General features: G+C 46.7%; 59 protein-coding genes, 1 other RNA gene and 1 pseudogene (2 of these 61 only partly in view). 16 read left to right on the top strand and 45 right to left on the bottom strand.

Annotation, left to right across the window (positions count from 1 at the left end; genetic code table 11):
• On the bottom strand, window positions 1–251 hold the beginning of the coding sequence (locus tag AB4Y93_RS05860) for a DNA polymerase IV (RefSeq protein WP_441889905.1). The gene continues 1,018 nt to the left of window position 1, outside the view; the window shows 251 of its 1,269 coding nt (coding positions 1–251); it begins with the start codon at window positions 249–251; the stop codon falls past the left edge of the window.
• Between the two features lie 173 nt (window positions 252–424).
• On the opposite strand from AB4Y93_RS05860, the gene cimA reads away from it, so the two are divergent.
• On the top strand, window positions 425–2,038 hold the full coding sequence (gene cimA, locus AB4Y93_RS05855) for a citramalate synthase (protein ID WP_441889903.1): 1,614 nt from the start codon (window positions 425–427) through the stop codon (window positions 2,036–2,038).
• Between the two features lie 57 nt (window positions 2,039–2,095).
• Here cimA and AB4Y93_RS05850 read toward each other — a convergent pair whose 3' ends face one another.
• Window positions 2,096–2,629: a TlpA family protein disulfide reductase gene (locus AB4Y93_RS05850; RefSeq protein WP_167272148.1), complete on the bottom strand. Its 534-nt coding sequence runs from the start codon at window positions 2,627–2,629 to the stop codon at window positions 2,096–2,098.
• A gap of 135 nt (window positions 2,630–2,764) precedes the next feature.
• Between AB4Y93_RS05850 and AB4Y93_RS05845 the strand changes: the two genes are divergently transcribed.
• Both AB4Y93_RS05845 and AB4Y93_RS05840 read left to right on the top strand, forming a co-directional pair.
• Window positions 2,765–3,970 carry an MFS transporter gene (locus tag AB4Y93_RS05845; protein WP_441889901.1) on the top strand — a complete coding sequence of 402 codons (1,206 nt, stop codon included), beginning with the start codon at window positions 2,765–2,767 and terminating at the stop codon, window positions 3,968–3,970.
• 57 nt (window positions 3,971–4,027) lie between these two features.
• Window positions 4,028–4,447: a Mov34/MPN/PAD-1 family protein gene (locus tag AB4Y93_RS05840; protein ID WP_441889899.1), complete on the top strand. Its 420-nt coding sequence runs from the start codon at window positions 4,028–4,030 to the stop codon at window positions 4,445–4,447.
• Here the strand turns inward: AB4Y93_RS05840 and AB4Y93_RS05835 are convergent.
• Genes AB4Y93_RS05835 through AB4Y93_RS05825 form a run of 3 tightly spaced genes read right to left on the bottom strand, consistent with a single transcriptional unit; the run spans window position 4,433 to window position 7,650 of the window.
• Window positions 4,433–5,167 carry a 3'-5' exonuclease gene (locus AB4Y93_RS05835; protein WP_441889897.1) on the bottom strand — a complete coding sequence of 245 codons (735 nt, stop codon included), beginning with the start codon at window positions 5,165–5,167 and terminating at the stop codon, window positions 4,433–4,435. The genes AB4Y93_RS05840 and AB4Y93_RS05835 overlap by 15 nt on opposite strands.
• Window positions 5,168–5,183: 16 nt before the next feature.
• Window positions 5,184–6,251 carry a DUF294 nucleotidyltransferase-like domain-containing protein gene (locus AB4Y93_RS05830; RefSeq protein ID WP_441889895.1) on the bottom strand — a complete coding sequence of 356 codons (1,068 nt, stop codon included), beginning with the start codon at window positions 6,249–6,251 and terminating at the stop codon, window positions 5,184–5,186.
• A gap of 40 nt (window positions 6,252–6,291) precedes the next feature.
• A complete protein-coding gene (locus AB4Y93_RS05825; RefSeq protein WP_167272131.1) occupies window positions 6,292–7,650 on the bottom strand; it encodes an ammonium transporter in 1,359 nt (452 codons plus the stop codon).
• Window positions 7,651–8,000: 350 nt separating this feature from the next.
• Here AB4Y93_RS05825 and AB4Y93_RS05820 point away from each other — a divergent pair, with 350 nt between their 5' ends.
• Both AB4Y93_RS05820 and AB4Y93_RS05815 read left to right on the top strand, forming a co-directional pair.
• Window positions 8,001–8,432: a MerR family transcriptional regulator gene (locus tag AB4Y93_RS05820; RefSeq protein WP_441889893.1), complete on the top strand. Its 432-nt coding sequence runs from the start codon at window positions 8,001–8,003 to the stop codon at window positions 8,430–8,432.
• A 63-nt stretch (window positions 8,433–8,495) separates the two neighbouring features.
• A complete protein-coding gene (locus AB4Y93_RS05815) occupies window positions 8,496–9,179 on the top strand; it encodes a zinc metallopeptidase (RefSeq protein ID WP_441889891.1) in 684 nt (227 codons plus the stop codon).
• A gap of 69 nt (window positions 9,180–9,248) precedes the next feature.
• Here AB4Y93_RS05815 and AB4Y93_RS05810 read toward each other — a convergent pair whose 3' ends face one another.
• Both AB4Y93_RS05810 and AB4Y93_RS05805 read right to left on the bottom strand, forming a co-directional pair.
• Window positions 9,249–10,178: a LysR family transcriptional regulator gene (locus AB4Y93_RS05810; RefSeq protein WP_441889889.1), complete on the bottom strand. Its 930-nt coding sequence runs from the start codon at window positions 10,176–10,178 to the stop codon at window positions 9,249–9,251.
• A 33-nt stretch (window positions 10,179–10,211) separates the two neighbouring features.
• Window positions 10,212–10,859: a rhomboid family intramembrane serine protease gene (locus AB4Y93_RS05805; RefSeq protein ID WP_441889887.1), complete on the bottom strand. Its 648-nt coding sequence runs from the start codon at window positions 10,857–10,859 to the stop codon at window positions 10,212–10,214.
• Between the two features lie 99 nt (window positions 10,860–10,958).
• Between AB4Y93_RS05805 and tpx the strand changes: the two genes are divergently transcribed.
• Complete coding sequence (tpx, locus tag AB4Y93_RS05800; protein ID WP_441889885.1) at window positions 10,959–11,477, top strand: thiol peroxidase; 519 nt, start codon at window positions 10,959–10,961, stop codon at window positions 11,475–11,477.
• Window positions 11,478–11,624: 147 nt separating this feature from the next.
• On the opposite strand, the gene AB4Y93_RS05795 is transcribed toward tpx, so the two are convergent.
• The 4 genes from AB4Y93_RS05795 to AB4Y93_RS05780 form a co-directional block, all read right to left on the bottom strand.
• A complete protein-coding gene (locus AB4Y93_RS05795) occupies window positions 11,625–12,008 on the bottom strand; it encodes a DUF1499 domain-containing protein (protein ID WP_441889883.1) in 384 nt (127 codons plus the stop codon).
• A 159-nt stretch (window positions 12,009–12,167) separates the two neighbouring features.
• A non-coding RNA gene (gene ssrS / locus AB4Y93_RS05790) (6S RNA) lies at window positions 12,168–12,351 on the bottom strand.
• Between the two features lie 51 nt (window positions 12,352–12,402).
• Entirely contained in the window at window positions 12,403–13,188 is a 786-nt protein-coding gene (locus AB4Y93_RS05785) for a YesL family protein (protein WP_441889881.1), read from the bottom strand.
• Window positions 13,189–13,287: 99 nt separating this feature from the next.
• Complete coding sequence (locus tag AB4Y93_RS05780; RefSeq protein WP_441889879.1) at window positions 13,288–14,928, bottom strand: DEAD/DEAH box helicase; 1,641 nt, start codon at window positions 14,926–14,928, stop codon at window positions 13,288–13,290.
• A 160-nt stretch (window positions 14,929–15,088) separates the two neighbouring features.
• On the opposite strand from AB4Y93_RS05780, the gene AB4Y93_RS05775 reads away from it, so the two are divergent.
• From AB4Y93_RS05775 to AB4Y93_RS05765, 3 genes are all read left to right on the top strand, one after another.
• A complete protein-coding gene (locus tag AB4Y93_RS05775) occupies window positions 15,089–15,928 on the top strand; it encodes a YitT family protein (RefSeq protein WP_441889877.1) in 840 nt (279 codons plus the stop codon).
• A gap of 149 nt (window positions 15,929–16,077) precedes the next feature.
• Entirely contained in the window at window positions 16,078–16,266 is a 189-nt protein-coding gene (locus AB4Y93_RS05770) for a hypothetical protein (protein WP_091189279.1), read from the top strand.
• 195 nt (window positions 16,267–16,461) lie between these two features.
• Entirely contained in the window at window positions 16,462–17,652 is a 1,191-nt protein-coding gene (locus tag AB4Y93_RS05765; protein WP_441889875.1) for a putative glycoside hydrolase, read from the top strand.
• 91 nt (window positions 17,653–17,743) lie between these two features.
• Here the strand turns inward: AB4Y93_RS05765 and AB4Y93_RS05760 are convergent, their stop codons facing one another.
• The 9 genes and pseudogenes from AB4Y93_RS05760 to AB4Y93_RS05720 form a co-directional block, all read right to left on the bottom strand.
• A complete protein-coding gene (locus AB4Y93_RS05760; RefSeq protein WP_441889873.1) occupies window positions 17,744–20,779 on the bottom strand; it encodes an efflux RND transporter permease subunit in 3,036 nt (1,011 codons plus the stop codon).
• A gap of 25 nt (window positions 20,780–20,804) precedes the next feature.
• Entirely contained in the window at window positions 20,805–21,494 is a 690-nt protein-coding gene (locus tag AB4Y93_RS05755; protein ID WP_441889871.1) for a response regulator transcription factor, read from the bottom strand.
• Window positions 21,472–22,950, bottom strand: a complete 1,479-nt coding sequence (locus AB4Y93_RS05750; protein ID WP_441889869.1) for a sensor histidine kinase — start codon at window positions 22,948–22,950, stop codon at window positions 21,472–21,474. The genes AB4Y93_RS05755 and AB4Y93_RS05750 overlap by 23 nt, the downstream gene beginning before the upstream one ends.
• A 93-nt stretch (window positions 22,951–23,043) precedes the next feature.
• Complete coding sequence (locus AB4Y93_RS05745; RefSeq protein ID WP_441889867.1) at window positions 23,044–24,117, bottom strand: HAMP domain-containing sensor histidine kinase; 1,074 nt, start codon at window positions 24,115–24,117, stop codon at window positions 23,044–23,046.
• Complete coding sequence (locus AB4Y93_RS05740; protein ID WP_441889865.1) at window positions 24,114–24,788, bottom strand: response regulator transcription factor; 675 nt, start codon at window positions 24,786–24,788, stop codon at window positions 24,114–24,116. Before AB4Y93_RS05740 ends, AB4Y93_RS05745 begins: the two co-directional genes overlap by 4 nt.
• A 19-nt stretch (window positions 24,789–24,807) precedes the next feature.
• Window positions 24,808–26,567 (bottom strand): annotated as a pseudogene (locus tag AB4Y93_RS05735) (ABC transporter ATP-binding protein).
• Between the two features lie 149 nt (window positions 26,568–26,716).
• Complete coding sequence (gene pfkA / locus AB4Y93_RS05730; protein WP_441889863.1) at window positions 26,717–27,685, bottom strand: 6-phosphofructokinase; 969 nt, start codon at window positions 27,683–27,685, stop codon at window positions 26,717–26,719.
• A 23-nt stretch (window positions 27,686–27,708) separates the two neighbouring features.
• Window positions 27,709–28,737, bottom strand: a complete 1,029-nt coding sequence (locus AB4Y93_RS05725) for a tetraprenyl-beta-curcumene synthase family protein (RefSeq protein WP_441890514.1) — start codon at window positions 28,735–28,737, stop codon at window positions 27,709–27,711.
• A 70-nt stretch (window positions 28,738–28,807) separates the two neighbouring features.
• Window positions 28,808–29,125 (bottom strand): hypothetical protein, encoded by a 318-nt coding sequence (locus tag AB4Y93_RS05720; protein ID WP_441889861.1) that lies wholly within the window; start codon window positions 29,123–29,125, stop codon window positions 28,808–28,810.
• A 154-nt stretch (window positions 29,126–29,279) separates the two neighbouring features.
• On the opposite strand from AB4Y93_RS05720, the gene AB4Y93_RS05715 reads away from it, so the two are divergent.
• The gene (locus tag AB4Y93_RS05715) at window positions 29,280–30,464 is read left to right on the top strand and encodes an MFS transporter (protein WP_441889859.1); all 1,185 of its coding nucleotides are present in this window, start codon (window positions 29,280–29,282) and stop codon (window positions 30,462–30,464) included.
• A gap of 74 nt (window positions 30,465–30,538) precedes the next feature.
• On the opposite strand, the gene AB4Y93_RS05710 is transcribed toward AB4Y93_RS05715, so the two are convergent.
• Both AB4Y93_RS05710 and AB4Y93_RS05705 read right to left on the bottom strand, forming a co-directional pair.
• Window positions 30,539–30,736 carry a cold-shock protein gene (locus AB4Y93_RS05710; protein ID WP_441889857.1) on the bottom strand — a complete coding sequence of 66 codons (198 nt, stop codon included), beginning with the start codon at window positions 30,734–30,736 and terminating at the stop codon, window positions 30,539–30,541.
• A 75-nt stretch (window positions 30,737–30,811) separates the two neighbouring features.
• Window positions 30,812–31,516, bottom strand: coding sequence for a class I SAM-dependent methyltransferase (locus AB4Y93_RS05705; RefSeq protein WP_441889855.1), 705 nt, complete (start codon window positions 31,514–31,516; stop codon window positions 30,812–30,814).
• Between the two features lie 186 nt (window positions 31,517–31,702).
• Here AB4Y93_RS05705 and AB4Y93_RS05700 point away from each other — a divergent pair, with 186 nt between their 5' ends.
• From AB4Y93_RS05700 to pepF, 3 genes are all read left to right on the top strand, one after another.
• Window positions 31,703–31,936 (top strand): hypothetical protein, encoded by a 234-nt coding sequence (locus AB4Y93_RS05700; protein WP_167280030.1) that lies wholly within the window; start codon window positions 31,703–31,705, stop codon window positions 31,934–31,936.
• 185 nt (window positions 31,937–32,121) lie between these two features.
• Window positions 32,122–32,298, top strand: coding sequence for a hypothetical protein (locus tag AB4Y93_RS05695; protein ID WP_441889853.1), 177 nt, complete (start codon window positions 32,122–32,124; stop codon window positions 32,296–32,298).
• 188 nt (window positions 32,299–32,486) lie between these two features.
• Window positions 32,487–34,277, top strand: coding sequence for an oligoendopeptidase F (gene pepF, locus AB4Y93_RS05690; protein ID WP_441889851.1), 1,791 nt, complete (start codon window positions 32,487–32,489; stop codon window positions 34,275–34,277).
• Between the two features lie 729 nt (window positions 34,278–35,006).
• Here pepF and AB4Y93_RS05685 read toward each other — a convergent pair.
• From AB4Y93_RS05685 to AB4Y93_RS05650, 8 genes are all read right to left on the bottom strand, one after another.
• Window positions 35,007–35,762 (bottom strand): class I SAM-dependent methyltransferase, encoded by a 756-nt coding sequence (locus AB4Y93_RS05685; RefSeq protein WP_441889849.1) that lies wholly within the window; start codon window positions 35,760–35,762, stop codon window positions 35,007–35,009.
• 99 nt (window positions 35,763–35,861) lie between these two features.
• Complete coding sequence (locus tag AB4Y93_RS05680; RefSeq protein WP_441889847.1) at window positions 35,862–36,719, bottom strand: DUF92 domain-containing protein; 858 nt, start codon at window positions 36,717–36,719, stop codon at window positions 35,862–35,864.
• 168 nt (window positions 36,720–36,887) lie between these two features.
• The gene (locus tag AB4Y93_RS05675) at window positions 36,888–37,631 is read right to left on the bottom strand and encodes a glycerophosphodiester phosphodiesterase (protein ID WP_441889845.1); all 744 of its coding nucleotides are present in this window, start codon (window positions 37,629–37,631) and stop codon (window positions 36,888–36,890) included.
• A 27-nt stretch (window positions 37,632–37,658) separates the two neighbouring features.
• Entirely contained in the window at window positions 37,659–38,999 is a 1,341-nt protein-coding gene (locus AB4Y93_RS05670; protein ID WP_441889843.1) for a CapA family protein, read from the bottom strand.
• A 101-nt stretch (window positions 39,000–39,100) separates the two neighbouring features.
• Window positions 39,101–40,549, bottom strand: a complete 1,449-nt coding sequence (hemG, locus tag AB4Y93_RS05665; RefSeq protein ID WP_441889841.1) for a protoporphyrinogen oxidase — start codon at window positions 40,547–40,549, stop codon at window positions 39,101–39,103.
• A gap of 16 nt (window positions 40,550–40,565) precedes the next feature.
• Window positions 40,566–41,513 (bottom strand): ferrochelatase, encoded by a 948-nt coding sequence (hemH, locus tag AB4Y93_RS05660; protein ID WP_441889839.1) that lies wholly within the window; start codon window positions 41,511–41,513, stop codon window positions 40,566–40,568.
• Window positions 41,506–42,576, bottom strand: coding sequence for a uroporphyrinogen decarboxylase (gene hemE / locus AB4Y93_RS05655; RefSeq protein ID WP_441889837.1), 1,071 nt, complete (start codon window positions 42,574–42,576; stop codon window positions 41,506–41,508). Before hemE ends, hemH begins: the two co-directional genes overlap by 8 nt.
• A 914-nt stretch (window positions 42,577–43,490) precedes the next feature.
• Window positions 43,491–44,117 (bottom strand): O-methyltransferase, encoded by a 627-nt coding sequence (locus AB4Y93_RS05650; RefSeq protein WP_441889835.1) that lies wholly within the window; start codon window positions 44,115–44,117, stop codon window positions 43,491–43,493.
• 125 nt (window positions 44,118–44,242) lie between these two features.
• On the opposite strand from AB4Y93_RS05650, the gene AB4Y93_RS05645 reads away from it, so the two are divergent.
• Both AB4Y93_RS05645 and AB4Y93_RS05640 read left to right on the top strand, forming a co-directional pair.
• Window positions 44,243–45,379: a THUMP domain-containing class I SAM-dependent RNA methyltransferase gene (locus AB4Y93_RS05645; protein ID WP_441889833.1), complete on the top strand. Its 1,137-nt coding sequence runs from the start codon at window positions 44,243–44,245 to the stop codon at window positions 45,377–45,379.
• A 21-nt stretch (window positions 45,380–45,400) separates the two neighbouring features.
• Window positions 45,401–47,461 (top strand): LTA synthase family protein, encoded by a 2,061-nt coding sequence (locus AB4Y93_RS05640; RefSeq protein WP_441889831.1) that lies wholly within the window; start codon window positions 45,401–45,403, stop codon window positions 47,459–47,461.
• A gap of 65 nt (window positions 47,462–47,526) precedes the next feature.
• Here AB4Y93_RS05640 and AB4Y93_RS05635 read toward each other — a convergent pair whose 3' ends face one another.
• The 11 genes from AB4Y93_RS05635 to AB4Y93_RS05585 all read right to left on the bottom strand — a co-directional run bounded on the left by AB4Y93_RS05635 (window position 47,527) and on the right by AB4Y93_RS05585 (window position 54,328).
• The gene (locus AB4Y93_RS05635) at window positions 47,527–48,939 is read right to left on the bottom strand and encodes a PDZ domain-containing protein (protein WP_441889829.1); all 1,413 of its coding nucleotides are present in this window, start codon (window positions 48,937–48,939) and stop codon (window positions 47,527–47,529) included.
• 91 nt (window positions 48,940–49,030) lie between these two features.
• Window positions 49,031–49,333, bottom strand: coding sequence for an iron-sulfur cluster assembly accessory protein (locus AB4Y93_RS05630; RefSeq protein ID WP_167280007.1), 303 nt, complete (start codon window positions 49,331–49,333; stop codon window positions 49,031–49,033).
• A 43-nt stretch (window positions 49,334–49,376) separates the two neighbouring features.
• A complete protein-coding gene (locus tag AB4Y93_RS05625) occupies window positions 49,377–49,610 on the bottom strand; it encodes a hypothetical protein (RefSeq protein WP_441889827.1) in 234 nt (77 codons plus the stop codon).
• Between the two features lie 71 nt (window positions 49,611–49,681).
• Window positions 49,682–50,578, bottom strand: coding sequence for a M14 family metallopeptidase (locus tag AB4Y93_RS05620; RefSeq protein WP_441889825.1), 897 nt, complete (start codon window positions 50,576–50,578; stop codon window positions 49,682–49,684).
• 161 nt (window positions 50,579–50,739) lie between these two features.
• The gene (gene racE, locus AB4Y93_RS05615; RefSeq protein ID WP_441889823.1) at window positions 50,740–51,549 is read right to left on the bottom strand and encodes a glutamate racemase; all 810 of its coding nucleotides are present in this window, start codon (window positions 51,547–51,549) and stop codon (window positions 50,740–50,742) included.
• A 176-nt stretch (window positions 51,550–51,725) separates the two neighbouring features.
• Window positions 51,726–52,115 carry a YtxH domain-containing protein gene (locus AB4Y93_RS05610; protein WP_441889821.1) on the bottom strand — a complete coding sequence of 130 codons (390 nt, stop codon included), beginning with the start codon at window positions 52,113–52,115 and terminating at the stop codon, window positions 51,726–51,728.
• Between the two features lie 27 nt (window positions 52,116–52,142).
• Complete coding sequence (locus AB4Y93_RS05605; RefSeq protein ID WP_441889819.1) at window positions 52,143–52,604, bottom strand: DUF948 domain-containing protein; 462 nt, start codon at window positions 52,602–52,604, stop codon at window positions 52,143–52,145.
• 120 nt (window positions 52,605–52,724) lie between these two features.
• On the bottom strand, window positions 52,725–53,390 hold the full coding sequence (locus tag AB4Y93_RS05600; RefSeq protein WP_441889817.1) for a helix-turn-helix transcriptional regulator: 666 nt from the start codon (window positions 53,388–53,390) through the stop codon (window positions 52,725–52,727).
• A 76-nt stretch (window positions 53,391–53,466) separates the two neighbouring features.
• Complete coding sequence (locus tag AB4Y93_RS05595) at window positions 53,467–53,886, bottom strand: DUF86 domain-containing protein (RefSeq protein ID WP_441889815.1); 420 nt, start codon at window positions 53,884–53,886, stop codon at window positions 53,467–53,469.
• A gap of 3 nt (window positions 53,887–53,889) precedes the next feature.
• Complete coding sequence (locus AB4Y93_RS05590; protein ID WP_279590370.1) at window positions 53,890–54,012, bottom strand: hypothetical protein; 123 nt, start codon at window positions 54,010–54,012, stop codon at window positions 53,890–53,892.
• A gap of 25 nt (window positions 54,013–54,037) precedes the next feature.
• Window positions 54,038–54,328, bottom strand: a complete 291-nt coding sequence (locus AB4Y93_RS05585) for a Dabb family protein (protein ID WP_441889813.1) — start codon at window positions 54,326–54,328, stop codon at window positions 54,038–54,040.
• Between the two features lie 109 nt (window positions 54,329–54,437).
• On the opposite strand from AB4Y93_RS05585, the gene AB4Y93_RS05580 reads away from it, so the two are divergent.
• The gene (locus AB4Y93_RS05580) at window positions 54,438–54,695 is read left to right on the top strand and encodes a hypothetical protein (protein WP_441889811.1); all 258 of its coding nucleotides are present in this window, start codon (window positions 54,438–54,440) and stop codon (window positions 54,693–54,695) included.
• 62 nt (window positions 54,696–54,757) lie between these two features.
• On the opposite strand, the gene AB4Y93_RS05575 is transcribed toward AB4Y93_RS05580, so the two are convergent.
• The 4 genes from AB4Y93_RS05575 to AB4Y93_RS05560 all read right to left on the bottom strand — a co-directional run.
• The gene (locus tag AB4Y93_RS05575) at window positions 54,758–55,147 is read right to left on the bottom strand and encodes a cytochrome C oxidase subunit II (RefSeq protein ID WP_441889809.1); all 390 of its coding nucleotides are present in this window, start codon (window positions 55,145–55,147) and stop codon (window positions 54,758–54,760) included.
• Between the two features lie 143 nt (window positions 55,148–55,290).
• Window positions 55,291–55,677: a hypothetical protein gene (locus AB4Y93_RS05570; RefSeq protein WP_441889807.1), complete on the bottom strand. Its 387-nt coding sequence runs from the start codon at window positions 55,675–55,677 to the stop codon at window positions 55,291–55,293.
• A 75-nt stretch (window positions 55,678–55,752) separates the two neighbouring features.
• Entirely contained in the window at window positions 55,753–56,148 is a 396-nt protein-coding gene (locus tag AB4Y93_RS05565) for a phage holin family protein (protein WP_441889805.1), read from the bottom strand.
• A 93-nt stretch (window positions 56,149–56,241) separates the two neighbouring features.
• Window positions 56,242–57,671, bottom strand: the 3' portion of a protein-coding gene (locus tag AB4Y93_RS05560; RefSeq protein WP_441889803.1) for an extracellular solute-binding protein. Its footprint extends 172 nt past the window's final position; the window shows 1,430 of its 1,602 coding nt (coding positions 173–1,602); the start codon falls outside the window, past its right edge; it ends in the stop codon at window positions 56,242–56,244.

The following is a 57,671-nucleotide window of genomic DNA, read 5'->3' as shown; positions in this document are numbered from 1 at the left end:
ATAATGAGTCCCGGACAGATCCGCATCGCCTGCCTAACCGTCATTCCTGTCTTAATGCCTTTACTTCTCGCTGCATACGAACAGGTGACAATAATTCCTTTGCGGAGCTCAACGCTGCCAGCTACAGCCGTTGGCTTGCCTTTATACTTCTCAGGCTCCTCCGCTTCATGTACGGAGCAGTAGAATGCATTCATATCCAAATGAAGAATGACGCGCCCTTTGGCCGGATAATTTTTGTGTACGTCCGCCATAGCCTGTAATCACCTTCCTACTCTTCCCAGCATACCGCTCTGCAGGAAGGTGCGTCAAATCCGATTCAGACGTTAAAAAAATTACATGCTCCCCTCTACATTCTAATCAACAAGTGTTATAATAGTTAATTATATTTGTGAAGGCGATCAGTTAAGAAGGAGGCGTCCCGGCTATGACTACACCCATAACAATATTTGACACTACGCTGCGCGACGGTACGCAAGGCGAAGGGATTAGCCTGTCAGCGGATGATAAGTTGAAGATTGCTCAAAAACTTGACGCTCTCGGCGTTCATTATATTGAAGGCGGGAATCCAGGCAGCAACAGCAAGGATATTGAGTTTTTCCAACGCATTAAATCCATGAACATTCAAGCGAAAATTACGGCATTCGGAAGCACACGCCGCAAATTTAGCTTGGCTGAACAAGACTCTTCCCTTGTACGTATCGCTGAATCCGGAGTTCCGGCAGCTACGCTTGTCGGCAAATCCTGGGATTTCCACGTGCATACTGCACTTCAAACAACGCTGGAAGAAAACTTGGCCATGGTATACGATTCCATCGCTTATTTAAAGCATAAAGGTATGGAAGCGTTATTTGATGCCGAGCATTTCTTCGATGGCTACAAGAACAATCCGGAATATGCGGTAGCCGTGTTGCGTAAAGCACAAGAAGCTGGCGCAGACTGGCTCGTGCTTTGTGACACAAACGGCGGTACCTTGCCAGGTGAGGTCTCCGACATTGTAAGCAGAATCCGCCGAGAATTGACGGCACCTATTGGCATACATACCCACAATGACTGCGAGCTGGCTGTAGCCAACTCCTTAGCAGCTATTCAAGCGGGCGCCCGTCAGGTGCAAGGCACTATTAACGGTTACGGCGAACGTTGCGGCAACGCAAACCTTTGCTCCATCATTCCAAATCTTCAAGTAAAGATGGGTTATGATGTACTTCCGGAAGACAAGCTTCGCACATTAACGGGAACAGCACGCTACATTAGTGAAATCGCTAACGTAAACATGCCGGTCGGCCAAGCCTATGTCGGTAACGCAGCTTTTGCTCACAAAGGCGGTATTCACGTATCTGCGATCATGAAGGATTCCAAGACATACGAGCATATTCAGCCAGAGCTTGTTGGCAATAAGCAGCGTATTCTTGTCTCCGAGCTTGCTGGCCAATCGAATATTATTTCCAAGGCACAATCGCTTGGTCTTGATATTAACACCAATAATGATCAAACCAAGGCCATTATGGACCATATCAAGGAACTCGAGCATCAAGGTTACCAATTTGAAGCAGCAGATGCCTCCCTAGAACTTCTTCTCCGCCGAGCATTTGGCGAGACCGTTGAAGTGTTTAAAGTCGAATCGTTCAAAGTGCTGATGGAAAACGCCAAAGGTCAAATGAACTCAGAAGCAATTGTGAAGCTGAATGTTGACGGACAGCAGGTTTATACCGCTGCAGAAGGCAACGGACCGGTCAATGCGCTGGATAATGCGCTGCGTAAAGCACTTGTCCAGTTCTATCCAAAGATCGAAGAGATTCATTTATCCGACTATAAGGTTCGCGTTTTTGACGAAAAAGATGCTACGGCAGCTAAGGTACGTGTACTTGTAGAATCCTCCAATGTCGAGAACACATGGAGCACGGTAGGTGTCTCCAGCAACGTCATTGAAGCAAGCTGGGAAGCTTTAGTGGACAGTATCCGTTATGCTCTGCTTAACATGGAGAGATCCAATACGGCCCCAACCGATAACATTGAACGACTAGGTGTCGTAAATCATTAAATAATAACAAAAACGGTCGTGCAGGTTTTTAACCCGCACGACCGTTTTTTGTTGGAATCAGCTGTATTGCTCGATAAGCCGTTCCCATTCTTTTATCGTGATAACTCCATTTATCCGTTCCCGAATGACCCCAGAGGAATCAATAAGGAATGTCGTTGGGAAGGTATCCACTTTGTATATATTTGTAACATCTCCCTTGCGGTCCATAAGGATCGGGAACGTAAACTCATGATCGTCCACAAATTGCCTTGCTGCCCGTTCCTTATCGAACTTCGTGGCATTTACACCATAGAAGGCGATCTTATCCCCGTATTTCTCATATAAGGTTTGTAAATCCGGCGCTTCGAGCTCACATGGTCCACACCAGGATGCCCAGAAATTTACGAAGGTCAGCTTGTCCTGCTTGCCGCCAATTGCATAGTTTTTTTCATCTAGTCCAGGTAATTGGAAGGTTACCGCCTCAGATCCTGCCTTTGGCTTAAAGCCTGCAGCAGCCGCAGTAACGCTTGATTCATCTTTCGCGACGTATTGATACACCGCTAAACCTGCCAATACAAAAGCTGCGATAAACAGCATCGTAGCGCGCTTCATGGTGTCCCTTCTTTCATCATTCTTTTCTATATTATACCTATCGTAACACGGCGGGGAATGGAAGCTCAAGCGAGAGGGCACATTAGCCAAGAAATCGACAAAATGTCCAACATCAAGATCGGAGGATGCTTTTTTATGGCCGAACACAAATGGCTGCAATATATCGCCTTTGCTTCTGTTCCACTCGTCCTTGTGCTTGGCAATTCAATGCTCGTCCCAATCTTGCCTGACTTAGCCAAGAAGATGGAGATTTCGGAGCTTCAATCCAGCCTTATTATCACTCTATTTTCGGTCAGCGCAGCTATTTTCATACCAGCTATCGGTTATTTATCCGATCGTTTCCGCAGAAAAATCATCATCATACCCGCCCTCGCTGTATACGGTGCTGCTGGCATTCTGGCAGGTTTCGCTGCGGTTTGGGGGTCTTACTGGCTCCTCGTCATCTCCAGAATCATACAAGGGATGGCAGCAGCCGGAACAGCTCCGATTGCCATGGCGCTTGTTGGCGATATGTATAAGGATGGAGAGGAAAGTGAAGCACTGGGCATTGTTGAGGCTTCGAATGGTGCAGGTAAAGTCGTTAGTCCAATCCTTGGTTCGCTGCTAGCTCTGATTATTTGGTATGCGCCATTTTTTGCTTTTCCGATCTTCTGCGCCGCTTCACTTGCTGCTGTATGGTTCTTCATCAAGGAGCCCAAATCTGAATCCGAACCTTTAAAGCTCAAACAATATTTATCTGATATGAAAAAAATATTCCGGGAAAAAGGCCGCTGGCTCATCACTGCCTATTGTACAGGAGCACTGGGTTTATTCCTGTTGTTTGGAGTATTGGTCTATTTATCAGATATTCTCGAGAAGCCCCCCTACTCCATTGAAGGTGTATGGAAAGGCTGTATTCTTGCCATTCCACTGCTTGGCCTTGTGATTACGGCTTATCTGACCGGACACAGTATCAAAAAAGACGGCAAAAAAATGCGCCGTTTTATTCTGATCGGATTATCGCTCATGAGTGCCGCGTTAATTGGCTGTCTATTTAGTTACTGGGTCATCTATCTGTTTATCGGATTTATTACAATAAGCAGCGTTGGTACAGGGCTGCTTCTCCCTTGCCTTAACACCTGGATTACAGGCTGTGTTGATCGGTCCCATCGCGGAATCGTTACTTCATTTTACAGCAGCCTCCGATTTTTTGGCGTTGCTGCCGGGCCTCCACTGTTCAGTTGGCTGGCCGATCGATCTGTAACTGTACTGTTTATCCTGTTAGCTGTTCTAGCTATTGCAGCGCTTATATTCGCCATTCGATTGCTACACCCCGAGAAAACAGCTAATCCAGCTAGCTAACTCCTTCCTGTCCCCTGTATAATGAGCTATACAATTGCAGGAAGGAGCATTTATGAGATGGAGAAGATCGCGATAACCAAGGAAGCTTATGAACACTTATTGAGCATCTGCCAGCAAGCTTTGCCTCATGAAGCCTGCGGCGTACTTGCAGGTACCTCCGCTTCGCCCGGCGAACCTGCAATCGTTACGACTATTTTGCCAATCACGAATATCCATCCTGAGCCTACACGCTCCTTCAGCTTTCATCCTGGCGAATGGATATCCATCTATTACGACATGCAAAAAAACCGACAAACACTCGTCGGTTTTTTCCACTCGCATCCAACCTCCTCAGCTGTACCTTCCAAGCAAGACTTCCTTGGTTTTCCAGCTTCCGATCGTCAGATCTCCTATTGGATTATATCTATAGGTCATACTGTCCAGCCTTATCGGCTTTATGATCAAGGCTTCACTCCCCTTGCTCTAATGCTTACTTAAGTAAGCATACAGGTCACCAAGAGTTGTTATATTCCGATCCAGTATTTGAACGAGAAATTTCTGCCACAGCTTAGCCGTCATTATGGAATCATGCAGCGCATGGTGACGTTCTGTTATCGGAATGCCATAGTCCTCAAGCAGGTCATCCAGCGCATAAGAAGAGCGCTTTGGCTCCAGCCATTTCGCTACCAGCATCGTATCCAGTACACGATGATTTAAGCTTATTTTGGAAGTACGCCATAACGCCGCGTTCAGAAACTGTTTGTCATGTCCTGCAGCATGTGCAAGCAGCAATCTCCTCCCGAGAAACTCCATAAAATCATGCAAAACCTGCATCAACTCCGGCGCATCCAGCACCATCTCGTTCGTTATGCCTGTTAATTCAATAATTTGCTTAGGAACTCGACGTTTTGGATTAACGAGACTATAAAACTGCTCAGACTCCCGCAGTTCTGCCCCCTTCATATGAACCGCTCCAAATGATATAATCTCGTCGCCATTCGAGGGATAGAATCCAGTCGTCTCTAAATCAAACACAACAATGTCCAGCTCTTTAAGCGGCATATCCAGTAAGGACCCTTTGCGTTGCTCCTTGTTCATAGAACGAATAAAGGCCATCTGCTGCGCATTTTGCGAGCCCATCATGGAAGCTATTGCAGGCGTGAAACCACCCATTTTGTATAAGTTCCACATCCGCCCGACGCCTTTTGGTTCTTTCATTAGTTTCACCACCGCCTTACATGAGCCTTCCCGTTATACGTTTAAACACCTTGCGCTGCAGCCTTTTGCCATGCCTAAGCGCACTCTTCAGCTCTTCGGTCATTTCTCTAGACAAATTCCGGCTGGACAACTTACCATTATTCGCATACAATCCACCCTCGTTCTGCTCGGTTGTCATGAGCCGAAGGCGAAGAAAGAGACGAAATGCCTGTTCAGAACCAGCAGCCTCATCCGATTCCAATTCATTATGCATGGCAAGTCTGCGGATACGCAAAAGTGTTGAGGTATCACGAATACCCGCTTGAATTGCCAGCAATCGAATAGCATTCACAAGCGGAATATACGCACCGTATTTAATATCAAGACTCCCAGCATCCGATCCGTATTGTTCCTTAAGCAAATGACCAAACAATCCTAGCAGCACTTTATGACGCATCGTATTATCAAGCATACGTCTTATGATGTTAGGATAATCAATCATATTATTGAAGTAATGATCTTTGAGTTCAAAAGCAAGACGATGTTCACCGTACACCGATCTTCCATCTGCCATTATTAACAAGTATCGAACGGCTTCCCAAGCCGGTTCTGCGAACCAGCCATTCAGCTTGACCTTCCATTCGGATAACGACATGCACCACTCCGGGTTATTACTAAGCACATTCCCTTCGCATAGCGGGTAACCGGATTGCTGCAGGTTCGAGACGATGATTAAGGTTAATTGCTGAAAATAAGCCCTGGCCTCCTCCGAATCGTTAACGGAATCCTCAAAAACAATACCGCTGTCTTGATCACTCGACAGCGTCTGTTCCTGACGTCCTCCGCTGCCGAACAACAGATACGCGTAAGGCACGGGGGGAGAACCCATCCCCAACCGTGCCATTTCCGCTTCCGCTAGTATGATAGAGCGGCATATAACCGAGTCATGCAGCTCATTTAATTGTTCGTTGAATTGTTCGACCGGACTCATTTGGAGAATACCTTTCATATGCTCGTGTACTTGATCCCGCAGACTGCGCAGTACATTCACATTATCGGCTTTGCCGATTTGCTTCAGAAGCTGCACACATACCGGATCGCCCATCCGCCGCCTCTCCCCTCAGGTCAGTCCAACAATGCTTTCATTAACCTTGGATGCCCTGACCTTTTTTAAGTTGCTCAGGATAACCATAAGCGCCGTGCTCACTCAGGTCAAGACCGATAATTTCTTGCTCTTCTGTAACACGGAAGCCGATTACAGCTTTGATAATTACAAGAACAAGGAACGATGCAGCAAGTACGAACGCACCGCACACTGCTACCGAAAGTGCTTGAACTCCCAATTGATGCCAGCTGCCAGTATCAATCAGACCACCTTGACCAACGCCTACTTTTGTAGCAAGCTCATCTGTTGCGAAGATACCGTTAGCCAGCGTACCCCAGATACCAGCAGCGCCGTGTACGGACATTGCGTAGATTGGATCGTCGACTTTGATTTTTTCGAAGAATTTTGCACTGTAGAATACAAGCACGCCTGCTACCAGACCGATAACAACTGCTGCCCAAGGCTCTACGAATGCGCAAGATGCTGTAATAGCTACCAGACCAGCAAGTGTACCATTCAACATTGTAGTAATGTCAGCTTTGCCATTAACTGCCCAGGAGATCAGAAGAGCTGCCACTGCACCAGCGCCTGCGCCTAGCATCGTTGTGAAACCAACGTAACCAAAGAAGCCATCGCCAATCCCCAAAGTACTACCAGCATTGAAGCCGAACCAGCCTACCCAGAGGAGCAATACAGACAGAGCTGTAAACACTTGGTTATGACCGGAAATTTCGTTCGCAGAACCATCTTTATTGAACTTGCCAATACGCGGTTTTAACAATACTGTTGCCGCGAATGCCGCAAGTGCACCAGACAAGTGAACTACTGTGGAACCTGCGAAATCTTGCGCGCCGTCTTTTGCAAGCCAGCCGCCGCCCCAGATCCAGTGAGCCACGATAGGATAGATAACACCAATGAAGATAATTGTGAAGATAAAGTAAGAAGACAATTTAGCACGTTCCGCAAATCCACCCCATGCGATCGAGAGTGATACGGTAGCAAATGCAAGTTGGAACAAGAAGAATAATGTAGTAGGAAGTCCGTCATCCACACTTACAATAGAAGGATCGAAGAGGAAATCACCGAATCCAATAAATTCACTAATGGAACTATCTGCACCAAATGCAAAGCCGTAACCAACTGCCCAAAAGATCAGTGCAGCAAGACCAGCTGTGAAGATTGTCTTACCAGCTACGTGACCCGCATTCTTCATTCGAGTGGAGCCTGTTTCTAATAGAATGAAGCCGCCTTGCATGAGCAATACGAGCACGAAGGCTACCATTACCCATAGCGAGTTGATTCCCATGTTAAGTGTTCCAGCTGTTGGATCATCGGCAAATGCCATTGCCGGGAATACCAAACATAATGCCCCTAAAGTTAACACCATTTTCTTAATCAATACGACCACTCCCTTAATGTGATGTTTACTAACATGTTAGGAAAGACTTAATGTCATTATAGTCAGAAGCACCTAGTTTGACAATATATATCTTCTAAATTTGAAAAAAAATCTAACGTTCGTGTCTCAAAACGAACCGAATGTTAAGTTTTTTCACAATCAGCCTAGGGAATTAGTTCTAAAGCATATATATTCTTCGCATTTTGAGTCTATTACTTTGGAATCAGTTTCTAGTATTAACAATTAATTAAGAGAAATTTGTACATTCATGTAACACGTTTGACTGTACGGTTAGTTTCCGATTATGATTAAGGGATAGTATATAGAAAGAAGGTGGTGGATTTGGGGATATGAAGCTTTATCGAATAGGCGAGCTTGCCAAAATAGCGAATGTCAGCGCTCGAACGATTGATTATTACACTTCCATGGGGCTAATAGAACCATCGGAGCGTTCCGCCAAAAACTATCGCTTATATCAAGATGAAACTTTAGTCCGGCTTAAACGTATCGAACAAATGAAGCAAGAAAAATATACGTTAGATGAAATTAGGGAAGCTTTGGATGGCTGGAGCAAGGTTACAGCCGAGGAGCAGGTGTCTCAGAAACTAACAGATCTCCAGCATCACCTGTCGCAGCTGGAACGTGAGGTCAAGGAACTTGAGCCCGTCCTCAAACAGCTGAAGCCGAGACAAGCAAATCGCTTGTATACGCGCCTCATGCCCCAAACAGCGGCTTGTATCGAAGCATTAATGCTTCTTATTAATAAGGGACCATTCATGTGAGCATTTGTCCCATCGATACAAGACTGCCAGCAACCTTAAACATTCTATTGGAGGTATGATCACATGTTTTTTCACCCCATGGACTTCCTCATCCTGATTGCCTTCGCTCTATCCATATGGGCGCAATTCCGGGTGAAAGGAACGTTCAACAGATGGGCCGGTGTTCAAACGAATTATGGATTGACCGGCTACCAGGCTGCAAGACGTATGCTGGATGCCAACGACTTGCATGATGTTCCAATCGAAGCTGTACGTGGCACCTTATCGGACCATTACGATCCGATCCACCGTGTTGTAAGATTATCTGAGCAAGTCTATTATGAAAGTTCCATTTCCGCTGTTGCTGTTGCCTGTCACGAAGTTGGGCATGCGATTCAGCACAAAGTACATTATCCGATGCTGGTACTTCGCCACCGTATCTTCCCAGTCGTGAACATCGCATCCGGTATTGCACCATTCCTGCTCATTGCAGGTTTTCTGTTCCATGCGATGAACCTGGTTGGTCTCGGCATCATCTTCTTCTCCGTAGCCGTTGCTTTCCAAGTTATCACTTTGCCAGTAGAGTTCAATGCAAGTAACCGAGCACGTGATCTGATGGTCGCTGAGGGCTTTATTACTAATGAAGAAGAACGAGGCGTCGCCAAAGTGCTAAACGCAGCCGCATTGACTTATGTGGCAGCAGCGCTGATCTCCTTACTGGAGCTCGTTAAATACATCATGATCTTTACATCGAGCGATGATGACTAAATCACATAGTTAATAAAAAACAGTATCGCCTACAGGCGATACTGTTGATAACAACAAAAACGGTATCGCCTACTCAGGCGATACCGTTTTTGTTTTCCCCTTATTATCTTCCAGCTCGCTGAAATAGTTGATCAGGAAGCTATGGAATACTTTAGATACAAGCGACATCTTTTCATTCGAGCGATGAATGATGCCGATATTACGCATGACTCTAGGCGAACGCACACGAACTTTTGCCGACTGCAGCACCCCTGCATGATACAGCGCCATCTCTGGCAGCAGACTTACTCCCATACCGGCTGCGACAAGTCCTCGGATCGTCTCCGTCTCTTCACCTTCAAAACCGATCTTTGGTGTAAATCCTGCCTCTTGGCATGCCTCCCATACGATTGGCCGCAGCGAATATCCTTCACTGAACATAACAAACGTATCATCCTTCAACTGGTTAAGGTCAATTTCCTCTTCTTCAGCTAAGGGATGACTTGGAGGAAGTATCGCATACAGCTCCTCAGTCAGCAGAACTTGACCACATACATGCTCATGTTCATCAGGAAACGGAGAGATAAAGGCCAGATCAATTTCTCCCTTAACCATATCGCGAATCAGCGACGGATACATGCCCTGCCGGAAACGGAATTTGACATTGGGATGAAGCTTGCGGAATGCAGCGACAACTTGAGGGACAACAGATACGCCTAGGCTGTGAGGAAAGCCAAGTCGAATCTCCCCTTTCTCAGGATCCATAAACTCGTGTATCTCTACAACAGCCTTTTCCAGATCCTCCAGAATGACTTCCGCACGCTTAAGAAACAACTGGCCAACCGGCGTCAGCTGAAGATTGCGTCCTTTCTGAAGAAACAATTTGACGCCCAGCTCTTCCTCGAGCTGGTGGATTTGCCGACTAACCGCGGATTGCGCGACATGCAGCTCTTCTGCCGCTTGCGTCACATGTTCTTTTTTTGCAACCTTTACAAAATAATAAAGCTGACGTAGTTCCATAATGTCTCCTTATCTCTCCCGACCATGCTGATTCTAATATCGGCGCCGCTTCTTAGACATAGCGCGATCTAATAACCCATATAACAAAAATCCTGCAAGCCCGCCACCTACGTGCCCCCACAAATCAATCGATGGGATTACAATGGAGTAGACGACCCCAAATCCTAATATCATATATACCGTTTTTCTTGAAGCCTCATCCAGCCATGCCTTACGGAATAATGAGATAAACAGGAAAGCACCATAAACGCCGTATATGGCGCCTGAGGCACCTACTGCCACATGTACGGCCCATTTATCTTCTGTAAAGCTGGATACAACGGCACTGAGGGCATTGCCCAGTATTCCGCATAAGAGATAAAACACAGCATATTTGAATGATTTCAATAATCTCTCCAGCGGAGGTGCAAACACAAGCACCGAGAACATATTAAACAGCAAATGCTGAAAGCCGGCATGCATGAATATGGAAGTGACATATCGCCATGGCTCATTAGTCCCAAGTGGATCTCCCGGCGCATAGCTGGTGAAAGCACCATAATCAATTAAATGCTCAGTACTATTGGTATCCCCCGTAAAGGCGATCACAATGAAATAAATAAGATTAAGCGCGATAATAACGGAAGTAACCGGGTAGGCACGCAAGTATCCGCGAAAGCTTTCATATCTTAAAAAAATCATTACGAATCTCCCCCTTCCAACCATTGGACAATGCCGATTCATAAAGCTTATAATTAAACCTGTTACAAACCTTAACTATAGAAGGAGGACATTATCAATATGTCACAAGAACGCACTGGCGTTGCCGCATTCAAAGGCAATCCTATTACATTAATCGGTCCGGAAGTCAAAGTTGGAGACCAAGCTCCTGATTTCACAATCAACAAATCGCTTGTTGACTCCGTCTCCTTGAAAGATTTCGCAGGTAAAGTAAAACTGATCAGCGTTGTCCCTTCCATTGATACAGGTGTTTGCGACGCGCAAACTCGCCGTTTCAACGAAGAAGCTTCTTCGCTGGGTGACAATGTTGTCGTGTTGACAGTAAGTGTTGATACACCATTCGCTCAATCCCGCTGGTGTGGTGCTGCAGGCGTAGATAAAGTGGTTATGCTGTCTGACTTCAAATCGCATGACTTCGGTCAGGCATATGGCGTTTACATAAAGGAATTCGGCCTTGATATGCGTGCTATCTTCGTCATCGACGCGAATGATAAAGTACAATACGTTGAATATCTGTCCGAAATGACAGAACATCCAAATTACGAGCAAGCGATTAACGCCGTTAAAGCGCTCGTCTAAACCTCTTTACGCATGAGAAAACCTCTATCGGGGCCGTTCGAAGATGTACGACCGCGCTTAGAGGTTGGTTTTATCGCCAATTAGAATTTTTGAAGCGAGTGAAGGGCTTACCTTCCTCGCTTTTTTCATGTTTAAGTGATTACTGAGTTATGCTTTGAAAGCTGCAAGCTTCTTGTCCAATATCCGATAAATATCAAGAATAACGCGGTAGTTGGAGCCAAGATCACCAAGCGATCCTTTGGAAGCGGAATAAATATCAACTGCCGAAGTGACAGGATTAACGCTAATGACAGTGACCGTAATATCCATTGTACGTCCAGTCATCGTCCGCTTCTCCAGAACAATCTCTCCGACCGACTTCACTTCGTGGAGCAGCTTATAGCCTTGCATCTTCTTAAGGGTGGATGTAACTTCTTCCCACGCCTTCTCCTTCGAGAGCTTGTAGATATGAGATTTGAGCAGTGGGTCCTTAGCTTTATCGCCCGTCGCTTCGAAACTGCGCAACAGCCCGATTAGGGTCCGCTTCAACAACGATGATCTCCCCCTCTAGCATCTATGTACGTCAACAAATATTGTAGCATGTTTATATCCTTAGAAAAAGACCGTAGAACATATTCTTACATACAAAAGCAGCTCCCCGATCATCACAGCTGGATGACCAAGAAACTGCCGGTCTCTATAAGAGCAAGAAAAAAACCCGCGAATGCCGTCCGACTCACATGTTTCTGAACCCGCTCTCGCAGGTGGGTGTCCGCAGAAACGTTTTTGAAATCCCTTTTTCGAGGGCTTGTCAGCCGCGTTCCAATGTTGGTCTCCCTAGAAACAGCCATTGGTTCAAAACAACGTAAAGCCGAAACGAACATCGCAGGATGTATTGCTATTATAGACGTAAATCCGGCAAAAGTAAACTTGCGCTCACTGCTATTTAATGGTTCCGGTCTCTCTCCGAATCCGTTAGATCAGCAAATTCATTTTCTTGTGCTTCTGCTTCTTTTTGTTTTTCCTTCTCCATCTGATCTTGAAGCTTACGGTAAATGAGATGGAAGTTCCAGAACGAAAGATAAGCGATCACACTGCCCATGAAGAACGGAATCAGGAAAGTATACTGCGTGCTGAAGTACATCACTGCAGCGGCCATAATCGCCGTAGAGAACGAGCGAATCGGACGTCCAATTGTAATTAGGATTGCATTTTTCAACAATTGAAACGTTTTCATATGATAGTGCACAAGCATCGAGAAGAAGTTAAATAAGGATACGACAAGCAATAAACAAATCGCCAGGTATAAGTACGAGAACAAATTGAATTGATCTTGATAAACAACAAAATCAATGATCATAATGCCCAAAATCAGCGAGTAGAAAATGCCACCGATCATACTTTGCAAATAATTCTCTTTGTATCCGCGGAAGAAAGTTTTAAACATCGGTACATCTACTTCACCCATTACCCATTTGCGCGCAATAGTGAACATTGCACCCGTTGCCGGGAAAAGAGTAAAAGGAGCGATAACTGCCATCATGATTAACGTGGCATACACTTGACTCGTAACCGCTGAATCAGATATATCTGCCGGGGCAGCCAAAAGTCCACTCCATGCAATAAATACAAACGGAATCGAACATACCAGCCACAAGATATTAATGACCGCTAGTCGCATGATCCATTCGGAAATCCGATACAACCCGCCAACAAGGCCTTTTGGTTCCATTTGATTCGCCCCTACCCTCATAGATTAAGTTCAATGTAATAAAAAAGGGAAAGCCCGGATGCCCGCTAGGCATCACGGACTCCCCCTGATCTAGATAACTTAGTTGTTTACGAAGTCTTCAGACGAATATTTCGGACGACGCGGCTCGCTGCTGCGGCCTTCACCACTGCTGCGACCTTCGCTGCTGCTGCTGCGACCACGGCTGCCGCCGCCACCGTTGTTATTATTGTCACGGTTGTTACGGCCTTCGTAGCCACGGGAGCTGCCGCTGCGTTTGTCATCGCGTCCACGATAACCACCACCGCCACCGCTGCCACCGCTGCCGCCGTTGCTGCTTCCGCCGCCACGGTTGCCGCCGCCAAATGAACTACCAGAGTAACGGCGTCCATTCGAACGGATGTCCGGCTTGCGTTTCTTCGCGCGAAGCGGTTCTTCCGGCGTAAGTTCAACGCTAACGTCTTTCTTCTCGCCAGTGAGCAATTTGAGAGCTGCTGCCATCAAATGTACGGAATCATATTGTTCCAGCAATTGAATTGCGATGCCTTTATATTCAGTGAACTCATCGTTCTGAACAATCTCAAGTACACGTTCAGCTGTAAGGCGTTGTTTGCCTTCGATTGCTTCAGCAAGGCTAGGCAATGGCTTCTTGTTGATCTTTTGACGTGTTACTTTCTCGATGAAGTGCAGGTGATCTGCTTCACGAGGTGTAACGAACGAGTAAGCCGAACCTTCTTTACCTGCGCGGCCTGTACGACCGATACGGTGAACATAGCTCTCCGGATCTTGCGGCAGGTCGAAGTTGATTACATGTGTTACGCCGGAAACGTCAAGGCCACGTGCTGCAACGTCTGTTGCTACAAGGACATCGATGCTGCCATCACGGAATTTACGCATAACGTTGTCACGTTGGTTCTGCGACAAGTCACCATGCAGACCGTCAGCAGAGTATCCGCGTTTTTGCAGACCTTCACTCAGCTCATCAACACGACGTTTCGTACGACCGAAAATAATAGCGAGCTCAGGCGATTCCATATCGAGCAGGCGGCACAAAGCTTCAAACTTTTGACGCTCATGCACTTCGATATAGTTTTGCGCGATAAGTGGAGCTGTAACTTGTTTTGAAATAACCGCTACATGCTCCGGGTTTTTCAGGAACTGTTGTGCCAGCTTCTGGATGTTCACAGGCATTGTAGCCGAGAACAGCAAAGTTTGGCGCTCGTCCGGTACTTGCTTCAGGATCGCTTGGATATCTTCCATGAAGCCCATATCCAGCATTTCATCCGCTTCGTCAAGAACAACGGTCCGTACATCTTCAAGCTTAATGGTTTTGCGGTTAATATGGTCGAGCAAACGCCCCGGTGTACCGATAATAATTTGCGGCTTCTTTTTCAGAGCGCGAATCTGGCGACCGATTTCTTGTCCGCCATAGATCGGCAGTGAACGAAGACCTTTGTATTTAGTCAGCTTCCCGATCTCTTCTGCTACTTGGATAGCAAGCTCACGGGTCGGCGTCATAATCAATGCAACGATGCGTTCTTCGCTAGTCGGAATTTTGTTAATCAACGGAATTCCGAATGCAGCCGTTTTGCCTGTACCAGTCTGTGCTTGACCAATCATATCGCTCCCACTCATAGCAATGGGGATCGACTTGTCTTGGATTGGGGTAGATTCCTCAAATCCAAGCTCCGTAATTGCCTGCAACACTTTAGGTTCCAGGCCAAATTCAGCAAATGTTTTCAAACTTTTCTCATACTCCTTTTATCTGCAGCCTACTAAAAAATATCCAAACCATTATAGCACATATCAACTTACGAATACCAGCAATGGGCAAAAAGCCATACTACCATAGATTAACATCCGCTGAAAAAACAGCGAGAAATCATCAATGGAGCTAACTAAAATGAACAAGTGGACTTTTCATACTGCTGTTACAGCATCCGTTATGACCATAGGCGCTCTTCTTATTGCGGGAGCGTTTAATCTATTTCTCATTCCCCATCAATTGTTAAGCGGCGGCTTGTCGGGTGTCGCGATGATGATCGGCTATATGACCGGCGGAAACATCGGCTGGCTGTATTTAGTTCTTAATGTTCCCGTCCTTTGTTGGGGATGGTTTATCGTTGGACGCCGGTTTATTATTTGGAGCATGTACACCGTTCTAGCATCCACTTTATTTCTCCAACTCATTCCCGTAACGGCAATCGCCAAGGATGCAGTTCTTGGTTCCGTATTTGGCGGAATCATTCTGGGCATCGGCACCGGCATGATGCTTCGTTACGGCGGCTCCTCAGGTGGCTTTGATATTATAGCATCAATTATCACTCGAAAGCGCGATTTACCAGTAGGTTCTATTATTTTTACTTTAAATGGGCTGGTAATCGCTGCTCTTGTCCTCTTTACGCAGGATTGGAATTTGGCGCTTTATTCCCTTTTATCTATATATACAGCCGGTAAAGTCGTCGATATCATTCATGTCCGCCATATTAAAGTAACTGCTTTTATCATTACAACCAAAACAGACGAAATGCTGGCGAAGCTGCTTAGTCACCCTCGAGGTATCACGATTATTAAAACAAGAGGCGCTTATACCTCAGCTGAAAAGGATATGCTGATGACGGTCCGTACGCGTTACGAACTTGCCGAATTACGTAAAACAATTGCATCAATCGATGCCCGGGCTTTCGTCAATATCGTGGAAACAGTAGGTGTAATAGGCGACTTCCACCGCTCAAAGGATTAGCCCAAGAATAATAGACAAACATGGAATCATATACATATCCCTATGTTTTTACAATTCATCCTGTTATAATGTGGTTATCCCGTTACTTTTGTTTTCTTGCCATATGATTTGCCCTGAACCTATGATGAAAGGGTGATGCTCAGGTGGATATGGAAACAGTCACATTGTCACAGATTGTGGAAAAGCTGGTGCCGGAGCTAAGTTCTTTCCTCACAAAGCGCGAACTTGCCATTAATATCGTGCTGCGAGATGGATTAGCTGTTCTGGAACCCGAAGATGCAAGGGAAATTGTACATCACAGCATTTGCGAGCATCAAATAGAAGCTTTACTGCAATGACAAATCGGGAATAAAAAGAATCGTATGAGCCTGCCTGGACGAAAGTCCAGCAGGCTTTTTGTTTATTCAAATATGTTTGTTCAAACATGTAATAATTGCATGCTTAGATTAGCCCCTCTTGAAAAAAAATAATGCCACGAAACCTTCTTCTGAATTATAATTTGGAAAGAATCGCTAGCGGGGAGAGGGCATAATATGGACGTAATCTTTTCTACACTGATGCTTTTGTATCAACTTGTTACTGGGACTGGTGAAGAAAATGTCGCCTCCAAGCAGCTTGCTGCATCACTGTTTAACGCTGCTGCCGGTCAAACGATCATTGATGCCGTGCCTGCCATGAACAGCAATGCAACACCAGAGGCGGTGGGAGACAGCGTAAAGGCCGATCCACAACCCGATGCTCCTGGCGTTAAAGGCGTCTATGTCACCGCGCACAGCGCCGGTGGAGCGCGTCTGAACACGCTCTTGAATCTGATGGACGATACAGCACTTAACAGTATGGTTATTGACATTAAAGATGATAACGGATACATAACTTATCCGACAAAGACACCTGAGCTTCTGAAACTCGGCACCACGCAGAAATATATTTCCGATATTCATGCCTTGATGTCAAAGCTTGAAGCGCATAAGGTCTATCCGATTGCACGGATCGTCGTCTTCAAGGATACTGTGCTTGCCAAGAAGCATCCGGAATTCTCATACCTCCACCAGGATGGTTCTCTTTGGGCCAATGGCAATGGAGACATCTTCGTGAATCCTTATATGCCGGAGGTATGGAAATACAATGTGGATATTGCCAAAGAAGCTGTAAGCCTAGGCTTTAAGGAAATTCAATTTGATTATGTGCGATTCCCGGAAGGTTTCGAGAAGAAAGCAGATTCCCTTACCTATACGAAAACGGATCAAAGTCGCGTTGATGCAGTGGCAGGCTTCGTCCAGTACGCAAGAGAGCAGCTTGAGCCGTTAGGCGTCCGCGTCTCCGTCGATATATTTGGTTATGCTGCATCAGTACCCGCTGCTGAAGGAATCGGACAAGACTTCGTCAAGATCTCAAGCGATGTTCATGTCATCTCCCCTATGATCTATCCAAGCCATTACAGCACGGGCTGGTTTGATCAGCAGGATCCGGATAAGAGCCCTTACGCAACCATTGCTGGGGCGATGAAGGATACTCATAAGAAACTTGAACCCATTGGCGATAAGAAACCAATTATCCGTCCATGGATTCAGGATTTCACCGCCAGCTGGCTGGGCAAAGGTCATTTCATTAAGTATGGCAAGACAGAAGTAGAAGCACAGATAAAAGCACTGCATGATGCTGGCGTTGATGAGTACCTATTATGGAATGCAGGCAACCACTATTCAGAAGGTGTGCAATATTAAGGGATTATCTGTTCCGCTAGAACAGTAAAAACGGCTTCTTCGCATAACCGAAGAAGCCGTTTTATTATTTTATGAACAAATCCCCAACTAATTACTCAGCAATAGCTTTTGCTTTTTTCTTACGGTTAAACACTTCATACACCATCGGTACAAAGATCAGCGTGAGCAGCGTTGAGCTGATCAAGCCGCCGATAACAGTGATCGCCATACCTTTGGAGATTAGGCCGCCTGATTCGAAACCAAGTGCCAGCGGCAAGAGTGCGCCTACTGTAGCAATTGCTGTCATCAGTATTGGACGCAGACGCGTGCCAGCCGCTTCAAGCAAGGCTTCGCGAACCGACAAGCCTTCTTTTTGTTTATGAATAACACGGTCGACGAGTACAATCGCATTCGTCACGACGATACCAATCAGCATCAGCATACCAATCATTGCGGTAACACTGATCGTTTCTCCCGCAATATACAAGCCAACCAATGCCCCGATAACGGTAAATGGCAGTGAGAACAGGATTGCAAATGGTGTAAGTGCACCACCAAATGTAATAACAAGAACGAGGTATACTACAGCGATTGCAGCAAGCATAGCAAGACCAAGCTGCATAAACGATTCTTTCATATCCTCTGTTACGCCGCCGATTTTGATATCTACACCAGCCGGCAGTTTCATTTCATCAATCGTTTTTTGCAGGTCACTCGATACGGCAGCTACATTCGACGAGACTACATCAGCTGTTACTTCAGCATTAATGCGGTCGTCAAGGCGAGTAATCGTATTTGGCGACTTGCCTTCTTCAATCGTTACAACATCCTTCAAGGCAACTTCAGCGCCTGTAACTGGCGACTTAATTGTTACATTTTCCAGATCAGATTTATCTTTATACATCTTCGTATCTACTTTCACGTACACATTCACATCTTCATTGTCTTTCTTGATAGTGGTCAGAACTGGGTTATCTCTAACCGGGCTAAGCGCCATCGCTACTTGACCTGCTGTTAGACCATATTGGCTCAGCTTCGTACGATCGGCTACAAGACGGTATTGATCATAACGTGCAGCCAGGCTGGAATCCACTTTCTCCAGATCTGTATTCGCCTTCAGTTTCGTCATCAGTTCATTAACTACAGGGTCCAAGGAGTCCATATCAGGACCGTAAACGACCATCGAAATGGTTGAACCACCCACGCCGCCGCTTGCACCAAAGTTTTGTTCTTTCCATTCGCCTTTACCGCCCAGCTTCTGTAGCAGCGGAACGATTTGTTCTTTCTCATCGGCGAAGTTTTTCATATTTTCATCATAAGTCAAGTTGAAAAGAGCTTGTTTGGATGCAGCAGGATTGAAGGGATTTGCTCCACCTACCGCATACTGTACGATCGTGATTCCATCGCGCTTCATCAATTCATTCTCAGCCGTAAGCGCCATCTCTTCGACCTGCTCCTTTGTTTCACCCGGAGCTGGGTTATAAGTCACAATCATCGACTTCTGCTCATCGCCCGGCAAGAAGCTCATGCCAATCAGTGGAGTAAGCGAGATACTGCCTACAAGCAATAGAATGGCAATTACGGATGTAATGACTTTATGGTTCAGTGACCAGGTCAGAACGCCTTTGTACCAAGTTGCCATACGGCCATGTTTGTCGTGATCTACAGCTTTGCCTGGTTTGATACCGTTACGGAACATCATATGAGCAAGCATCGGTACCACAGTAATGGCAACCAGCAAGGATGCCAGCAAAGCGAATACAACTGTCAAAGCAAACGGTGTAAAGATTTCGCCTACCATACCCGATACGAACGACAGCGGCAGGAATACGGCAATCGTTACGATCGTCGAGGACATGATCGGAACAAACATTTCACGTGTTGCATCGAGGATAAGTTCTTTGCCCTTCAGCTTCTCGCCTTTTAGCGCCATACGGCGGTATACGTTCTCGATTACAACAATCGAGTCATCGATTACCCGTCCTATCGCAATAGTCATCGCACCAAGCGTCATAATGTTTAGTGTAATATCCATCTGACTAAGAATAAGCAGTGCAATCAGAATCGACAACGGGATCGATACGACGGCAATAATCGTGGAGCGGATATCACGCAGGAAGATCATGATAATAAGTACGGCGAACAAAGCACCAATAACCGCTTTAGTGATCATCGTTTCAACCGATTTCTCAATTGGAGCACCTTGGTCAAGAGTAGTTACGATAGTAAGGCCATCGTTATCCTCTCCCATTACCTTGATGGCGTCCTTCACCTTGTTAACCACGTCTACAGTATTTGCGTCAGCCGCTTTAACGATGTTGATACCGATCGAATCTTTACCATTCGTACGGGAGACGGATTCTGCTTTACCTTCTACGGATACTTTAGCCACATCGCTTAACTTAACGGATGGCATCAGGATCAGATTGTTCAAATCTTCTTCTGTCGATACGTTACCATCTACAACGACAGTTTTCTCAGAATCGCCAAATTCGAAAATACCAAGTGGAGCTTTCATTGCTGAGGCTTGAATGATACCTTTAACCATATCTTCTGTAAGGCCATGCTGAGCAAGCTTCGCTTGATCAAATTCGATCTGGCCTTGCATCACGTTCTGACCGGAAATTTGTACATCAGCTACTCCGGCAATACCTTGCAGTTCCGGAAGAATGCTGCTGTTAACCAGATCCGTCAATTGATCCAGGCTTTGCGAGTCATTAGCAACACTGAGTGAAATAACTGGGAATGCATTCAGACTGATACGGGATACATCTGGATCTTGTGTCCCTTCTGGCAGAGACAGATCAGCGAGCAGACTCTTAACATCGCTTTCTGCTTTATCCATATCGGTTCCAAATTTATATTGGATAATAACCGATGATGCGTTCTCGTATGAAGTCGAGCTGACTGTGTCGACACCTTCCATATTCCGTGTCCGCTGCTCGATTGGTTTCGTTACTTTCTCCATCACTTCTTCTGGCGCTGCACCTGGAAGAACGGTCGTCACACTAACGATCGGAACCGTAATGTCTGGAAGTGTCTCCATCTTCATGTTCAGCCCGGAATACATTCCTGCGAACAGAACGATAATTGTCATAATCCACAAAGCAAATTTGTTGTTCAATGAGAACTTGATGATGCTCTTCAAACTTTTCCCACTCCTTCTCTAATATCTATACTTTGAACCGATATCCGACGCCCCATATCGTCTCGATATATTGCGGGTTCGACGGATCATGTTCAATTTTTTCACGCAGCCTCCGAATATGAACCGTAACTGTAGCTGCGTCGCCATTCGAATCAAGACCCCAAATCCGTTCAAACAACTCTTCTTTCTCAAACACCCGATTTGGATGCGCGGCGAGCAATAGAAGCAGATCATATTCCTTGGACGTCAGCATCGCTTCCCGGTCATGAATCGTTACCCGCCGTGACGTTTTATCAATCAGCAAGCCTCGAATGCCAATCTGCTCATGGCTATCTCCTCGATCAGCCGTTAAACGTTCATACCTGGCCAGATGAGCCTTCACCCTTGCCACCAGCTCGCTTGGACTAAATGGCTTCGTCATGTAATCGTCAGCCCCAAGACCAAGTCCTCTGATTTTATCGATATCTTCCTTCTTAGACGTCACCATCAGAATCGGAATGTTGTACGATTGCCTAATCTGCCGGCAAATTTCGAAACCGTCCAGCTTTGGCAGCATGACATCCAGAATAATTAAATCATAAGAGCCATCAACTGCCTTCTGCAGCCCAACATCTCCACGCCCTTCAATCTCCACGGAGAAGCCGTGACTCTCCAGGTAGTCCCGCTCCAGCTCGGCGATCGCCTTCTCATCTTCAATGATTAGTATGCTCTTCATGCTCCATCACCGTTCTAACCGGCACTGCCAGGGGAAGAAGCAGGCAGAATCTCGCTCCACCATGCTCTACATTTTCCGCCCAAACCGTACCGCCATGCCCTTCAATAATTTGTTTGACGATTGCAAGACCTAACCCGCTGCCCCCTGTTTCGGAATTTCTGGATTGCTCCGCCCGGTAAAATCGATCAAATATATAAGGCAGATCATCCTTATCAATGCCAGGACCCGTATCTTCAATGGTGATCAGTACCTGGCTTTCTTGCTCTTCAACAGACACATAGATCCTTTTATCCACTGCGGCAGGCAGTTGTCCCATATATTTCTCGCTGTTATTCAAAATATTCGTTACAACACGGCCAAGCTTGTCCGGATCGGCAGCAATAAGTATTCCCTCAGTAAGCTCGCCAGCATAATGGAGCGATATTCCCGACTTCTCCATGTCAAATCGCTGCTCTTCCAGAAAGTGCTCTAAATACCGGCTAATATCAATCGTCTTAAAATCATAGGCAACCTTATGCAAATCCAGCTTTGAAAATAAAAACAGTTCGTCGATCAGTTGATCCATGTCAGTCGCCTTATGGTAAATCGTCTGCATATACCTCTCGCGCTTCTCGTCGGTATTTGCAATGCCGTCTCTAATCCCCTCTACATATCCTTTAATGGCCGAGATTGGCGTTTTCAAATCATGCGAGATATGGGACAAGAGCTGCTTTCGATTCTCCTCATACTGTAAGCTTTGATCTATGGATTTCTTAAGTTGCAGCCTCATGGCCTCAAACGCGGCAGCCAGCTGGCTAACTTCCCCTTTGCCCTTGACTACAACCTGCTGTGATAAATCGCCGTCTTTAATCTGCAGCGCAGCAGCCTTCAGCGCATGAATCGGCCGAATAATACTACGGGAGACAAAATAGGTCAGAAGCAGACTCGTTAGTCCAACAAACGCGATAAATATCAAAGCGCCTACAGGCCGCCAGAGAGGCGGTACAACATCATTACGCCTTAGAAGAATCATCTCCCCTTGATGACCATCAGAATAGACAAAGGAAATCTCATTCGTTAGGAATCTAAAGGCTTTGAACGATACCGATTCAGGCGAGCTGTTAAATAAACGTTGCCAGTCCTCATGCGGAGCCAGTTCTTTCAGGAATACCGGAACATCAGAGACGACACCATCTTTGGCTATGATGAGACCTGACCATTGCTCAGCCAATCTACTCTGCAGGTTCTCGATATAATCGGGAGACGAAAGCTTATCTGCATCATTCTCGATCACATATTTCATCTCACCATAAATAAGGGACTGGTTCGTCTTCTCCTCTTTCTCCACACGGAAATAATCCCTAAGATCCTGCATCCCCCCTGCATTAAGCAAGAAAACGATAAAGCCTGCAATAAGCACCATGGGAAGAAAAACCATGGCCAAATACGACATGTACAACTTTACTCGAATGGACAAACGATACTCACCCTGACTAAGCAAGTTATTGAATCTATCGTTTATCATAACGCCGAATTCTAAACGAACTCGTAACCATTTCTTACAAAGTTCTTACAAATGGGGTAAAGTGACAGGCAATGACACAATAAATTCAGTCCCATGTCCAAACTCACTTTTGACTTTCACTGTGCCATGATGCATCTCTACAATTTTCTTCACCAAAGAAAGTCCTAGCCCGTTGCCCCCTGCTTTCCTATTCCGTGCCTTGTCAGCCTTGTAGAATCGTTGAAAAATCAGTTCTTGCTGGTCCTCGGCTATGCCAATGCCTGTATCCTTAATCCGGAATTCCACATGATCAGCCTTCTGGCTTAGCGTGATATCAATTTGACCGCCTTCAGGTGTAAATTTGATGCTATTACTTATTAAGTTGATCCAGACCTGGCTCATGAGGTCTTCATCTGCTTCAATATAAACATCAGTCAAATCCGCAGCAAGATCAATCGTTTTGTTCACCCATTGTGGCTCGCAGGAGAGAATGAGTGAACCTAGCTGCCGGTCTAGCCGATAACGCTTTGGTTCGAAGGGATGCTTCTCTGAGTCCAATGAAGCAAGGCGGAGTAAATTTTCGCTCAGTTTAGACAGCCTCGAGCTTTCGCTTTCGATAATACGTAAATACTTCGTTCTGGTGTCACTATCCAGCGATTCATTCTGAAGAGCACGCGCAAAACCGCTGATCGAGGTCAGCGGCGTTTGAATCTCATGGGACACATCCGATATAAATTCCTGACGAAGCTCCTCCAGCTTCTCAAGACCGTCAGCCATAATATTAATCTCGGTCTGAAGTTCCTCGTATCTAGGGTCCGTTCTGCCAAAATCAAGACGAACCTTAAAATCCCCTTGGGCAATCCGTCTAAGCGCATTTTTCATCGAATCCGAAACTTCCTTTTGCTTCTTATGGAAAAACAGCCTGCCAATGATCTGGATCACAATGCCCATTAAGAAAAATCCAAACAATAAATTAAGCAGTTGCGCAACATAATGATGAGGAGTCCAATCGATTTTGTTGTATAACCAGTAGCTGAAATAATAAGCAGCAGTCCAACAGCTCGTAATAAACAGCATCATGAGGCTGACTTGACCAATCTTGATTAAAACCTTAAGTAGAAGCTTCAGCTTTTCTTTCAACCTTGCACCTCCAGCCGATAGCCTAGTCCGCGGATTGTCTTAATTCGGAACGTGTGCAACTCTTCCGGGAACCGTTCCCGAAGCCGATTGATATGCACATCCAACGTCCGTTCGTTCCCTTCGAAGTCATAACCCCATATCTCTTCGATCAATTGGCCGCGAGAAAAGGATTGACCCGGATAACTAGCCAGCTTGAACAGCAGTTCGAATTCTTTAAGCGGAAGCGTCATGCTCTGGCCATTTGTTGTCACCACATAGGTTTTCTTGTCAAGTGTTAACTCCCCCACCTGAACGGATTGTGAGGAGGAAATACGGTAACGCTTAAGTAGAGCCTTCACCCTAGCAATTAATTCAAGAGGCTCAAATGGCTTAACCAGATAATCATCTGCCCCAAGCTCGAATCCCTTCAGCTTCTGCGCCGTTTCTCCTTTAGCTGTCAGCATAAGACGCGGCAGATCATAGTGATCACGAATCTCGGCACATAATTCCCAACCGTCCATATTGGGCATCATAACATCCATCACAACGAGATCAGCTTTAGCGGAATCAAGGAGTGCCAGCGCTTCTTCGCCATCCGAAGCCTCTATCACCTCAAACCCTTCCAATTTCAAATAATGACTAACCAGCTCGCGGATATGCGCATCATCGTCTACCACCATAATTGTTGCCATCCATGCTCTCCCCTTTCATCTATTTAACCTGCTCCAAGCGCAGCTGTTGATTAGCAAACTCACGGTAAAGCGTATGAGAGTGTAATAACTCTTCATGTGTTCCTCGGCCCGTAATGGTCCCTTTTTCTACAAACAGAATTTGATCCGCATCCACCACTGTCGATAACCGATGGGCAATAACTAACGTTGTCCGTCCGACCATCAAGTTATCAAGCGCTTGCTGGACAACAATCTCCGATTTGCTATCGAGACTTGAAGTCACTTCATCGAGCATCAGAATTTGCGGATCACGCAGAATAGCCCTTGCAATCGCAATCCGCTGCCTTTGCCCTCCGGACAGCTTAATTCCGCGCTCACCAACTTCTGTCTCGTAACGATCAGCAAGCTCATTTATAAATACATCGGCATAAGCCATCTTAGACGCCTGCTTTATTTCTTCATCCGTCACTGCTCTGTCAGTGCCATATATTAAATTATCCCGAATCGTCCCTGCAATAATTGGGCTTTCCTGTGAGACATAACCGATTTTGCTCCGCCAGGAATGCAGCGACAGGCTGAAATATCCTCCTGCCCGATCCGTACATTTCCCTGTTTAGGCTTGTAGAAGCGCTCCAGAAGCGAAAACAGTGTTGTTTTCCCGCCTCCACTAGGACCAACAATAGCAGTAACTGTACCCGGCTGAAGGGTAAAATCAATATTTTGCAGCACCTCTTCATGATCCCCATAGGCAAACGTTACGTCGTTGACAACAATTGGTTGTCTCGCATCTGCCAAAGCACGACCTTTATGGAGTGATTCCTCGTCCGCATGCAGCGTAGCAACGATTCGTTCTGTCGCACCGATTGCTTTCTGCATTTGAGTGAAAAATTGCGAGATTTGATTAATTGGAAACACAATTTGAATCAGATAAAGAATGAATGCAACTAGATCGCCAGCCGACAGCTCACCAGCGGATACGCGCATGCCGCCGTACGCAATGATTAGCACTAACATCCCCATCATAACCAGTCCTACGATCGGGAAAATAACCGCTTGAAGCTTACCTTCACGAATCCCTAATTGAAGCAGCTTACCAATGGAACGTTTGCCGTTGTTGTATTCATAGTCTTCTGCATTTGATGCCTTTACTAATCGGATCTCCGATAACGCTTGATCGAGCACCGTTGTGAAGACGGCTGTCTCATCCTGCATCTCTCTTGAAAGCTTCGTCATCTTCCTACCGACTGGAATGAAGATAAGCATCGCAACCGGCACAGCAGTAAGCATCAGGAGCGTCATCTTCCAATCGAGGAAGAAGAGGATCGTTACCGCACCTGCAATAGAAATAAGCCCGTTGAAAAAGCCTGTCAAATGCTCGGTGATCAGCCCTTTTACGATACCTGTATCATTAATAACCCGGCTTACTGTATCACCTGTACGATGTTTATCGAAATATGGAATGGTCAGCACCAGCAGCTTCTTCCATAACCGATCACGCAAACTTGCGACAACCGTCTGGCCTATCCGGTTCAGCATGTAGATTGAAATTCCGGCCGCCGCTGCCTGCCCGAGAAACGCACCAGCAAGCAATATAATTTGAGAGGTACTGATATTTGTAATCGAAAAACTGTCGACAACATTTTTTGTGAATAGCGGAACTGCCAGCCCTACAACTGTAGACATGACGCTTAAGCAAATGGCTATTCCAAGCATCCATTTGGACGGCTTTGTCTCCATCATCATCTTCACAAACGGACGCCAGGTGCCTCCGCTCTTATGTTTGTTTACTTCTTGCTTCATCGTATTGAATCCACTCCTCATGACTTTCTTCTGTTGCTTAAGAATACATCGTCATTGTAAACCCAATTTAAACGAAAAGACGCCAGAGCAAGGGCTGCTCTGGCGAGTTCGGTAAGACTTATTGTATTCAGCCGGCAGTCACGCCATCCTTATTGGGAAAGACGAAGTGCCAGGTTATACATTTCCATATTAAACGGTTTTTTCGTATTAACAACCGTATCGATATCCGTAGTAACAAGCTCGCCGCGGATAATTCCGCAAGCTTTGCCGGATTCGCCGAGCATCAGCTGGTGAACGGCAAAATCACCAAGACGGCTTGCCAAAATCCGGTCCATCGCCGTTGGTGTGCCGCCACGCTGAATGTGACCAAGAACCGTTACGCGAGGCTCAAGTCCACAGCCCTTCGTAATTTCTCTAGCAACATCTTCGCCTTTGCCAGAGCCTTCTGCAACAACTACAATACTATGACGCTTGCCTTTTGCGAAGTTGCTTTTCATACGTTCAGACACTTCTGCCATATCAATCGGCACTTCAGGAACAATAATCGTCTCCGCACCACTTGCAAGACCGGCATACAGAGCGATATCGCCGCAATGACGGCCCATCACTTCAACAACCGACGAACGTTCATGCGACGACATGGTGTCACGGATTTTGTTGATTGCATCAACAACAATGCTGACTGCTGTATCGAAGCCAATCGTGAAGTCCGTAAACGGAATATCATTATCGATTGTACCTGGAAGACCCATTGTCTTAATACCAAGCTTGCTCAATTTGTTTGCACCTTGATAAGAACCATCGCCGCCAATAACAACCAGACCGTCAATACCGCGGGCACGCAGCACATCAGCACCACGCTGTTGGCCTTCTGGTGTCATAAACTCTTTGCAACGGGCTGTTTGAAGAATCGTACCGCCACGTTGAATAATATCGCCTACGCTGCGAAGATCCATTTTGAACAGGTCGTCATTAATAAGACCTTGGTAACCACGTTGTACGCCATATACTTCAATTCCATTATACAGAGCGCTCCGGACTACGGCACGAACGGCCGCGTTCATCCCTTGAGAGTCGCCTCCACTAGTTAATACAGCAATTGATTTTACAGATGACATAATCATTCCTCCAATAATATTATCTAAACCTGTTGTCTTCGAATCCAAACACTGTTAATCCAAAAAAACAGGCGGGTAAGCGGGCTTTTTTTCATCAGCTTACGAGATGCTGCCTTCACATCTGATTGTGTTCGAACCTTAGGATCGGATAAATAAAGAGCTAACAGCCCTTCGATAATAAGCCGATGGAACCCGGACGCCGGGAGTCTCTTCACATCTGCTCTGGCCCGATTTACGATCGTCACAATTCGTTCGACTAACTGATGCTGATTGTCATAGTAATGACAGAAATTCAAGTCCCCACCGGCGAGATCCTCTTCCTGATCGATTAAGTAATCGAGCATAATATGCAGGCTGCACACATGTGGAAAATATATATTTTTAATTGCTTCCGCGTCTTCTGGAGATAGATTCTCTTCACTCGCCGCAGTAAACAGCATAAACATGCCTAGCGTCGAGCCGGTCGCGGCCGCAAATTCATTCCAATACAAATTAGAATAGCGCTTAGCATGCTTGTCCCACCAAGTGAGCAGACGCTCCTCCCGCAAATCTTGCCGGATGTGCTTATAAACCTGAAGATCGCTGTACAGTCCAACCAGCTCAGCAACATAAGGCTCAGCGATAGAATAGGAAGGAAGCATTGAAACACAGTGTTGACATAAATTTACCAAATGATGCAAATACCCACCATCATTGCGCTCCGTGCGTAAAGCATAATAGTCCTGCATTGGTGCGGTTGGATTGATCGCATCCAGCATAGATTGATGCAGCAGCCTGAAATCATCCGGATCCAGCGAGGTGCTGCGATCACATAGATTATCCAGATAATCACTTATCGTCTGCAACGCTACAATAAGCGGTATAAGAATATACCGCTGATCCAGATTCATTGCGGCATAGATGGCACCGCCCTGGCAATGAAACTTCTTGCTGTCCATGCTTTGGAGCGCTTGGGTCCGAAGCTCCGGATCCGGAATCTGTTCAGCTATTCGACGCAGCTTGCGCAGCTCGATATTCACCTCAGGCAATATGTACTTATAGACACGATGCATAAGGATGAGAGGGTTTTCGGGTACCCGATTGCCAGCCAATGTCGATAAGGCACCCCTTTCATAAACAGCATTAAGAATGCCGGCGAGAATCTAACTCCTGATTCGTCCGGTACCAGATATGCAAATCGTTAATCCGGCTCGCATATTCTGCAATCTCCGCATTAATTCGGCAAGACTCTTCGAAATCATCTTCCTCATATAATTCACTTTGCTTGTGGTTAATGATTCGTTCAAACTCCATAACCCGATCCGGGATTGTTCCCCTAATGAGCTCCCATTGCTCTACTATGTCCATCTGCTCTGCGGAGTCGTAATGCTCCCAGTCAATTTCCAGGACAGGCAGCGCAATTAGCAGCCGCTCATTCCACTCGAACCGATACTTCAACATTCGTGAACCTCCAGACAATAATGTACCATTTCAACAAGCAATAATCCAGCACATCATGCTATACTGTTTAACAATGTTGTTTTTGTAAAGTACATGCTTACGAAGTAAGAATTATCGCATAAGAACGCGTTAATTCTTTTCAGGAGGAAATCTCATGAATCATTCAGACAACGCTGCGCCTTCTGTTGCATCGGCTAAACGGGATACCCTCTCTCTGAGGGCCTTCAGCTTTTCGATGTATTCGACGCAGGCTCTTCTTATTTCCTATATCCCCTTATATTTTATGGATCAAGGATTCTCTGCTCATCAGATCGGCATCATTTACTCTACAGGTCCATTTATTTCAATCTTCGCTAATCTGCTGATGGGTATGGCGAGCGACAAGTTCCAAACGATCAGGAAACTGCTAACTCTGCTGTTATTCGGGCAGCTGGCGATGCTCTCATTGCTGTTCCCGGTTCATCATTTTGGACTGATCTGTCTGGTCATGACAGCATTTTACTTCTTCCAGACACCAATGAACCCTCTTAGCGACAGCTTGATCTTACTTGCCAGCCAGCATATCAAAACACCGTATGCACTCATTCGTATCTTTGGTTCGCTGGGCTTTGCGGTATCTGCATATCTGTTTGGTCTGATCTTGAAGGAGATCGGTTCAGTATGGACGCTGCCTATAGGCTTATGCACGATTACGATTACGATCCTACTATCCTTCTTGTTAAAGGATTACCGCGGAAGCACACGAAAAATCGAATTTTCCGGCTTTCTCAAATTGCTTCGCAAACCCGAGGTCTTATTCTTCTTCTTCATTATATTACTCGTATCGATCAGTCATCGGATGAATGAAAGCTTCCTGGCTGTCGCACTGCGACAAATGGGTGCTACGGATTCACAAGTTGGTCTAGCCTGGCTGTTCTCTGCGGTAAGTGAAATTCCGGTATTGTTCCTAATGGGCAAGTACGGGCATAAATTCAAGGAACTGCCGCTGCTCGTCTTTGCCTGCCTTATGTATATGCTGCGCTTCTGGTTAGCCTCCGAGCTCAATAATCCGGTAGCAGTTCTAAGCACGCAGCTGATGCACAGCGTAAGCTTTGGCATATATTTCTCCACAGCGCTTCGTTACCTGTCGAATCTGATCCCTGACGAATATCGCTCCTCGGGGCAGGCCGTTTATGCGGTCGTATGGTCGGGACTAGCTGGGCTAATCAGCGGTACGGTTGGCGGATTTATATTCGAACACTATGGACGTAGTGCTTTTTATCAGATTGGTGCGGCATTAGCTCTCTTATCGGCAATCTTGTTCTTAGGCAAGCATTTATTTGGACGGAATCGTTCATAGCGAAAATAAAAAGAGATCCTCTCATAATGAGAAGGATCTCTCTTGCTCTCTTGCGTGCTTATAAGTCTTTAATCTTATAATTTAAAGACGTTGGACGCCTGTGCACCGCGATTGCCTTGTGTAACATCAAATTCTACCGACTGACCTTCTTCAAGTGCCTTGAAGCCGTCGCCTTGAATAGCGGAATAATGTACAAACACGTCTTCGCCATTCTCTACCGAGAGGAAGCCATAGCCTTTCTCAGCGTTAAACCATTTAACTGTACCTTTCAAATGAACACAACCTCCTAAAATAACCGCCGCTTGTAACGACGAGTAAAACCATTATATCTTCCTAATTTGGAAAAATCAACAAATGGTGATCCGTAACAACTGACTGGATCCCGGGATAAAAGGAAGATATGACGGTAAGAATTCTGGCTCGCCGCCCTGCTTTATTATGGCTGCTAGCAGTTCATTTATTCGGTCGAATGGATCCCATTTTAAGGAATGAAGCGGATAGATCCTAACTTCTCCCCCAGGCTTGCATACTCGCATTAACTCAAGAATGGACTGCTTGTGAAACTCATATCCAAATTGCTCTGCATATAGGAACAGGAAATGACTGCATAATACAAGTGAAAAAGAGTCATCCTCGAAGGGGAGGTGAGGTAATGAGCCTGCCCTATAACGGTCTCGTCCCTCTGCCGACAAGAGATGTTCTCTAAACCGCTCAAGCGACTTTATACGTCCAGCACGATGCTGCTCCAGACTGCCATAATAACTCCAATCGAAATGCTCCTTCAGCTTATCAAGCTTTACTGTAGAAGATTCTATCTCGGCAGAAGCTTCTTCGATCCATTGCCGTGTATCCTGTATGTACCTTGGATCAACAGCTGTCGTATTGAATCCTCTGCTTACCGCATCCGCTGTAAAAGAGGAACCGCCTCCGGCCACATCCAGAATTGTACCCTGGGCCAAACTCTGCTCTGCCAAATCAAACATTCTCAAATACTCATCAAAACCCCGGCATGTCATAGCCACGCCAACCTGCTCATACACGTTATTACTCATCCTTGCACTCTCCTCGTCTCATCTCATCTTGACTCATCTTAGCTCTGTCAGGTGAGCAGCTTACTCCCCTGCAATTCCGCCAACCGGAAGAATAGCCTAATTCTACCATTAGTTATTATTGATTTCCACCCTTGAATTTGGCTATGATGAAGAGTATATCAATTTGCATGGAAGGTGGAACAACTTATGTTTAAAAAACATGAAATCTTTAAAACAGATAAATACAATATGCTTACCGTGGAGGTTCAAGGAAAAACCTTGATCGTCCGTGAAATTTCCGATCAATGGGGCGAGGAATGCCATACCTTCGTCAGCCGTCCAGAAATGATGCATTGGGCCGAAAACCGCTTCAAGCCAGAGAAATTCGTTGGCCGCGAAGAGGAACGTGAAAATATTATTAAAGCACTCAAAGAAGTGTAATGTTGCAGGAAATATTAACCTGTGCGGCGAACATATCGTTACATCGTGCTGCATAGACCATTACGAAGCAAGAATTGAATTGCTTCGCAATTCTTGGCTTATGCTTACGAAGCAGAATTGCTCCGCAATTCTTAAGCTAATGCTTACGAAGCAGAATTGCTCCGCAATTCTTTTAGGAGGTACAAATGAGCTCAGCTACTGTTATTTTTATTATCTCTGCCTTCGTGCTGGGTGGTCTCGTTATCTTAAAGCGCGATACTATGGCGCCAGCTACGCGCCGATGGATGGCCATCATCTCCATTGTTTTAATTGCATTCGCTTTTTTCCTCATTGTCTACAGCACCCTTACATTGGGAGCCTAGGACATGATTGGAAGGATCGCCGGACATACTAGGACAAACTGTGTTCTAGAGGTGATCTTTTGCGAATGAAATGGCTGCCTGTTTTATTAGTGTTATGCCTTGCTCCCGGTTCGGCTTCTGCCGATACCGGCAAGCAAGATTCATCACATAACCAATCATCATCCATTACCGTATCGAGGAGGAGTTCGATGAATCACGTACCTAAGCGTTCCGAAACTGAAGTAGAAAGCCGCTGGAAGCTGGAAGACCTCTTTGCCGATCAAGCTGCCTGGGATAAAGAATATGCCGAGGCGAAAGCATTGATTAAGAAAGTCGGTGCTTTTGAAGGAAAGCTTTCAGACCCTGCTCAGCTCAAGGCTTGTTTCGAGCTCGAAGATGAACTCTCTTTGCATGTGGAACGTCTTTATGTTTATGCCAATATGAAGCATCACGAAGATACGGCTGAGCCTACTTTCCAATCGTTGTCTGACAAATCGAAAAAAATTAGTGTAGAAACAGGCGAAGCCCTTTCTTACGTTACTCCAGAAGTATTATCTCTGTCCGACTCTGAATTAGATGCTTTGATCGAGAATAAAGATCTTGCAGTATTCAAACATACTTTGGAGGAAATGCGCCGCCAGAAAGCACATGTGTTGTCCAAATCCGAAGAAGCGCTTATGGCGCAGGTCGGTAATGTGAGCTCGGCTCCTGGCTCGATCTATAGCATTTTAAACAATGCAGATCTTAAATTCCCTAAAGTGAAAAACGAAGCCGGCGAAGAAGTCGAGCTTACACAAGGCCGCTACATCCAATTCCTGGAGAGCAAAAACCGCGAAGTCCGTGCGAATGCCTTCCATACGATGTACGATACATACGGCAAATTGAAAAATACGATTGCTACAACGCTGAATGCAAACGTTACAAAAAACATTTTCTACGCACGGGCTCGTAAATACCCTTCCGCTCTTGGCATGTCGCTGTATGGCGATAACATTCCGGAAAGCGTCTATACGAATCTGATCGATACGATTCATAAGCACTTGCCGCTTATGTACCGTTACATGAATCTGCGCAAAAAACTGCTTGGTGTTGACGAACTTCATATGTATGACCTGTTCGCACCGCTTGTTGACGAATTCGATATGGAAATCTCGTATGATGAAGCGAAAAAGACTGTGAAAGAAAGCTTGAAGCCGCTTGGTGAGGATTACCTGACTGTGCTGCAGGATGGCTTTGATAATGGCTGGATCGACGTTTACGAGAATGAAGGCAAACGTAACGGAGCTTATAGCTGGGGTGCCTTCGGCACGCATCCTTATGTGCTGTTGAATCATAAAGACAACCTGAACAGCATGTTCACGTTGACGCATGAAATGGGTCACGCGCTGCATTCCTATTACTCGGATACGAATCAGAACTACCGCGACGCGCAATATACCATCTTCCTGGCGGAAGTAGCCTCGACGCTTAACGAAGCGTTGCTGATGGATTACCTGCTTGGCAAGTCCACAGATACGAAGGAAAAAATGTACCTGTTGACATACTATGCAGACCAATTCCGCACAACGGTATTCCGTCAAACGATGTTTGCCGAGTTCGAGAAAATCATTCATGAGAAAACCGAGCAAGGCGAATCGCTTACTCCGCAGGATTTGAGCAAAATCTACTATGACCTGAACGTGCTTTATTACGGCAAAGACATGGTCGTAGACAAAGATATTGAGATGGAGTGGGCTCGTATCCCGCATTTCTACAACAGCTTCTATGTGTACAAATATGCAACGGGCTTCTCTGCAGCAACAAGCTTCTCGAAGCAAATTCTTGAGGAAGGTGCACCTGCTGTAGACCGTTACCTCGGTTTCCTGAAAAGCGGTGGCAGCGACTTCTCGATCAACATCCTGCAAAAGGCCGGCGTCGATATGTCTACGCCAGAGCCAATTGAGCAAGCGATGAGCGTGTTTGAGAGCTTGATTGCTCAAATGGAGGAGTTGACGAAGTAAACTCGTCCATTTGAAAAAGTTTCTGATGGGATGGTTCCGAGGACGGGAAAGTATTTCCTTTCGGCTGCTGTTGGAATCGGGAATGATTGAATTATACCTAGCGGTACATTCTCGATTCCAAAGGCAGACGCTCCGCTCCTACAGGAGTTACTTTCCCTCTCTCTCCACACCTCCATCATTTTTCAAAAAATACGCCCCTCAACTTCGTGTGGAGAGACAGAATTAAGCCAGACTCGATTTATTTCGAGTCTGGCTTTTTGATTGGAGATTTTTTACACTTACCCGCTCTGCTCACCTCTAATCAATTATCCATCTGACTAGACGGAATAATAATCGAGGGGCATAAACCAACAGCTCGAAGAAAACTTCGAAAATAAATGAAGCTGTATCGGATTTTTCATGGGATTTGTGTTTCATAACATCATCCTCCCTAGAATAGTGCTTATGCGGATGGAGTTTGTTGAGTCGCACTGGATATCTATACGATGTGCGGCATCGTTAAGAACGATCATTTAATGGTTTTTGTAAGATATACGATATGGCGTATCGTTAAAATGCTGGTTTATTGGTCTTTTTTGGAGTTTTAAGGATTATTGAGGCAGCTTTACGATGTGTGGGATCTTTAAAACTGTAGATTTCGAGGTTCAGCTGGGCTTGACGATATGGTATATCGTAAACGAAAAATCCCCCTTGAGGATGCTGGCATCCTTAAGGGGGATTTTTATAAAACTAAACTTCGCCGTAGTAAATCTCGGTCTCGTAATCGAAAGAAACCAGGCCATTTTCTTGGGTAGCGTAGAATAGTTGGCGGAGCTCCTCCATTAATGGCTCGAAGTTTGGATGTCCTGGCAATGGCACATAGGAGGATGATAGCATACGTCCGCTTAATTGTTCGAAGTTGAGTGGCTGGATCAAAGGGAAGGTTGCTTTATGTAGTCCTCCATCCTTAAAAAATGGAGTTAATATATCCTGGGAAATATTTTTGTGTCCTACTTTCTCGTAATCGATGCCGTAAGTTCGGAGCAGCCGGTCATAACCCTCAAGGAAAGGTGAACCGGTTGTTAAACGTGAGTTCCATATAAGAACCGCTTTGCCGCCTGGCTTCAATATACGTCTGAATTCGGCTTGCGCCGCCGTACGGTCAAACCAATGGAAGGACTGCGCGCAAACGATAAAATCAACCGAATTAGCTGATAGACCAGTCTCCTCGGCAGAACCTGTAGCTGCATGGAAGCTTGGATACACGCTGAGTTGATCGACAGCAGCCTGCCTCATGTCGGCATTTGGCTCAACGGCTATGACCTGACTCCCCCGTTCGAGCAACAGCTTAGTGAATTTACCCGTCCCTGCTCCTAGATCGGCAATGACCGATTCCTCACGGAAGCCTATTGTCTCGTAAAGGTAGTCGATAACCTCTTTCGAATAACTTGGACGATATTTGACATATTGATCTACCCGATCTGAGAAACGCTCCTTGCTGTTCATATATCCATCTCCTTATCCATCAAAATTTTGACTCAAAAAAATACCCCTTCCAGGTTCTAGCCCTGTTGTTTGCAGGCTAATTCTTGGAGGGGTATTGGTCTAAAACAAGGTGCTGATGGCCCAGCCAAGCAGGCCAGCGAAGAGCGACGACAGGAGGTTCACCCTGTCGTTGTTCAGCGCGGCTAAGCCGCGCACACGCTCCGCTGCCGCCCCGCAATGGGCAGCGCGCTCGGTCTCGCTGCCGCATACCCGGCAGCGGTACATGGCCTGGCCGGTGGCGCCGAGCAGCGAGTCGGCGAAGCAGCCGGCCAGGCCAGCGGCAGCTGCGGCGATGACTACCGCCGCCGCACCGCCAGGGGCGCTGCCCGCAGCGGCATCAGCCTGCTGCGGGAGCGCCAGCAGCGCTGCACTGGCGCCGCCGATGAAGGCGGCGCCAGCCAGCGCTGCAAGCGTGCCGAGCGGCGTAATCGCGCCGCTCGTGCCCGGAGCTACCCGCTTGCCGCTCGTAATCGATCGCGGCGCGGTACGGCTTAGGGCCCCGATCTCGGTGGCCCATGTATCTGCATTTACGGCGGCCATTACGCCGATATAAGCAAAGAGCCATGCTGCATCGGGCTGTATTGCATTCCCGATGCAAAGCAGGAGACCAATGCCGCCATTAGCCCATACTTGACCGGCATCACGCCTGCCAGTCTTCTCGTAATTGGCCTCTGCGGCAGCCTTTGCTCTATGGCGTTTCTTCCATTTCGACCACACTGTCGAAGAGATAAAGAAGGCTATGAGGCAGCCAAACCATACCGGCTCACCAAATGTTACGAAACCGGTCCCCATAATCATAGCAGACAGAGCCCCTGAGCCTGATAACGAGCGTGTCCGATAAGCCGCGGCAGCAATAAGACCACTTCCAACAAGTCCAGCAAGCAGTCTAAGCCACCATTCATCTATCCATCCAACCATGTTCTACGCTCCTCAGCACTCTTGAACGGTAATAACTTCTATCTCATGACACTAGTTTCATCCCTGCAAGACCCTTATCCGCTTACAGCTCTGCAATTTCCACGCCTTATAACATCCATCAACCCTATGTAAGCCTCTCTTCATTCTAAAAGCAAAGCTCTCCGCTTACTACCGAACCCCAATCTGAACCATAGCCTTCTGCCAGCGATCCGGATAATTGGTACAGATCATTAGGTCGGGATCAATCGAAATGAGCTTGCGGATTGTACGCTCATCGTTTGGTGTCCAAGCCATTACTTGAATCCCCGATTGCTTCAACAGTTCCATACGAGATGAATTCAGTCTGCCGTGTTCAATAGACAGGAATTCTGTTCCCAACTGCTTCAGCTCCAGAGGCAGCGTATTCCTCCAGCCATCCAGGATGAGACCCGTCCGAATGCTTCCGCCGGTCAGCTTATTGGCATTAAACAGTGTTCCAGCATGAAATGACGTTAATACCACACAGTCTTCAAGACCATAGTCTTGAACAAGCTTAATGACATGATCCTCAAGTTTCGGATATCGAATGCCATCCGTCTTCAGCTCAATATTAAGCTTGATGCGTCCGGATGCCAGCTCAAGCACTTGGCTGAGGAGCGGAACGCCTTCGTCCTTAAACATAGGCGAGAACCAGCTTCCTGCATCCAGCGCAGACAGCTCCGCTGCTGTAAAACTTTTCACTTCGCCTCTACCATTTGTTGTCCGTCTCAGCTTGTAATCATGAATGACGACTGGGATATTGTCCTTTGACAGCTGCACATCGAGTTCAACCCACTCTACATCCGGCTCATCAATAGCCATTTGAATAGCAGCGAGTGTATTCTCTGGTGCACGTCCGGACCATCCCCGATGCGCGACACATGAGTTTCTCATAAGGTGCTGACCATCCTTTCGCCTTCGTTATTTCGGTACAACCGTACCATCCGCTCGCAGCTTCACTCCAAAGGAGATCGTACTTAAACGGTCAAACAGCGCTTTTGCCGACTCTGCTTCAAGTGGCTTAGGCTGTGCAAGATTATTTGTCATTCCATCTAATTTCAAGTCGCAATCGCCGGCTTTTGTACACACGGCATTAAGTACACCAGTATCTGCTTGTTTTCCTTTTGGATAAGCGCTAAAAATAAAATTGCCTAAGCTGTATGCAATCCACTTGCCTTTGTACTTTTCAAAACCTTGTAGAACATGGGGATGGCTGCCGATCACAAGATCTGCGCCCGAATCAATATATTGCCGTGCAAAATCCCGCTGATACTCCTCCGGTAAATCTGCCTTCTCGATCCCCCAATGAACCATCACAACGACTATGTCAGCTTTTTCTTTCGCTTTCTTAATTGCTGCCTTCGCCCTTGTTGTATCATAGGATTCGGCTACGCCTGCGCGATCCTTCTCTGCTTTCCATGAGCCTATTGGAACGACACGGCTTACTCCGATGTAGGCAACCTTAATGCCCTGTGCCTCTTTAATAACCGGCGCAAAAGCTTCCGTATCGTTATTGCCTGCTCCGACATGATTAATCCCTGCACTATCGAGATGATCCATCGTATCAAGCAATCCCTCAACACCTTGGTCCAGCGTATGGTTATTAGCCAGCGTGACAACATCAAAGCCTGCGTCTTTTAGTGCGGGCAGCGCTCCTGCATCACCTTTAAATACAAATTGCTTGTTCTCTGCTGGAACTCCTCGGTCAGTAACCGGGTATTCCAGATTAGCAGCAGTCAGATCAGGTTCACTCAGATGGAATAACGCTTCCCGGTACGGGTAATCGTCTCCATTCTGCTTCATCATGTCGCCAACACTTTCCGCCAGCAAAATATCCCCTACAAACGCCAGACTGACGGTATCGCCTGCTGCGCTGCCGCTCGAAGTACTGCCTCCGTTAGGAGTAGCCGCTTGATCAGACTGACTGCCTTGGCTGTCATCCTGGCTCTTGGTACCTTCATTAGCTGTTCCATCGGCGCTGCTGTCATCTGGCGCAGAGGAGGACTCCACAGGATCCGTGCTAACTACAGGATCTTCTTCCGCTGCAGGCTGGGTAGCATCTGGATCATCAACAGCTGCCGTATTCTGCGTTGGCTGCTTGTTATCCTTATTGAAGATGCCACCGTCCTGCATGGAGGCCCAAACCGCAGCCGCTACGATAATAAGGCCAATGATCATCAAATTCACGGTTAATAGAAGGCGGAATTTCTTCTTGCGTCTTCGTTTTTCATGCTGATGTGCTTCCGTACGGGATGCGTACATGGATCGGCTCCTTTTCATGCTTACGAAGCAAGAATTGCTTCGCAATTCTTTTTAAGTAGTCGCTTCCATTATAGCAAGGTTAATGGCATATTGCGAAAGTTTCATAGAGTTGCTAGAATCGCAGAGGCCGTTTCCTTCCCCGATTTAATACAATCCGGCAGACCAACTCCGCCGAAAGCCGCACCTGTTACAAAGACGCCAGGCAGCTGCTCGGACAGCCGTTCTCTGAACGTGACCGTATTTTCCAGATGCCCTACAGGATATTGCGGCATCGAGCGCGGCAGACGTGTAATTTCCGTAAAAATCGGCACCGGATTAATACCAAGCACCTTTTGAATATCTTCAAGGACAGCCTGCTTTAATTCCTCGTCCGGAAGTTTCGCAGACTCCTCTTCGCCTGATCGGCCAACATAACATCTGAGCAGCACTTTATCGTCCGGGCTCGTGTGAAGCCATTTGTTCGACGTCCATGTGCAGGCTGTAATTCGAAGCCCTTCCGCGCGTGGTACGAGGAACCCTGATCCATCAAAAGTAGCGTTAAAGGTCGATTTTTCAAAAGCCATTACGACATTTGCAACCGATACATAGTTAATGGCTCGAAGCTCAGATACATCTACTAATGGCTCAAGCATGTCCGCTGTACGAAAAGCCGGTACAGTTACGAGAATATGGTCGGCTGGTATAACCTCTCCTGATGCCAAGACAACTTCGTATCGTGCGGAAGCATCCTCATCATCCAGCGGCTTGATCTCAACAACCTCTTCGCCCATCCGGCGTTCAACGCTTTGCAAAGCCTGGTCAAGGGCTTCTACCATTGTCGATAACCCTTCTTTGAAGCTTAAGAAGACACTGCTCTTAATCTCTTCCGGCAAATAATCAGGAGACTGCTGAGGTGCTTTGTTCTGCTGCTGCACCTGAGTGCCGCGAATCAGACTTCCGTATTTCCGTTCTGCTTCTGCAAATTGTGGGAATGTCGCTTGAATACTGAGCTTACTCAGATCACCTGCATATATACCTGCGAGCAGCGGCTCCGAAATATGCTTCACAATCTCTGGCCCAATCCGGCGTGACAAGAAATCGCCTAGCGACTCATCACCTTCGGGCGCTTCACTTGGCATCTCAAGATCTTGTAATGACCGCTCTTTGCCTTCATCCGATAATAAAGTCGTCTGCATAAACGTATCCAGATTCGTTGGAATCCCAAGAACCATGCCCTTTGGCATCGGATGCAGCTTTCCATCACGCATAATATAAGAGGTTTTTCCGTTTACGTTTTGCGCGGTCAGTTCATTCTCGATGCCTAGTTCTCTTGCCAATTCAATGATAGGCAGCTTGCGCGACAAAAATGAATCCGGCCCCCGCTCAATGACGAAACCGTCACGCTGCAGCGTATTTATTTTTCCACCAAGGACGGGTGCTCCATCTACGATCGTTATCTGCACCTTTTTCCCTTGCCGCTCCGCTTCCCGCTGCAAATAAAAAGCGGAGCTCAGTCCGCTGATCCCCCCGCCGATTACGACAATTCGATCAATCATTCCGATTCTCCGCATGTTCTTCATCCTTTCACTATTCCAAAGAACCGGCATTCATCACCGATTCCGCTAACGTTTCCATATAGAGTGGGTCTTTATTCAACATCGTAATACGTTCCAAGGTAATCCCGATCTCTCTCGCCGCCTGCTTTGCTTCAAGATCCAGGTCATACAGCACTTCGAGATGATCAGATACAAATCCAACAGGTGCAACAAGAACTGCCTTAACGCCTTCCTCGGCAAGTGTCTTCAGCGTATCCAAAATGTCTGGACCAAGCCAAGGCTCTCTTGTACGGCCAGCGCTTTGCCAAGTAAACTGCCAAGTCGACTCATCCACATTGGACAGCTTCGCTACCGCTGCCGATGTTTCCAACAGCTGCTGTTCGTACGGATCGCCCATTTCGCGGATTTTCTCCGGAAGGCTATGTGCGCTGAACAATACTTTAACAGGTTTAGCATCACCAGAAGATTGCGCAAGACGTCTCAAGCCGTCTGTTACGCGTTCACTAAGTGCTTGAAGCAGCTTTGGATGGAGATGATATTCTTTAACGAACGACATCTTAATGCCAAGCTCATCTGCTTTTTCCTGCGCACGTTTGATATACGAGCCTACGCTCATTACCGAATAATGAGGCGCAAGTACAATACCTACTGCTTCTTTAATACCGTCTCGGGCCATTTGCTCCACACCGTCTTCGATATAAGGAACCGCATGCTTGAGGCCCTGATAGCAAACATATTGACCAGGTGCAAGCTGCTCCAGCTTATCCTGCAAGCCTGCCACTTGCCCGTTCGTATTCTCGCGCAGCGGGAACACGCCGCCAACAATCGCTTCATAGCGGTCTGTCAGCTCTTTCAACTGCTCCGGTGTTGGCGCATGGCCGCGGCGGATATGAGTATAGTAGGTTTCAACATCATCAAGGCTTTGTGGTGTGCCATATGACATGACAAGGACACCAATCTTTTTATGGATATCAGACATGGCTCGTTTCTTTCCCCTCTCGCGCTGCAATAGCTTTCTCCGAATAGGAGTGAATGAATGCCGTTAATTCTGTTAATTTCTCTATTGATGCTTCCGGGAACAAGCCATGACCCAGGTTAAATATGAATCCAGACTGTTCAATACCTTGATCAATAATTTCAGCCGCGTACGATTCAATCACACTCATTGGTGCTGTCAAGATGACCGGATCCAAGTTGCCTTGTACTGCATACTTACCGCCAAGACGGCGACGGCCTTCCGGAATGGATACACGCCAATCAAGTCCAATTACATTTGCCTGCAGATTGTGAAGTTCAGGAAGCAATTCTCCTGAGCTTACGCCAGGGAAATAAATTTTCGGCTGCGGCAAATCCGACAGCTCTGCGAAAATTCTCTCAATCGTCGGCAAAACAAATTGGCGGAAGTCAGCAGGAGTTAGCGCTCCTACCCAGCTGTCAAACAGCTGGAATGCCTTACCTCCGTTAGCCATATGGGCACGCAAATAAGCGATAACCATATCACCAAGCTTGTCCATAAGACTGAACCATACTTTTGGTTCGCTGTACATCAATGCTTTGGTACGCAGGTAGTTTTTCGAAGGCTTGCCTTCAATCAGGTAGCTGGCAATCGTAAACGGCGCTCCAGCGAACGTAATAAGTGGAACTTCAAGCTCTTTGTCCAAGATCCGGATCGTCTCCAGCACATGACCAAGATCACCCTCTACATCAATTGGCTTTAATCGCTCAACATCAGCTGCTGTCCGAATCGGATTCGCAATGACAGGTCCAATATTAGCAACAATATCAAAATCGATACCAATTGAAGCAACTGGATTCATAATATCAGAATATAAAATAGCCGCATCTACGCCTAGCTTTCGTACTGGCATCATCGTTACTTCTGCCGCAAGCTCAGGCTGCTTGCAAATTTCAAGGAGTGAATATTTCTCTTTAATTTTGCGATATTCAGGATCATAACGTCCTGCTTGACGCATATACCATACGGGTACACGGTCTACAAGTTCCTTCCGGCATGCCCGAATGAAACGGTCGTTATAGCTCATTATGCCGTTCCTCTTTTCTGTATTTTTTCACTAATTTCCATTATGCCCGTTTTCGTTACCCCTAACAACCGTTCTCCCTTTGCTTCCTATGACAATAGTATGACAATCGAACTTTTCCTGCATGAAGACCCGATGAAACTTCCTAATACAAATAAAAGACCGCAGCATTATAACAAAAAGTCCCAGCGAACGGTTCTTCGTATTATCCATTGTTGTCTTTCCTTCCCGTCACGCCTTGTTTTTCCGAAGTGTCAGAGGCCTTCCATTGAAGCTCGCAACTGGCATATCACAATCCATTATTATCAGCAAAAGACTGCAGCTGTACTGCTCCTGTAAAAGACATCGCATGCAGACTTCTTAGATAAGTCGATAGTGCCGTTAGATCTGAACTTTTACCACATTCTGCTTTTGGTCATTGATGCATTGTACAACCGCTTGAGGATCTGCATTTGACTGCACTTAAGTATTTTGAGCAGACACTCCTTTTGTTTTTCTTACCTTCTCAGGGAGTAAGTTAATGCCTGGGCTTGTTATCCCGAATAGCTTGGCCGAAAGGAAAAATATAAAATATATTCGTCAAGTTTCTTACGGACGCGCTTAACAGACTAACACGCTTATTGCTGTCGACCAATGTTCATCACATCCCACTACATCAGATTTGAAAGATAGAAATCTATTAGTTTGCTGCCTACAATACTGCCAAATAGACAGGCCATTATAAATGAAGGAATAAGGCTAGGTAGACCTACCACAAGCGCTCCCCACAGATGGAGCCATACCGAATCGATTGGGAAGAAGCAACGCGAACCAATAAATACAGGTGCAAACGCGAGCAAAATTTTAAAACTAAATCACATAAAACAGAAAAAAGGGCAGACGATGCTCAGCATCGTCTGCCCTTCCCTAACTTCTATTTACTTCACAATCGCAATAGCAAGACCATCATATCCAGGAAGCACTGTGCTCATCAGGCGCTTATCGCTTGCAATCTGCTCGTTAAAGCTGCGAACCGCTTTAACCGATGGTCCTTCCTTTGCAGGGTCAGTCGTGCGGCCTCGCAGCAGGATATTATCGCCAATAATAATCGCTCCTGAATTGGAGAGTACGATCGCATGCTCCAGATAGACCGGGTACCCTTCTTTGTCAGCATCAATAAAGAAGAAGTCAAATTTTCTTCCCTCTTCTCTCAGAGTCACTAGGCTCTCACGTGCATCGCCAACTATATATTCAACGGAGTCACCAAAACCCGCTTCTGTCATATGCGTCTTCGCAACCTCCGCATACTCAGCCTTCAATTCTAATGAAGTAAGAAGACCGCCGCTTGCCAGCCCTCGTGCGATACAAATCCCGCTGTAGCCGCCAAGCGCACCGATTTCCAGCGCGGTCTTTGCCCCTGACATTGTTGCCAGCATTGTAAGCAATCTGCCGTACCCGTCTGCTATTGAGATATCGGGCATACCGCGGTCGGCAATTCCTTTTTTTGTATGGACCAGCTGCTCATCCTCGCCATACAGTCCGTCTACATATTGCTCATCTGTCAATTTTCTCGCAACCTCTCTATTTTTACAATTTGTAAAAGCTACCCTGTTTGTCCTATACTTGATTGTATGATTTTGACCGTGTGGATACAACTCAAGTTTTCACAGGTAAGGGGAGAATACAAATAATGACGACAATTAATCTGATCGCAACCGCGCCGATGGGGCTGGAGGCGGTTGTTGCTCGCGAGCTGAAAAATCTCGGCTATACAGACCTCCAGGTGGAGAACGGACGCGTCCGTTTCACCGGACAGCCGATTGATATTTGCCGCACGAACCTGTGGCTTCGTTCTGCAGGACGCATCCTTGTAAATATGGGCGAGTTCCCAGCCACTACTTTTGAAGAACTCTTCCAAGGAACAAAAGCGCTTGATTGGCCGGAATGGATTCCGGAGGATGGCGAGTTCCCTGTCAACGGACGCTCCCAGAAGTCCCAACTAACAAGTGTTCCTGCCTGCCAAAGTGTCGTGAAAAAAGCCGTAGTTGAAAAAATGAAGGAACGCTATGGTACTGAGTGGTTCCATGAAGACGGCGGCGTCTATGTCATTGAAGTGACGCTGATGAATGATATGGCTATGGTCACGCTGGATACGACCGGTATTGGCCTGCATCAGCGTGGATACCGTAAAGTATCAACAGAAGCGCCAATCCGTGAGACAATGGCTGCCGCGCTCGTTGATCTCAGCCGCTGGACTCCTGAGCGACCATTGTATGATCCGTTCGTCGGCTCAGGCACTATTCTAATTGAAGCTGCAATGATGGCATGGAACATTGCACCTGGGCTGCGCCGCTCATTCAACGCGGAAGGCTGGCCGCTTGTTCCTCATGAGCTGTGGGACAAAGCACGCGAGGAAGCCTTTGACCTTGTAAAGGACGATATCCCGCTCCAAATTGCTGGTTCCGATATTGATCCACACGCGATTGAAATCGCTGAAGCTGCCGTGAAGAAAGCAGGCTTCGCCAAAGATATTAAACTAAAAGTACAGCCTGTTGCTAAGATGAAGCCAGAAGGCGACTATGGCGTAATCATTACAAACCCGCCATACGGCGAACGGCTTGGCGATGACAAGGATGCGGAAATGGCGATGATGCAATTCGGCCGATCTGCTCTGTATCTGCCAACATGGTCATTCTTCTCCATTACCCCTTCGAAGAGTATGGAGCATTATTTTGGCAAGCCAGCGGATAAAAAACGGAAGTTGTTCAACGGACGTATCGAATGTACCTACTATCAGTTCTTTGGTCCATTGCCTCCACGGAAATAACGGAAAGGATTTATACTATATATGTTAAGCTATACCGAACATACCGCCGCACGCCGTCTTGTACGTTCAACGCTGGAATGGTTGAACCGCTTGAAGGGCGTCGACGTTTTACTCTTTTTTGTTGTTATGTTGTTGAAGCAGCTCTGGTTCAACCGATTAGTCCATGTCCCGAATATGGATATGGATGGCTTCGACACTGTCGTAGCGATAGGTACGCTAGCTCTCGTCACGTTCTGGACGTTCTGGCTGCCTGCACGCGGCCGAATCATTGCCTTAATTGTGCTGGATATCTTGCTATCGTTCATCATGTATGCCGATTTGATCTACTACCGGTATTTCCAGGATTTCATCTCGGTCCCTGTGCTTCTTCAGGCGAATCAGGTGGATTCGCTTGGTGAAAGCATCGGTACTCTGATCCATGCGAAAGATTTTCTGCTTGCCATTGATTGGCTGCTTATTATTCCGTTTGCAGTCTATGTGATTTTCAAAGGCCGGTCTGATCTTCGCCGGGATACGCATGAATTTGGATACTCCTCCAAGCGCCCTACGATCTGGCGAAAAATCGTTATTCGAGTAACGGTAAGCGCAGCGATCTTCGCAATCGGAATGACGATGTCCATCGGCAACGTTAATGAAGCCAAAAAGACTTGGGCACTAGGCCTCTTCGATGGGAACTGGTGGAATGTATCGCTCTATAACGTAACTGGGATTGTCGGCTTCCACGGCTATGATGTTTACCGGTACGCGAAGCTGCATTGGATCGATTCCGAGCAGGCTTCGGCTGAGGAAACGGCGGAAGCACTTGTCTGGACACAAGCTCGCGGTGACAACCGCCAATCGCTTGAATCCGACCCGACGTTTGGGGAATACAAAGGTAGCAATGTGATTATGGTGCAAATGGAAGCTTTCCAAAACTTCATGATCGGCAAATCGATTGGGGGTCAGGAAATCACACCAAATCTAAATAAGCTGGTGAAGGAAAGTGCTTATTTCAGCCAGTTTTATCATCAGACGGCTCAAGGCCGAACCTCGGATGCGGACTTCCTAAGCAACTGCTCTCTGCAGCCGATGATGAGTGGTTCCGTATTTATTCAATACGCGAACCATCAGTACAACTGTATGCCGGACACGCTTAAAAATAACGGCTACACGACTGCTGCATTCCATGCGTATGAAGGTGGCTTCTGGAACCGGAATACGATGTACGCCAATATAGGCTACGATACGTTCTATAGTAAAAAGAACTACCAGATCGACGAGCCTGTTGGCTGGTCGCTTGGAGACACCTCGTTCTTCCGGCAATCTTCCGATATTATCGCTCAGCAGCAGCAGCCGTTCTACTCGTTCCTCATTACCCTGTCGAGCCATTATCCGTTCACGATGCCGGATTCGGAGAAAAAGCTTAATGTTGGCGACCTGGACGGTACACTTATGGGTGATTATTTGCAGGCTATCCATTACGTCGACGCTTCGCTAGGAATCTTTATTGACCGGTTGAAGGCAGAAGGACTATGGGACAATACGATTGTCGCCATGTACGGCGATCACGATAATTCCATCCGGGACTGGAGCTTGTTCGAGAAATTCCTTGGGCAGCCGCTTAGCGACCTGCAGCGGGAAATGATCTTGAAGCAAGTACCGTTTATCGTCCATCTGCCAGACGGCAAATATGCCGGCACGCATACGAATGTAGGCGGCCAGCTGGATGTTACGCCAACGATTCTGCACTTGCTTGGCATCTCTACGGCTGACATGACCTTACTTGGTCAGCCGCTTATTACGAGCCAGCCTCAGAGCAAGCTGGTCGTGCAGCGTAACGGCGCCTTCACCGACGGCACCGTCTACTACATGCCTTCCGGCGATGCGGTCGCCGAGAACGGCAAGTGCTGGAACATCGCAGCGAATGCGCTGGGCGATGTAGGAAAATGCCTCGGTGCGGTCGAAGACGCACGCTCCGAGCTGTCAATGTCTGATCAAATCGTGCAGCATGATTTGATTGCATCCTTCCGCGCAGCCGCTGTAGAAGCAAGCGCGGACGGCGGCGAAGCAATCGCCGCCAATACCAACGGCGCGGGCAAGTAGCGCCGCGACATAACAAAGGGGTTGTCCCAAATTGGTCTATATGACCTGTGGGACAACCCCTTTTCCTATTTCCGCGGATGCGCCTTCAGCCAGGCAAGCACCTCATCGATCGTCGTTACCGGCACGATGTTCAGCTTAGGTGCGCCAGATCGTGCTTCAGCAAGTCCCTCCGCCGGCACGAAAAACACATCGGCATCTGTGCGGCTAACCGCATATGCCTTCTGTGGAATGCCGCCAACCATACCARTAGAGCCATCCGGCTCGATTGTACCGGTGCCAGCCACCCGTACGCCGTTCGTCACCCCGCCTGGGGTCAATTGATCGATCAGTGCCAATGTAAGCATAGCACCATGGGATGGGCCGCCTATATGTGCGATATAGTGTCTGTACTCAATCTCGCGGGGAATATCCGCATGCCAATTGTTTTCAACCCCAATACCAAAGACCGCACGTTTTGGAAGGTCCTCAACCGCCTCTGCTTCACGGGTTGGCGATTCAACCGTTAATGTATCTGTTCCCCGGCGTAAAGTTACTTTCACTTCATCACCAGGAGTGACATGATGAATCATATAAGTCGTCATCTCATCAATACTGTTAACTTGCTGCCCATTAAGCGCCACAATGATATCTCCAGCCTTAATAAATGACTTCGCTGGAGCATCTTCTGCAACACCAAGCACTCTGGCTCCAGTCAGCTCGATTCCCTTCCCAAGGCCGGCCTTCCCCATCCCAATGGCACCTGCTACATCGTTTGCCCCTTGCTTCATCTGAACGACTTCTGTATAAGACTCCGTTAACGGTTGCTCATCCTTACTACGTCGTTCGAAGGTGTACATGGGCAGCAGCTTGCTATATAACCAATCGGCCGGCACTGCAATTCGTTCAAACACCAGAACGCCGCTAATGCTGCCCTCAGGCTTCCCGCCATCCACATGGGCATAACGATTCATCGCCATCGTAAGACCTGGATACGTGACATTATACGAGGTTGGAAAGGCAAATAATAAGAAAAGAAGTACTGTTCCAATCAGCGAGGCCAAGCTTCGCCATGGCCATCTGAGCCTAGTGCCCTTATTGGCAACCCTTCTGTATATGGCATCACTCCAGATTAGGTCAACGAACACAATGAGCAGTCCAATTCCGAGTACCACAAGCTCGATAATCAAATCATCCGGTTTCACCAGCACAAATACAAAGCCAATGATACTTACTGCAACAAGGATACACCGAACGGTTAACAACATCCATTTTCTGCTCCCGCTGCGTGAGTTCCACAGCCTACGAACACCAAGCGCTGCGCCAATCCCCCACAATAGCGGAATAATCGCCAAACCATACAGAAGCTCGTCGATCATATCGATCCACAGTCCGCCAGAAGATAATCGAAGTGGTGCGGGAAGCCAGATCAGCTCCGCAGCAAGAATATACAAGATCACACAGGCAATCCCTGCAAAATAATAACGAGTATGGCGAGACATCGGGTACACCAACTTCCTAAGGAATAATATTCAAAAAAAGACTCAGCATCTCTGTTGAGTCTTTCCATTCCAATCGTATCTATTCCTGCAATTAGTGTTCGCCGTTGTTGCCTTTGGAAGGGTTTGTTACAGCAAAGCCTTCTTCTGGTGTGTAGAAGTAGTCGATGCGAACGCCATCAAGGAAATCATTATCCTTCTCCAGAATCACATCAATCTCTTTGTCAGTCGATACAACGATGTCCTTCTCATTAGGATCGTCAATCGCCAATCCATAATGGGCATGATCACCATGGGAATGTGTTACGTATACACGAAGCTTTTTGCCTTCATGTTCAGGCTTGTCCAGCTCTAATTTTAATACTTTAGCGGCACTTCGCGTGATTTTGATATTCATGATTTACACTCCTTTTTAATGTACGGCCGATGGGTAACATTACCTACAGTCTATTATACTTCTTCTCCATTCTGCGGGCAAACCAATCTGCGAGCAGCATCGTCACCGCAATATCATCAATCGGGAGAAAAGGAAGTGCGTCGGGCAGCACCCAATACAAGATAACCGGCACAAGAAAAAGCAGTTTGTCGATTATGGCGACATCTCTTGCGATTAACAGCTTATATATTCGGACAAAAGTATTTCTCCAATACCGAAGTGATAACCATTTGCGCATGAGGCACACCACCTTCATTACTTTTGCCGACAATTATAGCATAGGTGTGCCCCAGAAGCATCTTTCTCTGTTTAACGGTGAAGCACCAGAAACTCCTTCAACAAAGGTCCAACCTTCGCATAAATATCCTCGAACTTCTCGACAGGCAGCGGATTCACACCAAATCCCGCTTCAACGGTAAAGCCTGGCCGCCGGAAACGCTGAATGAACCAATCCTTATAGCCTGCATCGCTGCCTGACAGCTTAACCGGCTTATAGCCGCTCGCCTTGCCAAGCCTATCCGCGAGCACCTCTGCCTGTTCGGGTTCATATTCACGGTAGTTCCAATAAATCTCCTCACCTTGAGTATGTAAAGCAAGAACAGAGTCGAATGGAATGGTCTGAGTTAGCCGGGCAAGCGCCTGTGCTTCAGGCTCGCTTAAAGGGAAAGGACCGGGAAAATCTCGAGGGCCGGGGCCTTCCATTCCTCTACGCAGCCGCTCCTCTTCCCAATGGGCTGGGAATTGATCATTTAGATCAACCCCTCGTATATTCGCTTTCCATTGATCGAACTGCTCGGAGCCATTATTCCATTGTATCAGCTGCTGCCGATAAGGATGCTCAGGTTTGATCCCTTCGAGCGCTAGCTGGACACCATCCGGATTAACCATCGGGACGATCCATACTTCTGTCTCGCGATATAACTGACATGCCTGTTCCCCGAACAGCTGACCATCCTGACTGCAGGCTTGCGCCCATTCTTCAACAAACCGCATGAGTAAGGGAGTTGTAATCCATTCATTCGCATGGAAAGATGCGTTCATATGAATACGCCTTGAACCTTCACCACATTTCAAGGCCACAATTGGTCTGCCAAGCACACTATGTCCTATGACATAGCCACGAAGGAACGGAAAAGCCTGCATCAGTCTGTCACATTCCCCAACCAATTTTGAATAACCATATTGCCCGCTCGAAATGTCGATCATCCCCGCTTCCCCCTTAAGTTACCGGTCATATGCTGCAATCTTTATCATGCTATTCATGGGTCCGGCAGCTCATTCCAACAAGAGCCTCACAAGGCATGTAAAATAATAAAAGCTGCCCCTCGCCATAATCAGGCGAATCAGGACAGCTTTTATACAAAGACTCAACCGATCTGCGGCACCTGCCACACGACTGGCGTCATCTCAATTTGTTCCCCAAGCCATTGCTGGGTTATTGACTTGAATATGAGAGGATCCCCACTACAGGAGAACTGGTGAACAGGCAGCTCATAGCCGCGGGCAAGCTTCCCTTTATCATGTAAGATGGCACTTACCTCACGGGCAGTTTCATCCGCGGAACTAATCAGATTAATGCTAGGGCCAATGACTTCCTGGATCACATCTGCAAGGAACGGGTAATGTGTACAGCCTAATATAAGGCTATCCATGGGATATTGGCGGAGATGACCTATTGAAAGTCGGATCGTTTCATACGTTTCGAAGGACCGGAATTTCCCTCTCTCAACGAGCGGAACGAATAATGGGCAAGCTTCGCTGATCACATGCACATTCGGCGAGATTTCCCGCAACGCGTTCTCATAAGCACCACTTTTAATCGTACCTTCCGTACCTATAACACCAATACAACCGGTAAGAGTCCGGCCAATGGCTGCTCGGGCCCCAGGTTTAATCACACCCACAACCGGAATATTAACTCTTGCACGGATGTCTTCCAAAGCAAAAGCGGTAGCCGTATTACAAGCTATAACAATCATTTTTGGACGAAATTGAGTGAGATAATCTACAATTTCACGCGTAAATTTAGTCACTTCCTCCGGATCCCGAGGACCGTAAGGAGCTCTGGCGGTATCGCCAAAATAAACGATTCTTTCACGCGGCAGCTGGCGCATGACCTCTCTAGCGACGGTTAAGCCGCCTACGCCTGAGTCTAGTATCGCAATCGGTTGCTGCACAAACACACCGCTTTCTTAAACATTTGTTGTAAAAGATGACCTTAAAGCTTCAATACTATATGAGATTTGGCACAAAAACGTACCTACATCTTATATCAATATTGGACAAGGTTCAAGGAAATCGAAAGGGGTGAATGAATTATGCAGCAACAGGCGTCGATACATTGGTGAACTTGTTAATTAATGGTTTGCAGTTGTTTTTCTTCCACAACTTCCGTTGCATTTTCGAAAGCTTCTGCGACTTCATCTTTCACTTCTTCCAAAGCGTCCGCTGCTTCAATCCGGCGTTGCTTCACACTTGTTACTGCCGCTTCTGCTGCTGCTTTGGCTGTATCAGCAAGTTCAGTTGCTTGGCTGCCAATATGTTTGGCCAATCGTACAGTCGTCTCCGACACTTGACCTGCTGCTCTAACCGTTTGCTCCTGTACTTTTCTTGCACCTTCCGAAATATCCTGACGCAGTTCTTTGCCCGCTTTAGGCGCAAACAATAATGCAGTTACAGATCCAATAATACCTCCCGCCAATGCTCCAAAAAGAAATCCTTTTGTTTGTTTTCCAGTTGCCATGTTAATTGCTCCCTTCAATATGATGAACTATTCGTCCTGCCCGTTGCCCGGCTGGTCATAACGTTTACGGTTAGTCTGCCATTGCTGCCAGAAGCTCATACCAAGCTCCATCCATTCCAGCATGGTGCTCGCTTGACGCTCTGCCGCGGCACTTTCAGCATGCTTCACCGCTGATTGCGAAAGGACGCCCGATACACGATTGATCGCCTTTGTTGTATGCCCAATCGTATCACCGATTTGACCAACTGCTTCGAACAGCCGGTCTGCCTGCTTCAGCTGATTATGAACGGTCTGGACCGTTTGCCCGGCCGTATCCGCAAATGCTCCCATCTTGCTTGATACTTGCCGTATATCTGCCTGCGTCTCTTTCATTGATAGCTGCAGCTTTGCCAACCTGCCCAATGCCGAATACACGCCAAGCAGTAAACCAACAGCAAGACCTACAAAAGAAATCGCAGCGATAAGCGCACTCCATTCCATAACCGTCATGACCATTCCCTCCTTTTGGCCCGAGCGGGCGAATGCCCATTTCGTATTGCCATTATAAGCAGCATGGGCTTGTCTTGACACAAGAGGGCACAACAAAATAAAAAAGCTAATGGTCAACAATCAACCATTAGCTTTGTTTTCTATTCCGATCGTATAGCTGCATCTTCCCCCGCCCTTGGCAAGGCATTCCGTCCGCTCTACCTTCGTTTGAAGCAAGGATTCAAATAAAGACAGCTCGCAGCTGCACGCTTGCTCATATTTGCCTGCCACCTGTGCAATCGGGCAGTTATATTCATGTAGAATGTATTGGCCGTTCGCCTTATCTTCTGCTTTTGCCATATAGCCGCCGGCATTCTGGATCAATTCCAGCTCTGCTACTTTCTGCTCCAGGCTTTTGCCGGTCATCCTTGGCTCATACCGATCAAGCAGCTTCTTCTGACGACCTTCAAACATGCGGGTAATTAGTCCTGCCGTCTCCGGATCTTCCGCCAGCTCTTCCAGTAAATCAAGCGCAAGCAAATTATAGTTTTTCGGAAAACGATCATCCGCTTGCATCGTCAACTCGTAAGTATGAATAGGCCGGCCCATGGCCTGTTTAACCGAAATGACACTGATGCTTCCTTCACGCTCCAGTGCATACATATGCCTTCTAACAGCCATCTCGGTCAGACCAAGCTCGCTGGACAGCTGTCCTGCGCTCAATCTGCCATTTGTCTTCAGCAATAACAATATTCGGCCCCGTGTGGTACCTTCAACGCTGCGGGATTCCGTTTCTAAATTAAGCATCAACCCATAACCACCTTCGCAGGCTTTGTTAGGGTCATTGTAACGTATTTCATTCTTTTCGTAAATTGGATTAAACCTACAGTTCGCGTTCCAAATACTGTTCGACAGAATGACCAAACTCACGAAGTTGATCAGGCAGCTCGCAAGTCATCGCATGAAGTTCCGTTCTTGGCCAGCTGTAATAGTCTTGTACAAGCGGCTTACGAAGCTTAACAAGCTCTATTAGCAGCGGCTGCATTGCTGCTGGGAAAGCGCCTGCTTCACCGGTAATCTCGACAATATCCTCATAGCTGCTTGCGTCCCTCAATATAAACCCGTCAATTAAATAACTGCCTACATCTGTAATTGTTTCAATTGCAAGATGCAAAGCCCGTTCTTGAGCCAGTCCTTCAAGTAATGTGCCCTGCCAATTGGACGCCAGTGATTGCAGCGCTGATGCAATGTCAGGAATGGCTTGTAGTCTTACTTCAATTTGCTCTCGATTTACATAATACATGCTTTATTCGCCCGCTTTCAGCCTTGCTTTCTTCTTTTTCCCTTTTCTCTTTAACCATGCCACCATAACAACACTGCTGATGAGAATCACGATTAAATAGGTCATAATCTCAAATACGTCTCCCATGAACTTGTCCGCGCTCCCCTTGCCGCTATTCGCTTACGAAGTCAACCGCGACAGAAGCTTCGCGCACTTCGTTCATATGCTCGATGACTACTTTATGTACCGGATGAACTTGATACGCTTCCAGCGCTTCTAGTGACTCGAATTTGGTAATTAGAGCGATATCGTAAGAGCGAGCCGAATGAATAACATCAAGTCCAACCTCAATTGATTTCAGTTCATCGATCTTGCCTTCCATATTTCTTAATACTTGGGCCGAACGTTCGACGCTTTCTTTACTGTTATCTTTCAGCTTAAACAATACAATATGTGTAATCATTAATGGTCATGCTCCCTTCAACTTGTCGAATGACAAATATCCTTTTGTCACATAATAACCCAAGCAGTCGCATTACGGCAACATTAGCCTGAGAAAGGATCGGTACGTTATGCGCTATCCCGTTACATTTGTCGCCACTCTCATAGGACTTGCACTATGTGTCTATAATTCAACCGGCTACGACCCGCATAATTTCGTATTCTTCATGTTCAGTATACCAGCTTGGGTCGTAGACTTGTTCGTTGATATCCATGATGTTAACGTCCTGCTGATGTATATTCTGACGGTTGCATCCTGGGCGCTGCTTGGATTCATTGCAGACAAACTGATCGAACGTGGCAGAAGCCGCGACCGCCGAGAAGCTTAACAAATCGAAAGAGGAGCCGCGAGGCTCCTCTTTCTGTTACATCGTTTCTGTTACATCGTTCATTATGCCGCTTCTACAATAAGCTTTGATTTCATGTCAACGTGGCCTACACCGCAAGGTACGGAGCAATGCATGACATATTCACCTGGCTTGTCAAATTCGAGGTTTGTCTCGAGATTGTCGCCTTCCAAATCAACGTTCAGTTCTTCGATTTTCAAACCGTGAATACCACTTTTATTTTGCAGCTTAAGAATAACTTTGTCGCCAACTTTAACTTTGTATTCCGCTTCGCCATAAGTAAAGTCGCTGTTCGCCTCAACCTTAACTAGTACAGTACCTTCAGGAAGTGAAGCTGATTCGTCTACCGGCTTAGCTGGGAGGCCGAATGTCAGCAAGTATACCCCCAGAAGAGAGGCCGCTGATAATAGTACGAACATGATCCATTTGTGCATTGCTACGTGCTCCCCTTTGCGATCTAAATGTCTTAGTGTTTAGTTCTTATATTACATAAGATCGTCCGAAGTTCTCAACCTTAAACTGCAGAATTAGGAAAAGTTTTTTCCCGAATATGACAAATCAATGAACTTTTTGTGTCTTATGCATTGAAGTATTGCTTTATCATTTGCTCAGATTCTACCTTCAAATAACTCCAAGGCAGGTAACAATGATGTCTGCTCCCGCGGCACATATAGAATGTGTCGAGGCCATCCTTCTGCCTCCGCTCCTCAACAGGCTTAATACCAGCTTCTCTAAACTTGATCCGAAGCGCAGCCTGATCAAGCAATACCCGGTCCTGTACACCTCGAAGCAATGATTCATACAGTCTTGGAAGCTTAATGGAGCCTGTCCCCATCACCCTTATATCATGATCCAATATGAGCATCACAATTCCAAGCAGGATATGACGCTGTACAAGCGCCATATCTTCATCTGTTGGAGTATTGCTCACTCGTTCCTGCAAGTCTGTATGCCGGATAGCCAAAAATAACCGCCCCCTATAAATCGAACACTTGTTCTCATTATAGCGAACACAGCTTGGACGATGCAACCCTAAAACTTACTTTCCTTTATCCTTCAGCACTTCAATGATTTTGCGGAGCCGGTCTGGGAGCGGCAGGCCGATTCGACCATAGTTCTCTATTATGGAAATCAATTCATTCGCAATATAGAAATAAATAGCTGCCCCCATCGTAACATTATCCAATTCAAGCAAAATATCAATCCGATGTGCTAGAAGAATGACGAGAAGCATCATTCCCTTGCGCGCTAGACCCCAAGCACCGAAGAAGCTGTTTAGACCTCTTCCTTCTTTAATCGATGCAGTAATACCAGATACATAATCAATGCCCATTGCAACTACTAACAATGTGAGAGATTCCATCCAACCACCGAATGCAAAAGTAATCATAGAGCCGACTATGCCGCTAACCGAGCATACCATGACTAACTGCAATTCTCGCCACCCCTTTCTGCCATTTAATCTATCTATCTTATGCAGATAAGGGACAAGTGGTATGTTCATTTGTTTGCTATTCTATGAAAAGGGCTAATGTGCATTATAACGGTCTAGAGCAGCCTTCTGGATCGCAATAGCACGATCGATGTTTAATGCTTTTAGCTGGGTGACATAGTCATCGAAGGAATCCAGCGGATCAATACCAATAATGATTCGAAGCGACATCTCGTCTACAAGCGTTGTCACATCCTGCATAATCGCTGAGAACTCTGCACTTTCCCGCTCCGTCTTCTGAACTGGAGGCAGCATATATTTGTCCGCGTCTGTATTCGCCCAGATGTCCACGGCGTCCTTCTGCTCCTGCAGCATATAATATTGCTCCATATAAGCAACATCTTGTACAAACGGGCCAAAATAGCTGGCTCTGCTGTACATGGCGATCGCTTGAGAAGGGGCAAGCTTATTCGGATTGTGCAAAATAAGATCTGTGTAAGTCGGTTTGCCATCCTCCATTTTATAGCTGACGCCTTCGATGCCGAAGTTGAAGAGCAAATGCCCTTCCTCACCATATCCATAATCCAGCATTTTTACAGCTTCCACGGCGTTGCTGCTCTTCGCGGAGATTGCAACTCCTCCACTGCTCATGTAAGGATTCACTCTCTGCCCAAACATCGGCCGATCCCCTTCATGAAGCACCGGATATGGCGCAGCAACGAACTCCGCCTTCGGGTCTTTCTCCTTAATTAAAGGCAGCCAGGTTCCGATACCGGAGCCTGCATTCCAGATACTTGCCCCACTTCTTCCAGTCAACATGCTGGAGTCGATCGTTCGTGTATCCACCGTTGCAATATTCCGGTCAATCAAACCTTCCTTATACCATTGACGGAACAAGGATAGAAACTGCTTATAGCTTGGTTGCATGGGACCAAATTGGACTTGACCATCTTTCAAATAGAAGCCTTTCTTGATACCAAAAGCTCCAACAAAGGCACCGTTCTCAATACCAAACAACGGGCTAGGTGTACTAAGGAAGGTTAATGGCGCCTTGACCCCTTTACTCTCCTTAAAGGCTTTCAGCACGTTGTGCCAGTCATCTATTGTAACCGGAACAGACAAGCCAAGCTCATCCAGCCAATCCTTACGGATAATCGGACCCTGATAAGTTCTAAGCCTAGCATCCCCTTGTATAAAGGGGAAAACATAATAGCTGCCGTCTGCGGTCTTAATCTGCTTATCGATATCCGGATGCTCCTGTAAATACCGTTTCAGATTGGGAGCATAATGGTCGATTAAATCATTCAGCTTCAGAATATATCCATCATTAATCGCCTTCTCCGGACCGCCGGGGAAAGATGCCCATTCATATTCGATCATATCCGGTAATTCTCCTGAAGCCAGCATGATGTTTAGTGCCTGCTTAGCTTGGTTCGCAGGAGGCTGAATAAATTTCAGATTAACGCCTGTTCGCTTCTGCCATTCCTGGAAGAAAGGCACATCCTGAAAGCTTGGCTTAACGCTGG

Origin of the sequence: Paenibacillus sp. YAF4_2, assembly GCF_052113225.1 — a bacterium.
Lineage (GTDB): Bacteria > Bacillota > Bacilli > Paenibacillales > Paenibacillaceae > Pristimantibacillus.
The sequence above is the reverse complement of the archived record's forward strand: the minus strand, read 5'-3'. Positions and strand labels throughout refer to the sequence as shown.

Excerpts from the sequence above, each read along its gene's own strand:
- AB4Y93_RS05595 (WP_441889815.1), bottom strand. The coding sequence starts at position 53,886 with ATGTATTATGTAAATCGAGAGCAAATTGAAGTAAGACTACAAGCCATT.
- AB4Y93_RS05720 (WP_441889861.1), bottom strand. The coding sequence starts at position 29,125 with ATGTTGAAGTATCGGTTCGAGTGGAATGAGCGGCTGCTAATTGCGCTG.
- AB4Y93_RS05770 (WP_091189279.1), top strand. The coding sequence starts at position 16,078 with ATGGAAACAGTCACATTGTCACAGATTGTGGAAAAGCTGGTGCCGGAG.
- AB4Y93_RS05670 (WP_441889843.1), bottom strand. The coding sequence starts at position 38,999 with ATGTACGCATCCCGTACGGAAGCACATCAGCATGAAAAACGAAGACGC.
- hemG (WP_441889841.1), bottom strand. The coding sequence starts at position 40,549 with ATGCGGAGAATCGGAATGATTGATCGAATTGTCGTAATCGGCGGGGGG.
- AB4Y93_RS05785 (WP_441889881.1), bottom strand. The coding sequence starts at position 13,188 with ATGGAACCAAAAGGCCTTGTTGGCGGGTTGTATCGGATTTCCGAATGG.
- AB4Y93_RS05850 (WP_167272148.1), bottom strand. The coding sequence starts at position 2,629 with ATGAAGCGCGCTACGATGCTGTTTATCGCAGCTTTTGTATTGGCAGGT.
- AB4Y93_RS05830 (WP_441889895.1), bottom strand. The coding sequence starts at position 6,251 with ATGGGCGATCCGGTATGTGTGCAGCTTCTGAAGCAAATCGGCAAAGCC.
- AB4Y93_RS05575 (WP_441889809.1), bottom strand. The coding sequence starts at position 55,147 with ATGCACAAATGGATCATGTTCGTACTATTATCAGCGGCCTCTCTTCTG.
- AB4Y93_RS05685 (WP_441889849.1), bottom strand. The coding sequence starts at position 35,762 with ATGAACAGCAAGGAGCGTTTCTCAGATCGGGTAGATCAATATGTCAAA.
- AB4Y93_RS05775 (WP_441889877.1), top strand. The coding sequence starts at position 15,089 with ATGAACAAGTGGACTTTTCATACTGCTGTTACAGCATCCGTTATGACC.
- AB4Y93_RS05705 (WP_441889855.1), bottom strand. The coding sequence starts at position 31,516 with ATGAGTAATAACGTGTATGAGCAGGTTGGCGTGGCTATGACATGCCGG.
- pepF (WP_441889851.1), top strand. The coding sequence starts at position 32,487 with ATGAATCACGTACCTAAGCGTTCCGAAACTGAAGTAGAAAGCCGCTGG.
- AB4Y93_RS05820 (WP_441889893.1), top strand. The coding sequence starts at position 8,001 with ATGAAGCTTTATCGAATAGGCGAGCTTGCCAAAATAGCGAATGTCAGC.
- AB4Y93_RS05630 (WP_167280007.1), bottom strand. The coding sequence starts at position 49,333 with ATGAATATCAAAATCACGCGAAGTGCCGCTAAAGTATTAAAATTAGAG.
- hemE (WP_441889837.1), bottom strand. The coding sequence starts at position 42,576 with ATGAGCTATAACGACCGTTTCATTCGGGCATGCCGGAAGGAACTTGTA.
- AB4Y93_RS05815 (WP_441889891.1), top strand. The coding sequence starts at position 8,496 with ATGTTTTTTCACCCCATGGACTTCCTCATCCTGATTGCCTTCGCTCTA.
- AB4Y93_RS05805 (WP_441889887.1), bottom strand. The coding sequence starts at position 10,859 with ATGATTTTTTTAAGATATGAAAGCTTTCGCGGATACTTGCGTGCCTAC.
- tpx (WP_441889885.1), top strand. The coding sequence starts at position 10,959 with ATGTCACAAGAACGCACTGGCGTTGCCGCATTCAAAGGCAATCCTATT.
- AB4Y93_RS05725 (WP_441890514.1), bottom strand. The coding sequence starts at position 28,737 with ATGCATCGTGTCTATAAGTACATATTGCCTGAGGTGAATATCGAGCTG.
- AB4Y93_RS05740 (WP_441889865.1), bottom strand. The coding sequence starts at position 24,788 with ATGGCAACAATTATGGTGGTAGACGATGATGCGCATATCCGCGAGCTG.
- AB4Y93_RS05715 (WP_441889859.1), top strand. The coding sequence starts at position 29,280 with ATGAATCATTCAGACAACGCTGCGCCTTCTGTTGCATCGGCTAAACGG.
- cimA (WP_441889903.1), top strand. The coding sequence starts at position 425 with ATGACTACACCCATAACAATATTTGACACTACGCTGCGCGACGGTACG.
- AB4Y93_RS05625 (WP_441889827.1), bottom strand. The coding sequence starts at position 49,610 with ATGCGCAAATGGTTATCACTTCGGTATTGGAGAAATACTTTTGTCCGA.
- AB4Y93_RS05610 (WP_441889821.1), bottom strand. The coding sequence starts at position 52,115 with ATGGCAACTGGAAAACAAACAAAAGGATTTCTTTTTGGAGCATTGGCG.
- AB4Y93_RS05845 (WP_441889901.1), top strand. The coding sequence starts at position 2,765 with ATGGCCGAACACAAATGGCTGCAATATATCGCCTTTGCTTCTGTTCCA.
- AB4Y93_RS05640 (WP_441889831.1), top strand. The coding sequence starts at position 45,401 with ATGTTAAGCTATACCGAACATACCGCCGCACGCCGTCTTGTACGTTCA.
- AB4Y93_RS05645 (WP_441889833.1), top strand. The coding sequence starts at position 44,243 with ATGACGACAATTAATCTGATCGCAACCGCGCCGATGGGGCTGGAGGCG.
- AB4Y93_RS05695 (WP_441889853.1), top strand. The coding sequence starts at position 32,122 with ATGAGCTCAGCTACTGTTATTTTTATTATCTCTGCCTTCGTGCTGGGT.
- hemH (WP_441889839.1), bottom strand. The coding sequence starts at position 41,513 with ATGTCTGATATCCATAAAAAGATTGGTGTCCTTGTCATGTCATATGGC.
- AB4Y93_RS05755 (WP_441889871.1), bottom strand. The coding sequence starts at position 21,494 with ATGAAGAGCATACTAATCATTGAAGATGAGAAGGCGATCGCCGAGCTG.
- AB4Y93_RS05585 (WP_441889813.1), bottom strand. The coding sequence starts at position 54,328 with ATGATTACACATATTGTATTGTTTAAGCTGAAAGATAACAGTAAAGAA.
- AB4Y93_RS05835 (WP_441889897.1), bottom strand. The coding sequence starts at position 5,167 with ATGAAAGAACCAAAAGGCGTCGGGCGGATGTGGAACTTATACAAAATG.
- AB4Y93_RS05675 (WP_441889845.1), bottom strand. The coding sequence starts at position 37,631 with ATGAGAAACTCATGTGTCGCGCATCGGGGATGGTCCGGACGTGCACCA.
- AB4Y93_RS05620 (WP_441889825.1), bottom strand. The coding sequence starts at position 50,578 with ATGATCGACATTTCGAGCGGGCAATATGGTTATTCAAAATTGGTTGGG.
- AB4Y93_RS05765 (WP_441889875.1), top strand. The coding sequence starts at position 16,462 with ATGGACGTAATCTTTTCTACACTGATGCTTTTGTATCAACTTGTTACT.
- AB4Y93_RS05580 (WP_441889811.1), top strand. The coding sequence starts at position 54,438 with ATGCGCTATCCCGTTACATTTGTCGCCACTCTCATAGGACTTGCACTA.
- AB4Y93_RS05590 (WP_279590370.1), bottom strand. The coding sequence starts at position 54,012 with ATGGGAGACGTATTTGAGATTATGACCTATTTAATCGTGATTCTCATC.
- AB4Y93_RS05810 (WP_441889889.1), bottom strand. The coding sequence starts at position 10,178 with ATGGAACTACGTCAGCTTTATTATTTTGTAAAGGTTGCAAAAAAAGAA.
- AB4Y93_RS05700 (WP_167280030.1), top strand. The coding sequence starts at position 31,703 with ATGTTTAAAAAACATGAAATCTTTAAAACAGATAAATACAATATGCTT.
- pfkA (WP_441889863.1), bottom strand. The coding sequence starts at position 27,685 with ATGTCATCTGTAAAATCAATTGCTGTATTAACTAGTGGAGGCGACTCT.
- AB4Y93_RS05840 (WP_441889899.1), top strand. The coding sequence starts at position 4,028 with ATGGAGAAGATCGCGATAACCAAGGAAGCTTATGAACACTTATTGAGC.
- AB4Y93_RS05605 (WP_441889819.1), bottom strand. The coding sequence starts at position 52,604 with ATGACGGTTATGGAATGGAGTGCGCTTATCGCTGCGATTTCTTTTGTA.
- AB4Y93_RS05680 (WP_441889847.1), bottom strand. The coding sequence starts at position 36,719 with ATGGTTGGATGGATAGATGAATGGTGGCTTAGACTGCTTGCTGGACTT.
- AB4Y93_RS05600 (WP_441889817.1), bottom strand. The coding sequence starts at position 53,390 with ATGCTTAATTTAGAAACGGAATCCCGCAGCGTTGAAGGTACCACACGG.